Origin of the sequence: Tepidiforma sp., assembly GCF_026419595.1 — a bacterium.
Classification (GTDB): Bacteria; Chloroflexota; Dehalococcoidia; order Tepidiformales; family Tepidiformaceae; genus Tepidiforma.
Map to the genome: position 1 here is coordinate 1 of NZ_JANZZD010000001.1, position 57,671 is coordinate 57,671.

The window sequence follows — 57,671 nt, forward strand, 5'->3', positions numbered from 1 at the left end:
GCTGCTGGACCGGGGCTCGCCAGCCGCGGCGGGGGTGCCGCGCGAGGTGCTCGACGCGGCGGTCCTCGGGAGGGTGTACGGGCTCGACGCCCGGGTGCGCGGGGACGGCGAGGGCAGTCTGCGCATCGATTTTCGGCTGCGGGGCGAGATGGACCCCGGCAGAAGGACCACGGAGGCGCGCTGATGACGGGGGATGGCCACCAGCCGGTGAAGGGCCCGCGAAAAAAGAAGGGCCTGCTGATCGTGAATACCGGCAATGGGAAGGGGAAGACGACGGCGGCGCTGGGCATGGTGCTGCGTGCCTGGGGCCGGGGCATGCCGGTCGAGGTGTACCAGTTCATCAAGCCGCCGACCGCGAACTTCGGAGAACACCGGGCGGCCAAGCGGCTGGGCATCCCGGTGCACCCGCTGGGTGACGGGTTCACGTGGAAGTCGAAGGACCCGGAGCGCACGAAGTCGCTCGCGCTCGAGCAGTGGGAGCGAGCGAAGGCGCGGCTCCAGGACCCGCACCTGGCGATGCTCGTGCTCGACGAGTTCACCTACCCGCTGCACTACGGCTGGCTGGACACCGGCGAGGCGGTCGCTGCCCTGCAGGGGCGAAGGCCGCTGCTCCATGTCGTCGTGACGGGCCGCTACGCACCGGAGGGACTCATCGCCGCAGCCGACCTCGTGACCGAGATGACGCTCATCAAGCATCCCTACCGCGAGCAGGGGATCAAGGCCCAACCAGGAGTAGAGTTCTGATGCGCATCACGATCCCGGACATCGATGCAGCAGCTGCAGCGGCGGCCGCGCGGCGGCTGGACCGCCTGACGAAGCCGCAGGGGAGCCTCGGCCGGCTCGAGGAGCTGGCTATCCGGCTCGCCGGGATGACGGGCAACCCATCGTGCCGGTTCGACCAGCGGGCGGTGGTGGTCATGGCGGCCGACCACGGCGTCACCGAGGAGGCGGTCTCTGCCTACCCGTCCGAGGTCACGGCGCAGATGGTGGCGAACTTCGCAGCGGGCGGCGCCGGCATCAGCGTCCTCGCGCGGCGGGCTGGCGCGCAGGTCGTGGTCGTCGATATGGGGGTGCGCGCCGCGCCGGGCGTGCCGGGAGTGCTGGACCGGCGGCTGGGACCCGGGACGCGAAACATGACGCGCGAGCCAGCGATGACGCTGGCGCAGGCGGAAGCGGCAGTCGCGACGGGGCGGGAGCTGGCGGGTCAGCTCGCTGCAGCGGGCGTTTCGCTGTTCCTCACGGGTGAGATGGGCATCGGGAACACGACCGCGGCGAGCGCGGTGACGGCGGCGCTGACCGGGCGCCCGGCGCAAGAGGTGACGGGCCGCGGCACGGGCCTCGACGATGCGGCGCTCGCGCACAAGGTCGGCGTCGTCGAGCGGGCGCTTGCGCTCCACCGGCCGAACCCGGCCGACCCCATCGGTGTGCTGGCAAGCGTCGGCGGGTTCGAAATCGCCGGGCTCGCCGGGCTGATCCTCGGGGCGGCCGAGCGCCGCATCCCGGTGATCCTCGACGGGTTCATCACCGGCGCAGCGGCGCTGGCGGCCTGCGCGATGGCGCCGGGCGCACCGGGTTACCTCATCGCGTCGCACCGGTCGGTCGAACCGGGACACACGGCGGTTCTCGAGGCGCTCGGGCTGGAGCCGCTGCTCGACCTGCGCCTGCGGCTGGGCGAAGGGACGGGCGCGGCGCTCGCGCTGCACCTGGTCGACGCGGCGCTGGCGGTGCGGGACGAGATGGCGACGTTCGATGAGGCCGGCGTTTCGGAACGGACAGACGGGTGAGCGGGCTGACCTCGGCGCTGGGGCTGCTGACCCGCCTGCCGCTGCCAGCGCACGCCTGGGAGCCAGCGAAGGCGGCCCGCTGGCTGCCGGCGGCGTCCATCGTGCTCGCGGCACCGGTCGCTGCCGCTGCGTGGGGGTTGGGCGAGGCAGTGCCGCCGGGCGCGGCGGCGGCGGTGACGGTCGCGGCATGGGCGGCGGCGACCGGCGCGCTCCACCTCGACGGCCTGGCGGACTGCGCCGACGCGGCGTTCGTCCCGGCGAGCCGGGAACGGCGGTCCGAGATTCTCAGGGATGTCCACCACGGGACGTTCGCAGTGGCGGCGGTCGGGCTCGTGCTCCTGGTGAAGTTCGGCTGCCTGGCGTCGATGGCGCCCGGGACGGCCGCAGGCGCGACGGCGGCAGCGATCGTTGCGAGCCGCGGCGCGCTCCCGGCGATCGCGCGGGCGTTCCCGCCGCTCGGGGCGGATGGGATGGGGGCGGCGTTCCGCGGGGGCTGCACGCGGGGGGTCGCTGCGCTGGGCGTCGCGGCCGGGTTCGGTAGCGCGCTGCTCGTGCTTGGGCCGTGGGGGCTGACGGCAGCAGCGTGCGCCGGTGCGGCGGCCGGGCTGACCGCCTGGGGGCTCAGCCGGGCGCTCGGAGGGCTGAACGGCGATGCCTATGGCGCGTGCATCGAAACGGCGGAATGCGCGGCGCTGCTGGCGGCGGCAGCGCTCATTCCGAAGCTGACCCCGTGGTGGTTCGCGGCATGAGGCGGCGCGCGGCCGTGCTGCTCGCGGCGCTCGCGCTCGATGCCGCGTTCGGGGAGCTGCCCAACCGGTGGCATCCGGTGGCGCGGTTCGGCCAGGCGGCGAACTGGCTGGAGCGGCGGATGACGGACCATGGGCGGCGGGACACCGCAGCGGCCGGGATCGGGTTCACGCTGGTCGCGGCGGGGGCTGCCGCGGCGGCCGGGGCCGGACTGCAGCGGCAGGTGCGGGGCGGGGGACTCGCCGGGTTCGCGGCCGAGGCGTTCGCGCTGAAGCAGGCGCTCGCACTGCGGGCGCTCATCGAGCACGCGGACGCGGTGCGGCGAGCGCTGGAACGGAGCGACCTCGCGGGCGCGCGGGAGGCTGCGGGCCGGATGGTGAGCCGCAACACGGGAGAACTGCCGGCGACGCTGGTCGCTTCGGCCGCAATCGAGTCGGTGGCGGAAAACCTCTCGGACGGGGTCGTTGCGCCGGCGGCGTGGTACCTGGCGGGCGGGCTCGCCGGGGCCTACGCGTACCGGGCGGTGAACACGCTCGATGCGATGGTCGGCTACCGGTCGCGCGGGCGGTTCGGGATGGTGCCGGCGCGGCTCGACGACGCGCTGAACCTCGCGCCGGCGCGGCTGACGGCGGCGGTGCTGCTGGCGCTCCGGCCCGCGGCCCTGCGCCGGGCGGGCGAGGTCGCGCGCGATGCGCGGTCGACGGCGAGCCCGAACGCCGGCTGGCCGATGGCAGCGATGGCCTGCGCGCTGGGCACGCGGCTGGAGAAGCGCGGTCACCATGTGCTGAACGGGGCTGGCCGGGAGCCCGGGGCGCAGGACATCGCCAGGGCGGCGGGCCTGGCCGCGGCGGCTGCGGCAGTGCTGGCGGCCGGCGCCGCCGCCGCGTTGAGGGGACGGCGATGACGGGGCGCGTCGTCCACGGGGGCGTGACGGCCGAGGAGCTCGCCGGGGCCGCGGCAGCCGGCATCGAGCTCGTGGATTTGAGCGCGAGCCTGAACCCGTACGGCCCGCACCCGGACGTCCTCGTTGCGGCGCGCGCGGCCGAGGTTCGCCGGTACCCGGAGCCGGACGCGGGAACCCTTCGAGCGGCGTGGGCGCGGGAGTGGGGGCTGACCCCCGGGGAGGTGCTGGCGGGGAACGGGACGAGCGAGCTGATCTACCTGCTATGCCGGGCGCTCGGGCGCAGCGGCCGGTGCCTGGTGTTCGGGCCGACATTCGGAGAGTACGCGGCGGCGGCCCGGGCGGCCGGGATGGACGTCGTGACGGGGCCGCACCCCGGAGGAGCGGGAGCGGAGCCCGCGCGGCTGGTGGAAGAGGTCGAACCGGCGCTCGTCTTCCTGTGCAACCCGAACAACCCGACGGGCGCGCGCTGCCCGCGGGAGGACATCGCCGCTCTTGCAGCCGCCGCTGCGCGGGCGGGCGGGCGGCTCGTCGTCGATGAGGCCTACATGCCGTTCGCGTGGCCGGAAGATGAACGCGCGGCGCCGGCGCCCGGGCTGCTCGTCCTCCGGTCGCTGACGAAGATCCACGCGGTGCCGGGGCTTCGCCTGGGGTTCCTGCTGGGGCCGGGGGACGACATCGCGGCGGTGGAAGCGCAGCAGCCGCCGTGGGCGGTGAGCGCGCCGGCCGCTGCGGCGGGGATGGCCGCGCTGGGGCTCGAGAAGTTCTGCCGGGAGAGCGCCCGGCGGGTTGCGGCAACCCGCGCCCGGCTGTTCGATGCGCTCGAGGCAGCGGGATTCGGCGTCCGGCCCTCGCTGGCGAACTTCCTGCTGGTCGACGTGGGCGACGGCGCTGCGTTCCGCGCTGCGCTGCTGCGGCGGGGATTCGCCGTGCGGGACTGCGCCTCGTTCGGGCTGCCGGAGTTCGTCCGCGTGGCGGTGCCGCACGAGCGGTATGCCGGGCAGCTCATCGAGGCGATGATGGAGGTGCGCGCATGGCTCGCGGCGGAGTCCTGATGGTCCAGGGGACGGCATCGTCGGCGGGCAAGAGCCTGCTGGTGACGGGCCTGTGCCGGGTCTTCACCCGGAGGGGGCTGCGGGTCGCGCCGTTCAAAGCGCAGAACATGTCGAACAACGCGGCGGTGGTCCCGGGCGGCGGCGAAATCGGCCGTGCGCAGTACGTGCAGGCGCTGGCCGCGCGCGCGCTGCCGCGGGTGGAGATGAACCCGGTGCTGCTGAAACCGGAAGGGAACCTTCGGTCGCAGGTCGTGGTGCTGGGGCGGCCGGTGGGGACGCTGCATGCGGCCGCCTACCAGGAGGCGAAGGCGCACATCTGGCAGGACGTCACGGCGGCGCTGGACGGGCTCCGGGCGGAGTTCGACCTCGTCATCATCGAAGGTGCCGGGAGCCCGGCAGAGATCAATTTGAAGGCGCGGGACATTTCGAACATGCGGGTCGCGCGGTATGCCGACGCGCCGGTGCTGATCGTGGGGGACATCGACCGGGGCGGCGTGTTCGCGCACCTGTACGGGACCTACCACCTGCTGGAGCCGGAGGAGCAGGGGCTCGTGAAGGGGTTCGTAATCAACAAGCTGCGGGGCGACCCTTCCCTGCTTGAGCCGGGGCTGCGCGACATCGAACGGCTGACCGGCGTGCCGGTGGTGGGCGTGGTGCCGTGGGTCCGGGAGCCGGGCATCGCCGAGGAGGATTCGGTGGCGCTCGACCGGCGGAAGGACGAGCACGGGCCGTTTCGCGGTGTCGACGTCGCGGTCATCCGGCTCCCGCGGATCGCGAATTTCGACGACTTCGACCCGCTCGAACGGGAGCCGGACGTCCGGGTGCGGTACGTGGAGCACCCGCGGCAGCTGGGCGAGCCGGACCTCGCGGTGCTGCCGGGGACGAAGGCGACGCGCGACGACCTCGCGTGGCTGCGGGCGAGCGGACTCGCGGAGGCGCTGGGAAGGCTGCGGGCGGCCGGGACACCGGTCCTCGGCATCTGCGGCGGCTTCCAGATGCTGGGGGCGACGATCGAGGACCCGCTCGGGGTCGAAGGCGAGCCGGGGACGGCCGAAGGCCTGGGCTGGCTCGCGTGCCGGACCAGATTCGCGCCGGGGAAGGTGACGCGCTCGAGCAGGGTGCGGCTCGCGGGCGGCCCGGGACTGCTGGAGGGCTGCGGCGGCATCCACGCGGAGGGCTACGAGATCCACGCGGGGCTGACCGAGGTGGCGCGGCCGGCGGCCTGGACGGAGGCTGACGAGCCGATTGGCGCGCTTTCGGCCGACGGGATGGTGTTCGGCTGGTACGTGCACGGCGGCTTCGCCAGCCGCGCGTTCCGGACGCGGCTGCTGGAGAACGTGGCGCGCCTGCGGGGGAAGCCGTTCGCGCCCGGGAGCGACGACGACGCGGATGCGGCGTTCGACCGGCTGGCGGACGTGCTCGAGTCGTCCCTGGACATCGAGCGCATCGCGGACTGGGCGCTCGGGGGCCGGGTCTAGCGATGGGGCGGCTCGTGCTGGTGACCGGGGGCGCGCGGAGCGGGAAGAGCCGGTTCGCGGAGGAGATGGCCGCAGCCGCCGGGGCGGCGGTGGTGTACATCGCAACGATGGAAGCGCCGGACCCCGAGAGCCGGGCGCGCATCGCCGAGCACCGGGCGCGGAGGCCGGCGGGGTGGGCCACGGTCGAGGAGCCGGTCGACCTCGCGGGGGCGGCCGGACGGGCTCCTGCGGCGGCGACCGTGCTCGTCGAGTGCCTCGCCACCTGGTGCGGGAACCTCTTCTGGCGGTCGGGATACGACGACGATGCCCCGCCCGAGGCCTGGCGGGAGCTGGCGGCGACGGTGCGGGCTGCCGCGGAGGAGCTGGCGCGGGCCGCCGCGCGCCGGCCGGGGCTGACGATCGTGGTCACGAACGAGGTTGGCTGGGGGATCGTGCCTGCGGGGGCGATGACGCGCGCCTACCGGGATGCGCTGGGGGCGGCGAACCAGGCGATAGGGAAGGCAGCCGACGAGGTGGTGCTGGTGGTAGCAGGGCGGGCGCTTCGGCTGCCGGGGTAGGGCCAGCCGGGCGTTGTCCGGGCCGGGGCGCGCATGGTAGAGTCCGGGGGTCAGCACGGCAGCGCGAACCCGGTGCGAATCCGGGGCTGTCCCGCAACTGTCATCCGCCCGCGAGGCGGTGAGCCAGGTCGCCGGTGCCGTGCTGGTGTCTAGCCCGCGGGGAAACGGGTGATGGACACGTGGCTCCAGCCGGTCGCCATGTGCCGTTCACGCCCCTCCTCGCGAGGGGCGTTGCCGTTCGTACGGCACGCGGCCGCGGGCGGAGGCAGTGAATGCCTTCGCCCGGGGGACCAGGGGAGCGGAGCGTGCCGCCTTCCGCGAGCGGGCGACGAAGGAGGCGTGACGGATGCGACGGCTCGATCGCGGCCGGGCGGGGAGCACGGGGCAGTGACGGAAGCGCGCCCGGGGGAGCGCTGCATCCTCATCGTGACGGCCTACGATGCCGATCTCGCTGCCATCGCGGCAGCGCGGCCGCAGCTCCCGGAAGGATTTCCCGCGGTGGCCGTCTTCAGTGCCGGGGCGGCAGCAGCGCGGCGGGACGAGGTGCTCGCAGCAGCGCGCCGGGCGGGCGCGGCGGTGGTGCGGCTGCTGGCCGGCCCGGATTCGCTGGGCGGGCTGTTCGAGCCGCTCCTCGCGGCGTGCCGGGCGGCTGGAGCGCCCCTCGTCGTCCGGCGCGCCTACCCGATGACGGGGCAGACGCTGGCCGAGCACTCCACCGCCGACCCGGCGGACGCGGAGCGGGTGCTCCAGTACTTCCTGCACGGCGGGCAGGCGAACGTGGAGCAGGCGTTGCGGTTCCTCGCCGACCGATATTTGGGCGGGGGCTTCGGCTCGCAGCCGACTGAGGCGCTCCCCTGGGAGGGATACTTCGTCCCCGGGCAGCCGCTGGCGGCGGGGCGCGAGGCGGTGCGGCTCGCGCCATGGTGGCGCGAGGGCCGTCCTGCAGTCGGCATCCTGTTCTACCGGAATCTCGTGCAGATGGGCGAGACAGGGCTCATCGAGGCGCTCGCGGAGGCGCTCGACCGGCAGGGGTATAACGCGCTGCCGGTCTGGGCGTACGGGCTGCGTGAAGATTCGAACGGGCGGGACAACGCGGCGGCGATCCGCGCGCTGCTGAGCGATGAGACTGGCCAGCCGCTGGTCCGCGCGGTCGTCTCGCTGATGCCGTTCTCAGCCGCCCGGCCGGGCGCGGAGGGCCGGGTTGAGGCCGCGCCGGGCATCTCGGCGCTCGACGTGCCGGTCATCCAGGGCGCGATGACGCAGGGGTCGCGGGAGGCGTGGCGCAATAGCGCGGCCGGGCTGAGCCCGCTGGACGTCGCGATGTCGGCGGCGATGCCGGAGGTCGACGGCCGGCTGATCTCGGTCCCGGCCGGGTTCCGGGAGGCCGCGGAAGGAGACTGCCCGCGGGTGGCGTGGGAGCCCGACCGCCTCGAGCGGCTCGCGGGGCTGGCGGCGCGGTGGGCGCGGCTCGGGCTGCTGCCGAACCGGGAGAAGCGGGTCGCGATTCTGCTGAACAACCCGAACGGCCGGGAAGCGCGGCTGGCTGCGGCCTTCGGGCTCGATGCGCCGGCTTCGGTCATGCGGCTGCTGGAAGCGCTGCGGGCGGCGGGTTTCGCGGTCGAGGGCATCCCGGAAACGGGCGAGGCACTCGTCGAGATGATCCTCCGGGCGTGCCCGAACGACCCGGCAGCGGCGACGGCCGAACAGCTCGGGGCGGCGGTAGTGCGGGTGCCGGTGTCGCAGTACGCGGCCTGGTTCGGCGGGCTGCCGGCGGCGGTACGGGACGCTGTCGAATCGCACTGGGGAGCACCGCCGGGGGAAGTGTTCGTCGACGGCGATGACATCGTGGCGCCGGGCGTGCTGCTGGGGAACGTGTTCGTCGGGCCTCAGCCGCAGCGGGGCTTCGCGCTCGACCGCGATGCCATCCTGCACTCGCCCGAGCTGCCGCCGCCACACCAGTACCTCGCGGCGTACCTCTGGCTCCGGGAAATCTTCAAGGCGGACGCCATCGTCCAGGTCGGGAAACACGGCAACCTGGAGTGGCTGCCGGGGAAAGGCACGGGGCTCTCGGCGGCGTGTTTCCCGGACATCGCACTGGGGGACACGCCACTCGTCTACCCGTTCATCATGAACAACCCGGGCGAGGGGACACAGGCGAAGCGGCGCGCCGCTGCGGCCATCGTCGACCACCTGGTGCCGCCGATGACCGAGGCCGGCACCTACGGCGAGCTGGCGGAGGCGCGGGCAGCACTCGAAGCGCTGCAGGAAGCGCTCGACCGCGGCGCCGGCCCGGGGAGGACCGCAGCCCTGGCGGAGCGCGCTGCCGAAGCGGTGCGCCGGGCGCGGCTGGAGCGCGACCTCGGGATCGAACCGGGCGCGGCCTGTGAACCGGAGCGGCTGGCGCGCGAGGGGCTCCACTACCTGGACGAGCTCGAGAGCGGCCTCATGCCGGCAGGGCTGCACGTGCTCGGCGAGGTTCCGCGAGACGGGGCGCTGACCGACCTCCTGCTCGCCATCGACCGGGGCGCAGGCGAACGGTCGCTGGGCGGCGCGATCGCGCGGCGGCTGGGGCTGGCGGCGGGGGACCGGCTGCCGGAGCACGCGGCGGCGCTGGCGCGGGAGGTGGTCGAGACAGCGGTGCGGTGCGGGCCGGGTGGGGCGCGCCGGGAGCTGGCAGCGCGGCTGGCGGGCGACGACCCGGTGGCTGCTCTCGCGCTGGAGGACCTGACGCTGCGCGTGCTCCCGGCCATTCGCCGGGCGCCGGATGAGGTGCGGAACGTGGTGCGCGCGCTCGAGGGGCGGGCGGTGCCGCCTGGCCCCGCCGGTGCCCCGACGCGGGGGCAGGCTGATGCGCTGCCGACGGGCCGGAACTTCTATGCGCTCGACCCGAGGACGCTGCCAAGCCGCCACGCGTGGCAGACCGGGCGAGCGCTTGCGGAGGCGGTCATCGCGCGGCACCTCGACGAGGAGGAGGCGTACCCCGATTCGGTCGCGATCATCGCGTGGGGAACGGCCAACATCCGCACGCGGGGGGAAGACGTTGCGCAGGCGCTGCATCTCCTCGGGGTCGAACCCGAGTGGGACGACCGTTCGGGGCGGGTAGCCGGGCTGCGCGTCGTGCCGCTCGAACGGCTCGGCCGGCCCCGCATCGATATCGTGTTCCGGGCGAGCGGGTTCTTTCGCGACAGCTTCGCGGCGGCCATGGACCTGGTGGACGAGGCCGTCTGCACGGTCGCGGCGCTGGATGAGCCGCCGGAACGGAATTTCGTCCGGAAGCACGTGCTGGCCGACCTCGCGCAGGGCGTCGCCGACGACGAGGCGCGCTACCGGGTCTTCGCGCCGCCGCCCGGGGCGTACGTGGACGGCGTCGCGCAGGCAGTGGAGGCGGGCGCATGGGAGACGCGCCGCGACCTCGCGGAGGTGTACGCGGCGTGGGTCGACCATGCGTACACGCGCGCGAGGTACGGCCAGCCGGCGCGGGCAGCGCTCATCCGGCGCGCATCGGAACTGAGCGTCGTCCTGAAGACGCGGGACAACGAGGAGCACGACATGTTCGACACCGACGACTATTTCCAGGACTTCGGGGCGATGGCAGCGCTCGCGCGGGAGCTGGGCGGCGGGCGAGCGAAAGCGTGGATCGGGGACACGACCCGGCCGTGGAGGGCAGCGGTTCGCGGAGCCGAGGATGAGGCGCGGCGCACGTTCCGGCGGCGGGTGCTGAACCCGAAGTGGCTCGAAGGCATGGAGCGGCACGGCTACCAGGGAGGCTCGGAGATGCTCAAGACCGTGGAGTACGCATTCGGCTTCGACGCGACGGCCGGCGTGCTGGAGGACTGGATGTACGAACGGCTGGCTGAAGCGTACGTGCTCGACGCGCGGCGGCGGGACCTCCTCGCCCGGCATAACCCGTGGGCCCTCCGGGACATGGCGTCCCGGCTGCTGGAGGCGGTGCGGCGGGGGATGTGGCAGGCGCCCCCGGCGGGGATGGAAGCGCGCCTGGAGTCCGCCCTGCTCGAAGCGGAAGGGGCGATCGAAGACCGCGCGGCTGCCCGGGAGGAGGCGCGGTGAGCGGCGCGCTGTTCCCGTTCACGGCGATCGTCGGGCAGGAGGACGTGAAACTCGGCCTGCTGCTGAACGTCATCGACCCGGCGATCGGCGGGGTGCTGATCCGGGGCGGGAAAGGGACGGCGAAATCAACGGCGGTGCGCGCGCTGGCCGCGCTGCTGCCGCCGGTGGAAGCGACCGGTGGCTGCCCGTTTTCGTGCGCGCCCGGGGAGCAGGCGGATTGCCCCGGCATGCATGGGGAGGGCGCGCCGGCCGTTCTGCGGCCGCCGCGGCTGGTGACTTTGCCGGTGGGGGCGTCGGAGGAGCGGCTGATCGGGTCGCTGGACCTCGAGGCGGCGCTCGGCCAGGGGGTGCGGAAGGTGGAGCCGGGACTGCTCGCGGCGGCCCACCAGGGAATTCTTTATGTCGACGAAGTGAACCTGCTCGCGGACCACCTGGTCGATGCGCTGCTCGACGCTGCTGCGATGGGCCGGAACTACATCGAGCGCGACGGTGTCTCGGTGAGCCACCCGGCGCGGTTCGTCCTCGTGGGGACGATGAACCCGGAAGAAGGAGAGCTGCGGCCGCAGCTGCTGGACCGGTTCGGCCTGATGGTCGAGGCGGAGCACCTGCTGGCGCCGGCGGAGCGGGCCGAAGTCGTGAGGCGGCGCGTCGCGTTCGAGGCAGACCCTGCGGGCTTCGCGGCGCGGTGGCGGGCGGCAGAGGACGACCTTTCGGCCCGCCTCCGGACTGCCCGGGCGCGGCTCCCGCGGGTAGAGGTGCCGGAGTCGGTGCTGGAGGCGATCGCCGGGATTTGCGCCGCGTGCGATGCGGACGGCCTGCGGGCCGACCTCGCCCTGTACCGGGCTGCACGCGCGCGGGCGGCGTGGGAGGGGCGGGAGCGCGTGACGCTCGACGACGTGCGCGCGGCGGCGCCGCTGGTGCTGGCGCACCGGCAGCGGCGACTTCCGTTCGAGCAGCCGGGCCTGGACCGTGAGCGGCTGGAACAGGCGCTCCGGGAGTTCGAAGGCGACGATGAATCTGACGACGCCCCCGGGCGCGAGCCGGCAGAGCCGCCGCCAGGGCCGGGTGATGCACCGGGCGCCACTGATGAGCCGGTTTCGCGCGCCGGCGAAGGCTCGGGTGCGGGCGTGCCTGCGCCCGGGGGCGGCCCGGGTGAGCGGCCGGCAGCGGTGGGCGAGGCGCTCTCGCTTCGCCCTCCGGCGCCGGAGCGGCGGCGGCCGCAGGCGCTCCGCCCAACGGGGCGCCGCCGCAGGGGCGCGGAGGCCAACCGGGGCCGGCACGCGGGCTCGCGGCGGCGCGGCCGCCCGGGGGATATCGACATCGCGGCGACGCTCCGCGCGGCTGCGGTCCGCGGGAAGCCCGGGCTGCCGGTGGCGCGGACGGCGTGGCGGTGGAAGCGGCGGCTGGGCGAGATGGCGGCGCTGGTCCTCATGGTGGTCGATGCGAGCGGGTCGATGGGGGCGCGGAAGCGGATGGAGGCGGCGAAGGGCGCGGTGTTCGGGCTCCTGCAGGACGCCTACCTGCGGCGCGACCGGGTGGCGCTGGTGGCGTTCGACGGGCGCGGCGCGCGGCTCGTGCTGGCACCGACGCGGAGTATGGACCATGCGCACCGGGCGCTCGCTGCGTTCGGCACCGGGGGCCGGACGCCGCTCTGGGCGGGGCTCGAGGAGGCGGCGCGGCTCGTCGCCCGGGTCCGCCGGAAGGAGCCGGGGCTACCCGTGCTGGCGGTGGTCGTCACGGACGGCCGGGCGAACGCCGCGGCGGGGGGGCTCGACCCGGTCGCGGCGGCCCTCGCACGGGCGGCAGCGCTGCGGCAGCTGGAGGTGGATGGGCTGGTGCTCGATACGGAGCAGGGCGCTCACCGGCTGGGCATCGCGCGGCGGCTTGCAGAGGCGCTCGGGGGTGATTACGTGCGGCTCGATGAGCTCGAGCCGGCGGCGATCTGGACGGCGGTGCGGGCGCGCCGCGCGGAGGCGGCCGTATGAGCGGGAGCGAACGGTGTGCGGGGGACTGCGGCGCGGCCTGTTCGATTGAGGACGTCACGCCGCGGCGGAAGGGCCAGCGCAACATCGTCACGCGGGCGGACGGCCGGCTGGTGAACGTGAACCGGCAGCTGGGCCAGCTGTTCGTCTGCGCGCACGGGTGCTGCTGCGGCCGGGAGGCCGAAGGGAAGCCGCCGGGGCACTTCGAGCGATACCACGAGGAGTGGGAGCGGCGGAAGCTGCGGAACAAGGTCCATCTCAACATGGGCGGGTGCCTCGGACCGTGTCCGCTGGCCAATGTGTGCATGCTGCTGTTCGACGGCGTGACGGTGTTCTTCCATTCGATGAATTCGGAGCGGCTGATCGGGCAGCTGTTCGATTACATCGAGGCGCTGGTCGCGGCAGGCAGGTATGTGCCGCCGGACGGCGAACTCGGCAGGCTGGCGTTTTCGGCGATGGCGAACGACGGCCGGGGGCGGCCGGCGGGGGCGCGGGAGGAAGCTGCGGACGTGCCGGCACCGCGGGACGACCGCGGCATCCTCGTGCTGTCGCATTCCGATACGGACGTGCTGTGCTTCACGGCGGCAGCGCGGGAGCTGGGGGGCGACTTCCCGCCGGTCACGGTGCGGAACATCGCCGGGCTCCGGGACACGGAGGACGCGGCGGCGCTCTTCGACCAGCTGGTCCCGCGGGCTGCGGTGACGGTGCTGGTCGTGCACGGCGGGCGGCGGTCGGTGCCGGCGGTCGAGCGGCTTGCAGAGCTGGCGGATGAGCACGGCGGCTGGCTCATCGCGGTACCGGGAACGGAGGAGCTCGACGAAGGGCTGATCGGGCTTTCGACGGCGGGCGCGGGGATGGCGCTGGCCGTGCGCGCGTACCTGCAGGAGGGCGGGGTCGCGAACTACCGGGAGTGCCTGAAGATGCTGGGCGACCACCTGCTCAGCCTCGGGGTGGGCTACCGGGACCCGGCGCCGCAGCCGAGAACCGGCTTCTACCATCCCCGATTCGCGACGCGGGAGGCGTGGCGGGCGGCGCGGGATGCCCGGCGCCCTGCCGTCGGGGTGCTGTTCTACCGGTCGTTCTTTCTCTCGGGCGACACGGCGTTCATCGATGCGCTGGTCGAGGCGGGGGAGGCGCTCGGCGCGGACGTCCTGCCGGTCTTCGGCTATTCGCTGAAGGACGACCCGGATGGTTCGGGACGGACGGCGGTGCTGCGGGAGCTGTGCGATGCCGGCGGGCAGCCGGAGGTCGACGCGGTGGTGAATACGATGGCCTTCGCGCTCGGCAGCGCGGGGCAGGAGCCGGGCGCTTCCGAATGGCAGGTGAACGTCCTCGAGGAGCTCGGGCTGCCGCAGGTGCAGGGGCTCACGATTTCGACGTCGGTCGCGCAGTGGGAGGGTTCGGTGACGGGTGCCGGGCCGCTCGATGTGGCGAGGTCGGTGGCGATTCCGGAGCTCGACGGGCGCATCATCGGCGTCCCGGCTTCGTTCAAGGAGCGGGGCGGTGATGGGACGGTGCGGCGGGTATTGCCGCGGGACCGCGCTGAGCGGCTGATGGGGCTGGCAGTCCGGCTCGCGAGGCTTCGGAGGACGCCAAATGCGGAGAAGCGGGTCGCGATCATCCTGACGAACCACCACGCGAAGGCGTCCCGCATCGCGAACGCGGTGGGGCTGGATTCGCCGGAGAGCGTGGTGCGGCTGCTGCGCGCGCTCCGGGACGCGGGGTACACCGTGGGGCCAATCCCGGAAGGCGGCGACGCGCTCATGCAGGAGCTGCTCGCGCGGGGCCACTACGAAGAGGAGACGCTGACGGAGGCGATGCTGGCGGGTGCGGCCGCCCGGGTGCCGGCGGAACGGTACCGGGCATGGTTCGAGGAGCTGCCGGCGCGGCGGCAGGCGGAGATGGCGGAGCGGTGGGGGCCACCGCCGGGGCGGCACTACCTCGACGCCGCGGGGAATCTCGTCGTCGCCGGCATCGTGACGGGGAACGTCTTCCTCGCGATTCAGCCGCCGCGCGGGTACTCGATGAACCGGACGGCGATCATGCATCAGCCGGACCTGCCGCCCCCGCACCCGTACTACGCGCTCTACCGGTGGCTGCGGGAGCCGCAGGAGCTGGGCGGCTTTGGCGCGGATGCCATCGTGCAGGTTGGAAAGCACGGGTCGGCGGAGTGGCTGCCGGGGAAGGGTGTGGGCCTCGGGGCGGATTGCTACCCCGACCTATTCGTCGGCGACCTGCCGGTCGTGTACCCGTTCATCATCGACGGGCCGGGCGAGGGAGCAGCGGCGAAGCGGCGGACGCACGCCGTCATCGTGGACCACCTGCCGCCGCCGATTACGAACGCAGAGCTGTACGGGGAGCTGGCGGAGCTGGACCGGCTGGTGGATGAGTACTACCTGCTGGAGCGGACCGACCCGGGCCGGCTGCCCTACCTCCAGCGGCAGATTTGGGACGTGATCCGGCAGGCGGGGCTCGCGAACGAGCTCGACCGCCTGCTGCAGGATGGGGGCGACGGCCATGTGCACGAATGGGACCCGCGGGAGCACGAGGACGGGGTGCCGTATGCGCTTTCGGACCTGAGCGGGGAGGGCTTCGCGCACCTCGTCGAGGCGATTCACACGTATACGCATGAACTCGGCGCGGCGCCGATCCGGGTTGGGCTGCACGTGCTCGGGGAGGTGCCGGAGGGTGACGAGCTGGTGGACTTCGCGGCGGCGATGCTGCGTGTGCCGAACGGGGAGATACCCGCGCTGGCGGAAGCGGCTGCGGCCTGGCTGGGAATCCCTGCGGACCTCCTGGCGCTCCCGGCAGGGCAGCGGCTGGAGGGCGGGGTCCACGTGCTGCCGGGCGAGGCGGCGCGCTCGGCTGGAGAGCTGCAGGAGCGCCTGGCCGGACGGGGCCGGGCGGCGCTGCGCGGTGTGCTGCTGGAGGGGCTGGACCCGGTGGCAGCGGCGAGCCTCGTGGGGCCCTGCCGGGGCGACGCTGGGCCGCTGCCCGCCGTGCTCGGGTTCGCCCTGGACCGGCTCGCGCCGGCGCTCGAGCGCACGGTCGACGAGCTCGGCCATGTGGTGGATGCGCTCGACGGCCGCTACGTGCCGCCCGGGCCTGCCGGCGCACTGACGCGCGGGATGGCTCATGCGCTGCCGACGGGGCGCAACTTCTATGCGGTGGACCCGCGCGCGATCCCCAGCCGGGTGGCGTGGGAAGTGGGGCAGGAGCTGGCAGCGGCAACCATCGAACGGTACGTGCGCGAGCTCGGGGTGCCGCCGCGCTCGATCGGCCTCTCGATGTGGGGAACGACGGCGATGCGGAACGGCGGCGAGGACGTGGCGCTGGTGCTCGCGCTCATCGGCGTCGAACCGACGTGGCAGCGGGAGAGCCGCCGGGTCGCCGGGTTCCGGGTGCGTTCGTTCGATGAGCTGGGGCGGCCGCGGGTGGACGTCGTTTGCCGGGTCTCCGGCTTTTTCCGGGATGCGTTCCCGGGAGTGATCGAGCTGCTGGGGGAGGCGTTCGACGCGGTGGCGGCGCTGGACGAACCGCCGGCGATGAACCCAATCCGCGCGCACCGGGTCGCGCGGGCGACCGCGCTTCGGGAGGCGGGGATGGAGGAGCGGGAGGCCTGGCAGCGGGCCGGCGTGCGGGTTTTCGGGAGCGCCCCGGGCGTCTACGGGGCGGGCGTGCTGCAACTGCTCGATGAGGCGGCGTGGGAGCGCGAGGAGGAGGTCGCGGAGACGTTCCTCGCGTGGGGCGGACACGGCTACGCGCCCGGGATGTACGGGGTTCCGATGGGCGATGAACTGCGGAACCGGCTGGGGCCGGTCGACGCGGCGGTGCAAAGCCAGGACAACCGGGAGCACGACATCCTCGATGCGGACGACTACTTCCAGTTCCAGGGCGGGATGGCGGCGGCGGTCCGGATGCTTCGTGGACGCGGCCCGCGGCTGTACTTCGGGGACAGTTCGGACCCGCGGCGGCCGAGGGTGCGACTGACGGAGGATGAGCTGGACCGGGTGGTCCGCGCGCGGGTGTTGAACCCGAAGTGGATCGCGGCGATGCGGGAGCATGGCTACCGGGCGGGGACCGAGTTCGCCGCCACGGTGGACTACCTGTTCGGCTGGGCAGCGACGGCGGGCATCGTGAAGGGCTGGCAATTCGAACGCGTGGCGGAGCGGTACGTGCTCGACGCGGAGATGCAGCGCTTCCTCGGGGAGCACAACCCGTGGGCCCTGCGTGATATGTCGCGCAGGCTCGGGGAAGCGATCCGCCGCGGGCTCTGGCAAGCCCCGGCGGGTATGGCGGCGCGGCTCGAGGCGGCGCTGCTGGAGGCGGAGGGGGCAATCGAAGACCGGATGTGATCGCGGCGCGTTGCGCTGCGGGAGCAGATACGTCACACCACGACAGGGAGGTTTGGTATGTCCGTTTCTTCACCATCGGCAATCACGGGGCAGGCGCTCGGCAGAACCCGGGTGTTCCACGTCCGCGAATGGGTCGCGGCCGCTGCGGCGCTGGCGCTGGCCGGCGTCCTGCTGTACCTGGCCGGCTTCGAGCAGGGGGCGGTGGCGCTGTTCGAGGGCACGACGATTCACGAGTTCGTGCACGATGCGCGGCACGCGCTGGGATTCCCATGTCACTGATGCGAGCCGGGGGAGCGACTTCGGGATCGGCCGTGCCGCGCGCCGCGGCAGGGGGCCGTGGCGGGATGCTGGACGTGCTGCTGATGGCGGCGCTCGCCTCGGTCGCCGCGGGCGTCGCGGCAGCGCTCGTGGCCTGGTGGGCGGTGGAGCCGCGGCTGGAGGATGCGATCGCGCTCGAGGAGTCGCACGCCGAGGTGCCGGCCGACCACGTCCATGAGGACGCGCCGGTTTCGCGGTCGGTGCAGCGGACTGCGGGCCTCGCGGCCGGGACGCTCGCGGTCGCGCTCGGCGGCGGCCTGCTGGCGGCCGTTGCGGGGATGGCTGCCGCGCGGCTGGGGTTCGCCGGCTCGCCGCTGCGGGGCGCCGCGGTGGCGGCGCTGGCAGGCGGCTATGCTGCGGGCCTGCTGCCGGCGCTGGCGTACCCTGCCAACCCGCCGGGTGTCGGCAGCCCGGAAACTTCGGCCGCCCGGACGTGGATGTTCCTCGCGGTCGTCGGGATCGGTCTCGCCGCGGCTGTGCTGGCGGCTGGCGCGTGGCGCTGTGTGGAGCGCAGGGGCCGATTGCCGGCGGTGATCGGCGCGGGAGCCGTGCTGGCAGGTGGGGTCGGGGCCGCGGTTCTCGTCGCGGAGCCGGTGGAGCTGCCGGCGGGGTTCCCGGCGGACCTGCTGTGGGAGTTCCGGCGGGGCTCGCTGCTGGTGCAGGGGGCGCTGTGGCTGACGCTCGCGGCAGGCCTGGCCGCTGCGGAGGCGGCGTTGGGGCGCGAACCGGCCGCATAAGGGCGCGCCGGAAACGAAAAACGGCCCGGGTTTGGAACCCGGGCCGTTTTGGCGCTGAGCTGGGGAATTGGTAGCGGGGGAGGGATTCGAACCCCCGACCTTCGGGTTATGAGCCCGACGAGCTACCACTGCTCCACCCCGCGACGACGAGGGCGGCCGGCGAGCCGGTGCACCTCGAGGACTGAAGAGCGAAGACCTGCGGACGGGCGAATCATGCGCGACGAGTCTTGTTGGAGGTCAAGCCCTCGACCATTAGTACGCCTCAGCTGAACGCATTGCTGCGCTTACACCTGGCGCCTATCGAACAGGTAGTCTTCCTGTGGTCTTACCCGATTGACTCGGTGGGAGCCCTCATCTTGAGGTCGGCTTCGCACTTAGATGCTTTCAGCGCTTATCCGGTCCGGACATGGCTACCGGGCGGTGCTCCTGGCGGAACAACCCGCACACCAGCGGTCCGTCCACCCCGGTCCTCTCGTACTAGGGGCAGCTCCTCTCAAGGCTCCTACGCCCACGGCGGATAGAGACCGAACTGTCTCACGACGTTCTGAACCCAGCTCGCGTACCGCTTTAATGGGCGAACAGCCCAACCCTTGGGACCTACTCCAGCCCCAGGATGCGACGAGCCGACATCGAGGTGCCAAACCTTGCCGTCGCTGTGGACGCTTGGGCAAGATAAGCCTGTTATCCCCGGGGTAGCTTATATCCGTTAAGCCACGGCCCTTCCACTCGGTACCGTAGGATCACTTTGACCGGCTTTCGCCCCTGCTCGACTTGTGGGTCTCGCAGTCAAGCTCCCTTATGCCAATGCACTCGACGGGTGATTTCCATCCACCCTGAGGGAACCTTTGTGCGCCTCCGTTACTCTTTAGGAGGCGACCGCCCCAGTCAAACTGCCCACCAGACGCTGTCCTCCTGCTTGCTCAGGAGTTAGAAAGCAGATCAGAGAAGGGTGGTATTTCAAGGTTGGCTCCACGCCGCCCGAAAGCAGCGCTTCGTCGCCTCCCACCTATCCTACGCATCTCAGACCCACTCCCAGCGCCAAGTTGCAGTAAAGCTCCACGGGGTCTTTTTGTCCTGCCGCGGGTCAACCGCATCTTCACGGTCAATTCAATTTCGCCGGGTCCTTCGTCGAGACAGCGCCCAGATCGTTACGCCTTTCGTGCGGGTCGGAACTTACCCGACAAGGAATTTCGCTACCTTAGGACCGTTATAGTTACGGCCGCCGTTCACCGGGGCTTCAGTTCAAGCCTTGCAGCTCTCCCCTTAACCTTCCGGCACTGGGCAGGCGTCAGCCCCTATACGTCAGCTTTCGCTTTTGCAGAGACCTGTGGTTTTGATAAACAGTCGCCTGGGCCTGCTCTCTGCGGCCCCCCGGTGCTTGGAACGCGAGGTTCTACACACCCGAGGGCGATCCTTCTCCCGAAGTTACGGATCCAATTTGCCGAGTTCCTTAACGAAGGTTCTCCCGATCCCCTTATGGTGCTTACCACCACCTACCAGTGTCGGTTTGCGGTACGGGCGCAATGGTAACTAGCAGCGAGGCTTTTCTCGCCAGTGTGGGCTCAGCCCCCTCGCTTTGACAAAGTCTCCACTCGTCCCGGTTCCTCCGCTTGACCCCGCCGGGGATTTGCCTCCGGCGAGACGCCTACGAACCAGGAACGGACCATGTCCAATGGGCCCGCGGGACCTACCCTGCTGGGTCCCCCCTCTGCATCAAACGCTACCGCTGCGGTGCTGGAATACTAACCAGCTGTCCATCGCCTACGCCTTTCGGCCTCGGCTTAGGCCCGACTAACCCTACGCGGATTGACCTTCCGTAGGAAACCTCAGGTATACGGGGGGCGCGGTTCTCACGCGCCTTACGCTACTCATGCCGGCATTCTCACTTCGCTTCGCTCCAGGGCGCCTCACGGCTACCCCTTCACAGCGGAAGCAAACGCTCCCCTACCGCCAGCAGCTCGAGGCTGCTGACCCACAGCTTCGGTGCCACGCTTAGCCCCGTTGAATTGTCGGCGCAGAACCACTCGACCAGTGAGCTATTACGCACTCTTTAAAGGGTGGCTGCTTCTAAGCCAACCTCCTGGCTGTCTGAGCAGTTCAACATCCTTTCACACTGAGCGTGGACTTTGGGACCTTAGCTGGTGGTCTGGGCTGTTTCCCTTTTGACGATGAAGCTTAGCCCCCACCGTCTCACTGCCAGGCTTTGTCCGACGGCATTCGCGGTTTGATAGGGTTCGGTAAGCGGTGAGCCCCCTAGCCCTTTCAGAGCCCTACCTCCGCCGGAGATCGCCTGACGCTGCACCTAAATGCATTTCGGGGAGAACGAGCTATCTCCGAGTTCGTTTGGCATTTCACCGCTACCCACAGGTCATCCAATAGCTTTGCAACGCTAGAAGGTTCGCGCCTCCATCCAGTTTTACCTGGACTTCACGCTGCCCATGGGTAGATCACTCGGTTTCGCGTCTACTCCACGCGACTGTGGCGCCCTGTTCGGACTCGCTTTCGCTGCGGCTCCGCAAGTCTCCTTGCTTAACCTCGCCACGTAGAGTAACTCACCGGCTCATTCTTCAATAGGCACGCCGTCACCCGCCTTGCGACGGGCTCCGACTGCACGTAGGCACGCGGTTTCAGGTTCTGTTTCACTCCCCTCCCGGGGTACTTTTCACCTTTCCCTCACGGTACTGGTTCACTATCGGTCACCAGGGGTATTTAGCCTTGGGAAGTGGTCTCCCCAGCTTCCCACGGGGTTTCACGTGTCCCGTGGTACTCAGGTACCGGCCGGCAGTCGCATCGAGTTTCGTGTACGGGGCTGTCACCCTCTCTGGCTGGCCTTTCCAGGTCCATTCTCCTACCCGTGCGATTGGTAACTGCACAATGGCCGGCCCTACAACCCCGGCAGGGCGAACCCTGCCGGTTTGGGCTTCTCCCCGTTCGCTCGCCGCTACTAGGGGAATACTCTCTTTTCCTCGGGGTACTTAGATGTTTCAGTTCCCCCGGTTCCCCCTCGCAGGCCTATGTGTTCAGCCTGGAGTAGCCCGGTTTCGCCGGGCTGGGTTACCCCATTCGGAGATCTCCGCTTACGCTTGCTTGGCAGCTGGGCGGAGCTTATCGCAGCCTTGCCACGTCCTTCATCGGCCCCTGGTACCTAGGCATCCACCGCGCGCCCTTGGTAGCTTGACCTCCACCAAGACTCGGTCGGTATGAATTGCCCGGCCTCGCTGGCGCTGCTTGAGCGCGCCGTCGAGGCGATGCAGTGTCTTCGCTCTTCAGTTCTTAAGGTGCGCGCCGCGGGGTTTCATCCCTGCGGCCCGGCTTCGCCGCCGGCCGCTGCCTGCTGGCAGGGGCCGATTGCGAAGCGCGTCGCTGGCACGGGCCCGGGGCGGGCTTTGGGGAGCTGGTGGAGCCGAGGAGATTCGAACTCCTGACCTCCGCCGTGCAAAGGCGGCGCTCTCCCAACTAAGCTACGGCCCCTCCGGGTTGGTACTCCGTGTGTGCCAGGCCCGGGGCCCGGGGGTTCTCCGCCGGGGTTGAGCCAGGATGGTGGGCCATTCTGGACTCGAACCAGAGACCTCAGTCTTATCAGGACTGCGCTCTAACCAGCTGAGCTAATGGCCCCCGGGGAGCGTGGCCAGTGCACCTTCGACAGCTGGATAGCGGACGAAAGACGGCTGCTGGGGCGCCGCTGGTGTAACGACCCGGCGGGTGCGCCGGACCGATCGACCTGGGTGCTGCTTCCGGACCTCCTGCCCCACCGCTGAGGCGGGAGGTTTTCTCCGGGGCATACTCCCTAGAAAGGAGGTGATCCAGCCGCAGCTTCCGCTACGGCTACCTTGTTACGACTTCGTCCCAATCGCTGGCTCCACCCTCGACGGCTGCCTCCCTTGCGGGTTAGCCCACCGGCTTCAGGTGTTTCCAACTTTCGTGACGTGACGGGCGGTGTGTACAAGGCCCGGGAACGTATTCACCGCAGTAGTGCTGACCTGCGGTTACTAGCAACTCCGGCTTCATGCAGGCGGGTTTCAGCCTGCAATCCGAACTGAGGACAGCTTTGATGGGATTAGCTCCGCCTCGCGGCTTCGCGACCCGTTGTACTGCCCATTGTAGCGTGTGTGTAGCCCCAGGCGTAAGGGCCACGCTGACCTGACATCATCCCCTCCTTCCTCCGAGGTTTTCTCGGCAGTCTCGCCAGAGAAGTACAACTGGCGACAGGGGTTGCGCTCGTTGCGGGACTTAACCCAACACCTCACGGCACGAGCTGACGACGGCCGTGCAACACCTGTGCACGCTCCCCGAAGGGTCCCTCACCTTTCGGATCGGTACCACGTGCATGTCAAGCCTGGGTGAGGTTCTTCGCGTATCATCGAATTAAACCACACGCTCCGCTGCTTGTGCGGGCCCCCGTCAATTCCTTTGAGTTTTAGCCTTGCGGCCGTAGTCCCCAGGCGGAGTACTTATCGCGTTGGCTTCGGCACTGAAGGGGTCGATACCTCCAACACCTAGTACTCATCGTTTACGGCGTGGACTACCCGGGTATCTAATCCGGTTTGCTCCCCACGCTTTCGCCCCTGAGCGTCAGGACAGGGCCAGGATGCCGCCTTCGCCACTGGTGTTCCTCCCGATATCTACGCATTTCACCACTACACCGGGAATTCCACATCCCTCTCCCTGCCTCAAGCCTGGCAGTTTCCAGGGCACCCTCCCGGTTGAGCCGGGAGATTTCACCCTGGACTTGCCTGGCCGCCTGCGGGCGCTTTACGCCCAATAAATCCGGACAACGCTCGACACCTACGTATTACCGCGGCTGCTGGCACGTAGTTAGCCGTGTCTTATTCGTGAGGTACCGTCAGAACTTCTTCCCTCACAAAAGGAGTTTACAACCCGAAGGCCTTCGTCCTCCACGCGGAATTGCTGCGTCAGGCTTTCGCCCATTGCGCAAGATTCTTAGCTGCTGCCTCCCGTAGGAGTCGGGGCCGTATCTCAGTCCCCGTGTGGCTGACCATCCTCTCAGACCAGCTACCGATCGTCGCCTTGGTAGGCCATTACCCCACCAACTAGCTAATCGGCCGCGGGCCCCTCTCGTAGCGCCGGAGCTTTCACCACCCGGACTCTCACCGGGGGTCTTATGCGGTATTAGCTCCCCTTTCGAGGAGTTATTCCCCACTACGAGGCAGGTTACCCACGTGTTACTCACCCGTTCGCCACTAGCCCGAAGGCTCGTACGACTTGCATGCCTAATACATTCCGCCAGCGTTTGTCCTGAGCCAGGATCAAACTCTCCGTAGAAACAGAACCGACCTTGCGGCCGGGATGTTCCGTTTGAACGGGGTCCCAGACGTTCTCTTTCGTCCGCTATCCAGTTGTTAAGGTGCGCTGGCCTCTCGCAAGGCCCGAACGAGAAGATTAACTTCTCTCCGCCAGGCTGTCAACCGTGCCGCCCCTGCCGGGGGATGCCGCCCTGGCTGATGCCGGCGGGGGACTTTCAAGATGGCACGCCCCGGCGTTGTTTGCAAGGGGGATCTTCGGCCCCGGCGGCGATTTCTTCACGATTTTCGTCGGCCCGCCAGCCGCGCTGCTTCGTCGGCCGGCCGGTAGCGCTCGTGGAAGGCGCTCCGGAAGGCCTCGAAGCGCCCCTCCCGGATGGCGGCGCGGGCGCGTTCGGTGAGCCGGGCGAGGTAGCGCAGGTTGTGGTGCGTGGCGAGCCGGTGGCCGAGCAGCTCGTCGTTGCGGAAGAGGTGATGGAGGTAGGCGAGGCTGAACTGGCTGCAGGCGAGGCAGTCGCAGGCCGGGTCGGCCGGCTCGTCGCGCTCGCGGTTGGCGGCGCCGCGGAGGTTGATGCGGCCGTCGTCGGTGAGGAGGGCGCCGTTGCGGCCGAGGCGGGTGGGGAGCACGCAATCGAACATGTCGATGCCGCGGGCGATTCCTTCGATGAGGTCTTCGGGGCTGCCGACGCCCATGAGGTAGCGGGGCTTTTCGATGGGGAGCTCGGCGTTCGTGCTATCGAGGGTGGCCCACATGACGGCCTTGGGCTCGCCGACGGAGAGGCCGCCGATGGAGAAGCCGGGCGGGTCGAGCTGGATGGCTTCGCGGGCGTGGTAGCGGCGGAGTTCGGGGTGGGTGCCGCCCTGGAGGATGGCGAAGGTGGTCAGCCCGGGGGCGGCGGCGCGGCAGCGCCGGTACCAGCGGAGGGTGCGGTCGACGGCGTCGCGGGCGGCTTCGAAGCTGGCTTCGCCGGGCAGGACGTGGTCGAGCGGCATGGCGATATCGACGCCCAGGGCCTGCTGAACCTCCATGGCGAGCTCGGGGGTGTAGTGGTGTTCGGAGCCGTCGATGTGCGAGCGGAAGCGAACGCCGTCTTCGGTGACTTTGCGGAGGCCGGCGAGGGAGAAGACCTGGAAGCCGCCGCTGTCGGAGAGGATGGGGCCATCCCAGCGCATGAAGCGGTGGACGCCGCCGAGCTGCTCGATGAGCCGGTGGCCGGGGCGGAGGTAGAGGTGGTAGGCGTTGACGAGGATGATCCGGGCGCCGGTCGCGGCGACTTCTGCGGGCAGGAGCGTCTTCACGGTGGCGAGGGTGCCGACGGGCATGAAGACGGGGGTTTCGAAGCTGCCGCGCGGGGTAGTGATGCGGCCGGTGCGGGGGGCGACGGGGCCTGCCGGCGTGCTGGTGAGGTCGAAGCGGAAGCCGCTCGGGGACGAGGTCACGGGCGGGTCACGGTCTCGATGGCGTGGTGGACGAGAGCATCGGGCACGCCCTGCCGGACGATGGCGTGGCCGATCCGCTCGAGGAGCACCCAGCGGATGGAGCCGGCCCGGACCTTCTTGTCGACGAGGGTGGCATCGAAGACGGCGCGCGGGTCGAGGCCGGGGGCGCTTTCGGGGAGGCCGAAGCGGCGGATGAGGGTCTGCTGGCGCTCGAACTCGGCCGGGGGCAGGAGGCCGAGTTCGACGCTGATGATGCCGGCGGCGCGCATGCCGATGGCGACGGCTTCGCCGTGGAGCCATGTTTCGTAGCCGGTGACGGCTTCGATGGCGTGGCCGACGGTGTGGCCGTAGTTGAGGAGCGTGCGGCGGCCAGATTCGCGCTCGTCCTCGGAAACGATGGCGGCTTTGATGGCGACCGAGCGGGCGATGAGGTCGGGCGAGGTGAGCGGGGGACCGTCGATGCTGGCCGCCTCGAGGTCGCGGACGAGCGCTTCATCGAGGATGAAGCCGTGCTTGAGCAGCTCGGCCCAGCCGTTGCGGAGCTGGCGCGGCGGGAGGGTGCGGAGGAGGAGGGGGTCGATGACGACGGCGCGGGGCTGGGCGAACGCGCCGATGAGGTTTTTGCCGCGAGGGTGGTCGATGCCGGTCTTCCCGCCGATGGCGGCGTCGGCCATGGCGAGGAGGGAGGTCGGGGCGTGGATGAAGGGGACGCCGCGGAGGATGGTCGCAGCGGCGAATCCGCCGAGGTCGGTGACGACGCCACCCCCGAGCGTGACGATGAAGTCGGTGCGCTCGATGCGGTGGTCGACGAGGAAGTCGTAGACGCTGGCGAGGGTTTCGAGGCTCTTGTAGTTCTCGCCGGCGGGAATGGAGAAGGCGGCGGACTGGTAGCCGGCGGCCTCGAGCGCGGCGGCAGCCCGGCCGGCGAAGAGGGGACCGACGTGGGTGTCGGTGATGATGAAGGCGCGGCCTTCGAGGCCGGCGTCGCGGGCGATGGCGCCGAGGGCGTCGAGCGCGCCTTCGCCGACGAGGACGGGGTAGGTGCCGCCCGGCGCAGTGACGATCGCCGCCGGCGGGGGGATCGACGGATTGCCGGCCTCCCGGGCGAAGGCGAGCGGGCTGTAGAAGCGCTCGCCGGGCGGTGCCGGGTCGCGCTGCCATTCGGCCCAGAGGCGCTCGATCTCTTCGGCCTGCTCCTCGGGGGTGAGGTCGTCGCAGTCGATGGCGGCATCGGCGCCGCGGTAGAGCTCGATGCGGGACTGGAGGAGGGCTTCGAGGCGGGCGCGGGGGTCGCCGGCGAGGAGCGGCCGCTCGGAGGCGTTCGGCGCTTCGAGCAGGCGGCGGGCGGCGACGGCGGGCGAGACCGCGAGCCAGACGACGAAGCCGCTGCCGAGGATGGGGCGGGCGGCCGGGATGGTGGGGGCGCCGCCGCCGGTCGCGATGACGGCCGGTTCGTGCGCGGCGGCGGCTTCGAGGGCGCGGAGTTCGCGCTCGCGGAAGGCGGCTTCGCCTTCGCGGGCGAAGAGCTCGGCGACGGTGGCGCCGGCCTTGCGCTCGATTTCCTTATCGGTGTCGATGAACGCCCAGCCGAGGCGCTCGGCGAGGATGCGGCCGGTGGTCGACTTGCCGCTGCCGGAGAGGCCGATGAGGAAGATGCGGCGGGGGACCATCAGGAGCCCCGGGCGCGCGGGCCGATGGTGTCCATGAAGGCCGCGTAGTTGCGGCGGACCTCGTCGAGGGTGTCGCCGCCAAACTTTTCGAGCCACGCATCGGCGAGGACGATGGCGACCATCGCCTCGGCGACGACGCCGCCGGCCGGGACGACGCAGACGTCGCTGCGCTCGTAATGGGCGAGGACTTCTTCGCCGGTATCGAGGTCGACGGAGGGGAGGGGATGGGCGAGCGTGGGGATCGGCTTGATGGCGGCGCGGACGATGATGTCTTCGCCGGTGGTGATGCCGGCTTCGATGCCGCCGGCGTTGTTGGTGGCGTGGCGCCACGGCCGGCCCTGCCATTCGCCGACCGGGAGGATGACGTCGTGGACCTGCGAGCCGCGCATGGCGGCGGCCTCGAAGCCAAGGCCGAGCCCGACAGCTTTGAAGGCGTTGATGCTCAGGATGGCCTGCGCGATGCGGCCGTCGAGCTTGCGGTCCCAGTGGACGTGGCTGCCGAGGCCGGGCGGCACGCCCATGGCGCGGACTTCGATTTCGCCGCCGACGGTATCGCCGTCCGGCTTGGCGGCATTGATGGCCGCGACCATCGCTTCGGAGGCGGCGGGGTCGGCGCAGCGGACCGGGCTGGCTTCGACGGCGTCCCAGTCGATGGGACCGGCCGGTTCGGGGGCGCGGACGCCGCCGATGGCGAGGACGCGGCTGCGGATTTCGACGCCGAACTCGGCGAGGAGGCGGCGGGCGACAGCGCCGACGGCGACGCGGGCCGCGGTTTCGCGGGCGGAGGCGCGCTCGAGCACGTTGCGGACGTCGTCGAAGCCGTATTTGAGGGCGCCGGGCAGGTCGGCGTGGCCGGGCCGGAGGCGGGTGACGCGCTCGATTTCGGTTTCGACGGGCTCGATGGCCATCTTTTCGGTCCAGTTGACCCAGTCGCGGTTCTGGATCCAGAGGGCGACGGGAGAGCCGAGGGTGCGGCCGTGACGGACGCCGGCGGTGATCTCGGCGTGGTCCTTTTCGATTTTCATGCGGCCGCCGCGGCCGTAGCCGCCCTGCCGGCGTGCGAGGTCGGGGGCGATGTCGGCCTCGGAGAGAGGGAGGCCGGCGGGAAGGCCTTCGATGACCATCGTGAGGCCTTTGCCGTGGCTTTCGCCGGCAGTGAGGAAGCGGAAGTGGCCCATGCTTACTCCGTGGGGCGCTCGCGCTGAGCGGTGAATTCGGCGGCGGCCTCGGCAGCGGGACGCGGCGGGCGGCCGGTGATGGGAGGGACCTCGATGGGAATGGCGCGGCCGGCCGGGTCGCGCACGTAGTGGGCTTCGAAGCGGCCGAGGATCTCGGCCGGAGTGAGCGCGTCCCACGCGAGGTCTTCGGCGATGGCGCGGTCGGCGGTGACGGTCAGGATCGGCCGCTGGGCGAGGGTGCCATCGGGTTCGGAGAAGGTGGTGTACACGTCGACGCGCACGGTGCCGAGGCGGAGGTTTGGGACATCGTACAGCATCATGTCGAGCAGCCTTGCGGCGATGGCGATCGCCTCGTCGAGGGGGGAGGTGACCTGGACGCGGCGGCCGCCTTCAGTGCGGAATTCGCCCTCTGCGGAGGCGGAGAGAGTCGCGCCGTCGGGTTCGACTGCGACGAGCTGGGCGGACTGGACGCCAGCCCAGGTGCCGGGATGGATGCCTTTCGGGGGCCTGGCGCGGCGCCAGGTGTTCAGGGCTTCTTCGATGAGGGCGCCGATGATGTCGGTGTCGCCGGAGGCGACGCGGCGGCGCCAGGCGCGGTGCTGGAGCATCTCGGTGGTGACGGCCCAGCCGACGACGAGGAAGATGGCGCCGACGATGAGCATGCCGAGGAGGATCACCGGGCGGCGCCCTCCCGGCGGGCGAGTTCGTTTTCCGCGGCGCGGACCATGACGTCGACGGGCGCGGGCAGGCCGGTCCAGAGTTCGAAGGCGAGCGCGCCCTGGTAGATGAGCATGGGGAGGCCGCCGAGGGTGCGCAGTCCCCGGGCCGCGGCCGCGCGGAGGAGCGGCGTCACGCGGGGGGCGTAGACGATATCGACGACGAGGAGGCCGGGGCCGGCGGAATCGAGCGGGCAGGGGAGGCCCTCAGGGTCGGGGCCGCCTTTCATGCCGACCGTGGTGCAGTTCACGAGGCAATCGTAGCCGGCGAGCGGCGGCAGGTCGGCGAGGGCCCGCGCTGGCGCGCCGAGGTCGCGGGCCAGTGCAGCGGCGCGCTCGGGCGTCCGGTTCCAGATGTCGACCGCGGCAGCGCGCGCTTCGAGCAGGGCCAGGGCGATTCCGCGGGCCGCGCCCCCGGCGCCGAGGAGGAGGAAGGCTCGGCCCCCGGGCTCGAAGAAGGCCTCCTGGCGGAGCGCGGCGACGAAGCCGGGGCCGTCGGTGTTGAAGCCGAAGAGGCGGCCGTCGCGGTTGACGATCGTGTTGACGGCGCCGGCCCGGGCCGCGAGCCCGCCGACCTCGTCGAGGAGCGGGATGACGTGCTCTTTGTGCGGCACGGTGACGTTCGCGCCGAGGACGTCCGGGGCGCGGAGGGCGGCAACGCGCGCCGGGAGGTCGGGCAGCGGCGTCTCCCAGCGCTCGTAGACGACGTCGAGGCCGGAGTGGGCGAAGGCCGCCTGCTGGAAGACCGGCGAGAGGCTGTGGCCGACGGGGTAGCCGATGATGCCGGCGCGGCGGGTCATGGCGCCCCGTAGAGCGCGATGTTGCGCTCGTGCTCGGCGAAGGTGACGGCGAAGACGTGGGAACCATCGCCCTTCTTCGCATCGGCGACGAAATAGTAGTAGTCGGTATCGGTCGGGTAGGCGACGGCTTCGATGGACGCGAGGCCGGGGCAGGCGATGGGGCCGGGCGGCAGGCCCGGGAAGAGGCGGGTGTTGTAGGGCGAGGGGTTCTCGAGGTCGACGATGGTGAGGTCTTTCTTCCACCAGCCGTAGCGCTGGACGGAGGCGGGGTCGAGGGCGACCGCGAACTGGACAGTCGGGTCGGCGCCGAGCCGGTCGCCGGCAGCGAGGCGGTTGTAGAAGACGCCGGCGATGAGGGGGCGCTCGGCCGGGAGAACGGCTTCGCGCTCGACGATGGAGGCGAGGGTGAGCGCCTGGTGGGGGTTGAGGCCGCGGGCGGCAGCGGCGGCGCGGAGCTCCGGGGTGAAGCGCTCGTCGAGCGTGCGAATCATGTAGGCGACGAGGTCATCCATCGTCGAGCCGACGGGCATGATGTAGGTATCCGGGAAGAGGTAGCCCTGCAGGTCGGCGCCGGGCGGGAGGTATTCGGCGAGGCCGGGCGGGAGCTTGGCGCGGGCGACCGCCGCGAGGAATTCGTCTCGGGGGCCGAAGCCGGCCTGCTCGGCGAGCACGGCCATCTCTTCGATGCGGAGGCCTTCGGGGAACGTGACCCGCAGGACCGGCACGGCTTCCTTCACGGTGAGGAGGTGGAGGACCGTGAGGGCGCTGGCGGGGCGCGGCAGGAGGTAGTCGCCGGCGCTGAGGCTGCCCTGGAGGCCGGTGAGGCGAGCGAGGAGTTCGAACTGCCGGCCGGAGCGGATGATGCCGAGCTCCTCGAGGCGGCGCCCGACCTCGCCGGCCGAAGAGCCGCGCTCGAGCGTAAAGGCGACAGGGCTCGCGTCGGCGGCAGGTGCGCTGGCCGACGCCGGCGCGGGGAGATTGCCGCGGACGGCCGCCGGGGTGCCGGCGACGAGCCACGCGGCCAGGAGGGTGACGAAGACGGCGAGGGCGAGGCCGGCGGCGGCGAACGGCGTGATGGGGCTGCGCATCAGGCGGCACCCCGGCGGGCATCGAGCTCGGCCTGGAGCAGCAGCGCGGCGGCCAGCGAATCGAGGGTGCCGTCGCGGCGGCGGGCGGCCGAGGGGGCCTGGCGGGAGGCCTGGGCGCTCGTCAGCCGCTCATCGGCGGTGCGGACGGGCACGGCGACGGCCTGGCGGAGGTCTGCGACGAACGCTTCGACGGCGCGCGCCTGGGGGCCGCGCTCGCCGGAGAGGGAGAGCGGGAGGCCGACGATGATTTCGCGGACGCCTTCGGCGGCGACGATGTCCGCGATGGCCCGGAGGGCCGCGGCGCGGTCGCGGCCGGGGATGGCCGGCCGGGGATGGGCGAGCATGCCGAGCTCATCGGAGACGGCGACGCCGATGCGGGCGTCGCCGGGGTCGAGCGCGAGGATCCGGGCGGGAGCGGCGGGGGGTGGTTCGTTCATTCGCGGGAGGGCGAGGCGGCGCCACCTGCCTCTGGGGGTGCGGCGAGCCGCACATCGAGGCGGAACCCGAAGCGGGGCAGGAAGGGCGCCCAGCCGGGGACGACGCGCACGTCAGCTTCTTCAATAGCATACCGCTCCCGGAGAATCGACTTCGCTTCGGAGGGGCGTTTGCCGCGGACGGCGTGCTCGACGGCGCCGGCGGTGACGCCCCGGGCGAATTCGGCGCTGATGCGGAGGCTGGCGGTGAACGCGTCGGCGTCGGGGGCGTACTGGCTCGCCCCGGTTTCGACGGCGCGGACCGTGCCCGGGAGGAAATCGCCTTCGTCGCCGCCGGGCACAAGGACGCGGCGGGCGAAGGCTTCGAGCACAGCCGAGGGAATGGCGAGGGCGGTGACGTCGACGGTCACATCGAGGAGCAGGACCGGCGAGGGGGTGCCGATGGGCGGGCGGGGCGTGCCGAGGGCCGTCTTCGCGGTTGCGGTGCGGAGGAAGACCGCGTCGTGGGGGCGGGCCGCCGCGAGGTCGGCGCGCACCTCGTCCGAGTCGGCGAGCGAGGCGGCGAGCTGGCGGATGGCGATGACGTCGGCCTCGGACGGCGAGGGACGGGGTTCGCTGGTGCCGCCGGCTGCCGGTTCGGGGTTGGTGACCCGGAGGAAGCGGTAGCGCTCGTCGAACCAGCCGGTGATGGTGTTCGCGGGGAGGTTGTGGCGCTCGCCGGGCTGGCGGGCGATGACGGTCGCGGTGGCCGTGCCGTTGCGGGGCACCGTGACATCGGCTTCGAGTTCGAAGTCGAGAAAGTCCGGGCCGCCGAGGAGGGCGGTGCCGGCAACGACGACGACGTCGGCCCCGGTGGGGTTGGTGATGACCACCGGGGCGCGGGCGTAGCCGACGCCGACGCGGACCGAGCCGGTCGCCGGGACGGCGAGGGTGTAGGAGCGGGTCGCGGAGACGGCGACCGCCGGCAGACGCCCCGCTTCGAGGTCGGGCGCAGCGAGGTCGCGGACGACCGTGACGGTGACGGTCTCGGCGAGCGTTTCGGAGGGCGGGTAGGCGACGACCGTGCCGGAGGGCGCCATGGTGAGGAGGAGGAAGAGCGCCGCGGCGGCGATGCCGGCGATGACAGCGACCTGCACGAAGCGGCCGATGGCCGGGGCGACGAAGGAGAGCGGCCCGAGCCGGACGACGTACTTCCCGCCGGCGTCCCAGCGGACCTGGTGGGGGCGGCGGGCGACGGGGATGCCGGCCTGGCGGGCGCGGTCGGCGAGAGCGCGGGAGCGGGTGGCGATGGCGATGACGCGGCCGGTTTCTTCGGCGTGGCGGAGGAGGCGGCGCATGCCGAGCTCGGTGGTGAGCTGGCGGTTGCCATCGGGGGCGTGGATGACGACGGCCCAGGACGGGGCGGTATCCAGGCGGCCGCAGATGGCGGCGATGTCCTCGGTGCGGTCGATGAGGACGACGGCGGCGAGGCTCTCGGCGGGGTCGGCTGGCGGGACGTCCGGCGGGGGTGGTGCGTTCGTCAGCGTGCGGCCTCCCTTCGGTGAACGGCGGACGGGCGGTTACCCGGAGAGCGCCTCCATTCCGAGCCGCTCGCCCTCGGCGAGGGCGGCATCGATGCGGGCCGGGTCTTTGGCGCCGGCCTGGGCGAGGTCGGGCCGGCCGCCGCCGCCGCCGCCGGCGGCCTGGGCGACGGCGCGGATGATGGTGCCGGCGTGGACGCCGCGGGCCACGAGGTCCGGCGTGGCGGCGGCGAGGAAGGCGGGCCGGCCCTCGAGGTCGGCGCCGAGGATGACGAGGGCGGACTTGAGCCGGCCGCGGACACGGTCGGCGATATCGCGGAGGACGTCCTGGCTGAGGGCATCGACGCGGGCGACGACGAGCCGGGCGTCGCCGACCGGCCGCGCTGAGGCGACGAGCCCTTCGGCAATGGCGGCGGCCTGGACGCGGGCGAGCTGTTCGGCCTGCTTGCGGAGGCGTTCGAGCTCGGACTGGAGGGCGTCGATGCGGTCTTCCAGCTCGGCGGGCGAAGTGTTGAGCCGGTCGGCGAGGCGGTAGAGGCGCTCCTGCTGCTCGAGGAGGTAGGCCTCGGCAGCGCGGCCGGTGACGGCTTCGATGCGGCGGGTGCCGGCGGCGACGGCACCTTCGCGGATGATGTGGATGAAGCCGATTTCGCCGGTGTGGTGGACGTGGGTGCCGCCGCAGAGTTCGGCGCTGAAGACGTGGCCGTCATCGCGGATTTCGACGACACGGACTTCGCTGCCGTACTTGTCGCCGAAGAAGGCGAGCGCGCCGGCTTCGATGGCCTGGCGGTAGCCGGTGGTGCGCCACTGGACTTCGAGGTCGTGGCGGACTTTTTCGTTGGCGAGCTGCTGGACCTCGGCGAGGGCTTCGCGGGGCGTCTGCTCGAGGTGGGTGAAGTCGAACCGGAGCCGCTCGGGGGAGACGAGCGAGCCCTGCTGGCGGACGTGGGTGCCGAGGATGGCGCGGAGGGCGGCGTGGAGGATGTGCGTTCCGGTGTGGTTCCGGGCGGCGCCGCGCCGCCAGTGGAGGTCGACCGAAGCGGCGGCGCGCTGGCTGGCACGAATCTCCCCTTCCGTAACCCGGCCGCGGTGGACGATGGCGCCGCCGGCGGCCTGGGTGTCTTCGACGAGGAAGACGCCGGTGGGGGTGACGATGTTCCCGCGGTCGCCGAGCTGGCCGCCGCCTTCGGGGTAGAACGGGGTGGTGGAGAGGACGAGTTCGCCCTCCTGGCCTTCGGTGAGGAGGTCGGCGAGGGCGCCGCCGCGGAGGATGGCGACGATGGCGGCATCGGCTTCGGTGTGGGTGTAGCCGACGAAACTGGAGTGGTCCTCGCCGAGCTGCTGGATGACGGGGGAGACTTCGCCTTTGAGGAAGGCGCCCTGCTGGCGGGCGCGCTGGCGCTGGGCTTCGAGCGCGGCCTGGAAGCCGGCATCGTCGACGGTGAAGCCTTCGGCGGCGGCGATTTCGCGCGTGAGTTCGACCGGGAGTCCGAACGTGTCGTAAAGCGTGAAGGCTTCGTCGCCGGGGATGACGGCGGCGCCGGCGGCGCGGAGGCGCTCGAGGAGGTCTTCGAGGCGGTGGGTGCCGGCTTCGAGCGTGCGGGTGAAGCGCTCTTCCTCGGCGGAGAGGGCGCGCCGGATGAACTGCCGGTTTTCGACGAGGTGGGGGTAGGCGCCGCCGAGCCGTCCGATTGCGGCCTCGGCGAGGCGGTGGGTAAACGGTTCGCGGACGCCGACTTTGCGGGCGAAGTAGATGGCGCGGCGGATGACGCGGCGGAGGACGTAGCCGCGGCCTTCGTTGCTGGGGACGACGCCGTCGCCGATGAGGAGGGTAGCGGCGCGGCAGTGCTCGGCCATGGCGCGGATGGCGTAGGCCTGCAGCTCGGAGGCAGCGCCGCCGAGGTAGTCGACGCCGACGACGGCCTGGGCCTCGGCGAGGATGGGGAGGAAGATGTCGGTTTCGAAGACGGAGCGTTTGCCCTGGAGCACCATAGCGACGCGCTCGAGGCCGCTGCCGGTGTCGATGTTCTGGGCGGGGAGGTTGGTGCGGCGCCCGTCGGGGTGCTGGTAGAGCTGCATGAAGACGAGGTTCCAGATTTCGAGGAACCGGTCGCTGTAGCCGACGCCGGCGGGGCGACCGTCGGGGCCGGTGTGGAGGCGCGCCTCGGCCGGGTCGCGGGAGGGGTCGAGGTCGTAGTAGATCTCGCTGTCGGGGCCGCAGGGGCCGCTGGCGCCGGGCGTGTCCTTTGGGAAGGAGAACCAGTAGTTCAGGTCTTCGTCGCGGCGATGGATGTGGTCGTCGGGGAGCCCGACGTCGCGCCAGTAGCCGTAGCTGTCGTCATCGTCGAGGTAGATGGTGGCGTGGAGGCGGGCCGGGTCGAGGCGGTAAACCTCCGTGAGCAGTTCCCACGCCCAGCGGATGGCTTCGCGCTTGAAGTAGTCGCCGAAGCTGAAGTTGCCGAGCATTTCGAAGGCGGTGAGGTGGGAGAGGTCGCCGACTTCTTCGATGTCGGTGGTGCGGAAGCAGCGCTGGACGGTGACGACGCGGGGCGCGGCCGGCGGCTCTTCGCCCATGAACTGGGGCTTGAACTGCTGCATGCCGGCGGAGGTGAACATCGAGGTCGGGTCGCCGATGGGGACGAGCGGCCACGGTGGAAGGAGGACGTGGCCGCGGTCGCGGAAGAAGGAAACGAAGGCGTCGCGGATTTCGTCGGACGTGCGCGGCGGGGTGCTCATACTCGTTGGAGGCATCCTAGGGGCGGGCGGCGCGCGGTGTCGAGAGCGCCTTGACAGGGCTTCCGGGGCGTTTCTAGGATGGAATGCGGACGGGATATCCGTCTGTTATGTGCGCTTCACCTGAACCTCCCAGTACCGATTGGCCCGGCCCGGCGCAACGCGCGGGGAACCAGAGCGGGGACGGCCGATGAGCGGGGTCGGCGTGGTCGTCCTCGCGGCGGGGCTGGGCACCCGGATGCGTTCCCGGCTCCCGAAAGTGCTCCACCCGGTCTGCGGCGCGCCGATGGCGTGGCACGTCATCGAGGCGGCGTGCGCGCTGGCACCTGCCCGGATCGTAGTCGTCACGGGCCACGAGGCGGAGCGGGTCGAGGCGGCGCTGGCGGCCGATGACGTTCGGTTCGTGCGGCAGGAGGTGCTGGACGGGACGGCGGGGGCGGTGCGGCGGTGCGAGGGCGCGCTCGCCGGCTGTGAGACGGTCGTCGTGCTGAACGGCGACGCGCCGCTCGCGCGGGCGGAGACGCTGCGGCAGCTCATCGCGGCAAGGGCCGGGCGGCCGCTGGCGTTCGCGGTCTGCCGGCTGGCGGAGCCGGGCCGCATGGGCCGGGTCGTGCGCGATGCGGACGGCGAAGCGGCGGCGGTCGTCGAAGCCGCCGAGTACGAGGGCCCGGACGGCCCCGCGGAGGTGAACGCCGGGCTGTACGCGTTCGATGCGGCGTGGCTGTGGGCGAAGCTGCCGCAGGTGCCCGTGGGCGCGAAGGGCGAGTACTACCTGACGCATCTCGTGGCGATGGCAGCGGCCGAGGGCCGGCCGGCGGCGACGGTGACCGTCGGCGAGGACGAGGCGCTCGGCGTGGACGACCGCGTGAAGCTGGCGCAGGCTGAGGCGCTGATGCGGCGGCGGATTCTCGAGCGGCACATGCTCGCGGGCGTGACCATCGAAGACCCGGCGACGACGTTCATCGGGGCGCTGGCGACGCTCGGGCAGGATGTGACGGTGCTGGCAGGGAGCCGCATCGAAGGCCGGAGCGAGGTCGCGGAGGAAGCGGTCATCGGTCCGAATACGACACTCCGCAATGCCAGGGTCGGCAGGGGTACACGCGTCGAGGCGTCGGTCGTCGAGGATTCGGCGGTTGGCGCGGGGTGCAGCGTCGGGCCGTTCGCCCACATCCGCGGCGGCGCGGTGGTCGGCGATGACTGCGAGGTGCACAACTACGCCGAGGTCAAGAACTCGCGCCTCGGGAACGGCGTGAAGATGCATCACTTCAGCTACCTCGGCGACGCCGACGTTGGCGAAGGGACGAACATCGGGGCAGGGACCATCACCTGCAACTACGACGGGGTGGCGAAGCACCGGACGGTCATCGGACGGGGGGTGTTCGTCGGGTCGGATACGATGCTGGTCGCGCCGGTGCGCCTCGGCGACGGGGCGTTCACGGCGACCGGGGCGGTGGTGACGCGGGATGTGCCGGCGGGCGGGAGCGTGCGCGGCGTGCCGGCGAAGCCGTTCGAACGGAAGGAGCGCAGGCCAGCCTCGCCCTGACCGGGGCGGAGGTTCGACGCATGGAACCCTCTCATGTGCTGGCAATCGTGGTCATCGCGGCGGGGTCGGCTGCCCTGGCGGCGATCGCGGCGGCGGAAGCGGCGCTCGAGCGGGCGAACGACGTGCGGATCCGGGCGCTGGCGGCCCGGGGCAACCGGCAGGCGCTGCGGATCGTGCCGAGCGTGGAGCAGCCGGGGCGCTACCTCGGGACGATCACGGCGGCGCGGGTGCTCACGGCGGCTCTCGTGATTTCGCTGTTCGCCTACCTCGGGGCGGAGCGGTACGGGGCGGCGCGCGGCGGCATCGGGTTCGGGATGGCCGGCGGCGTCCTGATCGCGATGGTGCAGATGGCGGTCGGCATGGTGGTCGCGCGGGCCCCGGAGTACGCGGCGCTCAAGCTCTCGGGGGTGGCGGTGGCGACGCGGCGGGCGTTCGCCGTGCCGGCGTTCGTGCTCGGGCTCCCGGCGGCGCTGGCGGCGCGCTCGATCCGGTGGGTGACGCCGGAGCCGGAGACGGACATCCTCGCGCTCGTCGAGAAAGAGGAAGCGGAAGGCGGCGTGGAGGAGCAGGAGCGGCGCATGATCCGCGGGGTCATCGCGCTCGAGGACAAGACGGCGCGCGAAATCATGGTGCCGCGCATCGACGTCGCCGCGGCGGACATCAGCGCGACGGTGGGCGACGTGGCGGCGATCGTCACGGAGCGGGGCGTGAGCCGGGTGCCGGTCTACCGCGAGAACATCGACGACATCGTCGGCATCGTCTACGCGAAGGACCTGCTGCGGGCGGTGGCGAACGGCGGCCGCGACCGGCCCATCGCCGAGCTGGTGCGCGAGGCGTACTTCATCCCGGAATCGAAACGGCTGGACGAGCTGCTGACGGAGATGCAGGCGCGGCGGACGCACATGGCGATCGTGGTCGACGAGTACGGCGGCACGGCGGGCATCGTGACCATCGAGGACCTGCTGGAGGAGATCGTCGGGGAGATCGAAGACGAGTACGACGTCGCGCGGCCGTCGATCGAGGTGATTTCGCCGGACGAGGTGGTGCTGGACGCGGGCACGAGCACCGACGCGCTGAAGGAGCTGTTCGGGCTCGACGTCGAGTCGGAAGACTTCGACACGATCGGCGGGTTCCTGATCCATCACCTCGGCCGGCTGCCGGCGGTCGGCGACGAGGTCGAGGTGGATGGCCTGACGCTGCGCGTGCTGAGCATGTCCGGCCGGCGGGTGCGGCGGCTGCGGATTACGCGGCAGCGGACGGGCGAGCGGGAGGAAGTTGCGGCCCACTGAGGGCAGCCTGCTAGGATGCGCGGGTCATGAGCGACGGCGACGAGCTGCCGTACTGGCTGGCGCTGCGCAGGGCGGGCCTGGGCTCGACGAGCTTCGCGCTGCTGCTGGCGAAGTTCGGCTCCATCGAGGAAGCGTGGCGGGCGGCGCCGGGCGACTGGCGCGCCGCGGGGGTCGAAGAGGCGTACGCGCGGAGCCTCGCGCGGGTGCGGGCCAGCTTCGACGCGGAGAAGGAGCTCGCCTCGCTCGAGCGGGCCGGGGCGCGCGCGCTGACCTGGCGCGACGCGGCGTACCCGGAACGGCTGCGGCAGATTCCGCAGAGCCCGCCGGTGCTGGTGGTGCGGGGCGCGGCCGGGCCGGAGTTCGACCAGGCGGTCGCGGTGGTCGGGACGCGGTCGGTCACGCCGTACGGGCGGCAGGCGACGGAAGCGTTCTGCACGGCGCTGGCAGAGCTGGGCGTGGCGATCATCAGCGGGCTGGCGCGGGGCGTGGACGCCATCGCCCACCGGACGGCGGTGGAGCGGGGCGCGCCGACGGCGGCGGTGCTGGCGGGCGGCATCGACCAGGTGTACCCGCGGGAGAACGCCGGCCTGGCGGAGCGCATCGCGGAGGTCGGGTGCCTCGTGAGCGAGTACCCGCTCGGGACGCCCGCGCGGCGGGACTACTTTCCGCGGCGGAACCGGATTCTTTCGGGGCTGGCGCGGGCGGTGCTGGTGGTGGAGGCGGGAGAGGGGAGCGGCGCGCTCCACACGGCGAACTGGGCGTTCGAACAGGGGCGGGACGTCTTCGCGGTGCCGGGGAGCATCTTTTCGCCGCAGAGCGCGGGGACGAACCAGCTCATCCGGGAGAACACGGCGAAGCTGGTCGCGACGCCGGAGCAGCTCTGCGAAGAGCTGAACCTGCTGGGGAGCGGGGCGCAGCTGCCGCTGCCGGGGGCGCGCGCATCGGTCCCGGCGGGCACCGCAGCCGCGGCGCCCGCGGCTGCCGGGGACGACCCGATTCTGCAGCTGCTGGCGGGCGGGCCGCGGCACATCGACGACGTCGTGCGGGCGCTGGGGAAGCCGGCGGCGGAGGTCGCGGGGGCGCTGAGCGTGCTCGAAATCGACGGGCTGGTGCGACAGACGGGGCCGATGACCTACGGAATCGCCTGAGCGCGCCGAACTGGCGAGCAGAAAGACCGCGGGAAGCCCCTGCTGGACAGAGGGCGGAAGCGCTCTCTACCTTGGAAAGTCCCGGCAGCCGGGGATTCGAGGGGAACAGCGAGAGGATCGTGGCGACAGCAACAGCAACGCGGAAGCGACAGCGGAAGGACGGCGAGGCGGCGGTCCCTGCGCCGGAAGCGGGCACGCGGGCCCCGGCGAAGGGCAGCCGGAAGGGGCCGCGGTACCTCGTGGTGGTGGAATCGCCGACCAAGGCGCGCACGCTCCAGGGCATCCTCGGCAGCGACTACGAGGTGATGGCCTCGCTCGGGCACGTCCGCGACCTGCCGACCTACGGCTACGGCGTCGAGAACGTCGAGCAGCTCGATTTCCGCCCGAAGTACGTCGTGGTGAAGGACCGCTCGAGCCGGGTCGACAAGGCGGAGGTCATCAAGGAGATCGCGGAGGCGGCGAAGAAGGCGGAGCGGGTCTTCCTGAGCACGGACCCCGACCGCGAGGGCGAGGCGATCGCGTGGCACATCAAGGAGGCGGCGGGCATCCCGGATGAGAAGGTGACCCGCGTGGTGTTCCACGAGATCACGCGGCCCGCGATCGAAGCAGCGTTCGCGGAAGCGACGGGGCAGGCGCCGAAGGCGGACGACGGTCACGGCCGCCGGGAGCCGGGCAAGCTGGACATGCACCTCGTCGATGCGCAGCAGGCGCGGCGCGTGCTCGACCGGCTGATCGGCTACCCGCTGACGTGGTTCGTGCAGAAGAAGGTGAGCCGGGGGGCGAGCGCCGGCCGGGTGCAGAGCGTGGCGCTCGGGCTGATCGTGAAGCGGGAGCGCGAGATCCAGTCGTTCGTGCCGGTGGAGTACTGGACGGTGGAGGCGCAGCTCGCGAAAGAGGGGCGGCCGTTCGCGGCGGGGCTCGTGAGCTTCGACGGGATGAAGAAGGGCGCAAAGATGCGGCCGGAGTTCGGCCCGGCAGGCCCGGCGATCCCGGATGAGGCGACGGCGAACCGGCTGCTCGAGGGATACCGGCGGGCGCGGTTCGCGGTGACCGCCGTGAAGCCGGGGCAGCGGAAGGTGTCGCCGGCGCCGCCGTTCACGACGAGCACGTTCCAGCAGGCGGCGGTCAACCGCCTTGGGATGTCGACCGCGCGGGCGATGGCCGTCGCGCAGGAGCTGTACGAGGGCGTCAACGGGATGCCCGGCCTGATCACCTACATGCGCACGGACTCGGTCGCGGTCTCGCCGGTGGCGCAGCAGCAGGCGCGCACGTTCATCCGGGAGACCTGGGGCGAGGCGTTCGTGCCCGAGAAGCCGCGGGTCTACCGGACGCGGGCGCGTGGCGCGCAGGAGGCGCACGAGGCGATCCGGCCGACGAACCCGGCGCTGGCGCCGGAGCAGCTGCGGCGGGCGCTCAGCTCGGAACAGCTGAAGGTGTACCAGTTGATCTGGCAGCGGTTCCTCGCCAGCCAGATGACGGATGCGGTCTACCGGACGATGACGGTCGACATCGAGGCGACGGCGGAGGGCGCGCCGGCCGGGACGTTCCGGGCGAACGCGAGCACCCTGGTGTTCGAAGGCCACCTGAAGGCGTACGGCGCCGAGGCGGCCGAGACCGACGAGGACGGCGAGCAGGTGGTCGATGCGCTGCCCGAGCTGGCGGCGGGCGACGTGCTGGAGCGGCGAGCCGTGGAGGCGAAGCGGCACGAGACGCAGCCGCCGCCGCGGTACACCGAGGCGTCGCTGGTGAAGGCGCTGGAGGAGCTGGGCATCGGCCGGCCGAGCACCTACGCGAGCATCGTGCAGACGGTGCTGAAGCGGGAGTACGTGCGGAAGGAAGGGCGGCAGCTCGTGCCGCAGGAGCTCGGGTTCATCGTGCACGACCTGCTCGAGCAGCACATGAAGAAGTACGTGGACGTGCCGTTCACGGGCGAGATGGAGGAAGAGCTCGACGAGGTCGCTTCGGGCGAGCGGGACTGGATGGAGGTGCTGCGGGAATTCTGGCCGGAGTTCAAGGCCGAACTCGACCGGGCCGAGGCCTCGGCGGAGAAGGAGCAGCAGCCGACGGACATCCCCTGCGAGGGGTGCGGGCAGGCGAACCTCGTCATCAAGTGGGGACGGAACGGGAAGTTCTTCGGCTGCCCGCGCTACCCGGAGTGCACGTTCACGCTGCCGATGGGCCCGGACGGGCAGCCGGTGCGGGCGGGCGAGCCGGTGGCCATCCCGTACCGCTGCCCGAAGGACGGCGGCCGGCTGCTGAAGAAGTCGGGGCGGTTCGGCGAGTACGTCGAGTGCGAGAACCGGGCGGCCGGGACGTGCGATTTCCGCGGCGGGGTGCCCGTCGGCGTGCCCTGCCCGGAGGAGCCGGAGACGGGGCAGCTGGTGGAGAAGAGCTCGCGCCGGGGGACGTTCTACGCCTGCTGGAACTATCCGAACTGCAGCTACACGACGAACAGCCTCGAGCCGGGGAAGATGACACCGCCGCGCCCGCCGGAGGTCCGGGAGGAGGCGAACCGAAAGCTCCTCGAGCGGAGCGCGCGCGGCAAGGCGGCCTTCGCGAAGCGGCGGGCGAACGCCGCGGCGCGGAAGGCGAGCTGAAGCCGGGCCGAACCGGCGCGGCGGCCGGCGGGAGCTTGCGTACGGCGTCTTGACGGAGCAGGATGCCGTTATGCCAAGCATCGCGCCCCACAAGACGGCCGAGGCGTTCCTCGAGGCGTACCTCCGGGAGCTGGGGACGGTCGCAGGCCGGTCGCCGCACACGATTCGGAACTACCGGAACGACATCGGGGCGTTCCTGCGCTGGTGCCGGGAGCGGGAGCTGGAGCCGCTGGCGGTCTCGCGGCAGACCTTTCGGGAGTACCTCGGGGAGCTGAAGGCCGGCGGGATGGCGCCGGCTTCGCTGACGCGGCGGACGAGCACGGTGCACGGCTTCTACCGGTACCTGCAGCGGGAGGGCGCCACCGAGAGGGACCTGCTCAACGGGACGGCGATGCCGAAGCGGCCGCGGCGGCTGCCGAAGGTGCTCGACCCGGCGACGCTGGCGCGGCTGCTGGAGACGCCCGACCCGTCCACGCCGCAGGGGCTGCGCGACCGCGCGCTGATGGAGCTGCTCTACGGCGGCGGGCTGCGGATTTCGGAGCTGGTCAGCCTCGACCTCGGGCAGGTGAACCTCGCGGAGGGTGCCGCCATCGTGCACGGCAAGGGTTCGAAAGAGCGGCTGGTGCTCTTCGGCGAGCCGGCGATGCAGGCGCTCGAGCGGTACCTCGCGGAGGGCCGGCCGCTGCTAGCGGCGGCAGCGAAGGGCGGCCGGGCCGCGCCGGCGCTGTTCCTCAACCGGTTCGGGGGCCGGCTGACGGCGCGGTCGGTGCAGGAGCTGGTGCGGAAGCACGCAGTCGCCGCGGGTATCCCGGCGGAGGTGCACCCGCACCTGCTGCGGCACTCGTTCGCGACCCACCTGCTCGACGGCGGCGCGGACCTGCGCATCGTGCAGGAGCTGCTCGGGCATTCGTCGCCGGCGACGACGCAGATTTACACGCACGTGAGCCGGCAGATGCAGGCGCAGCTGACGCGGCAGGCGTGGGAGCGGCTGGCCGAGGAGACGCTGGAATCGGGGCGCGCCCGGCGCCGGCGCGCGGCGGCCGAGGGGTGACAGGGCGGGGCCGGCATCGGACAATCGGCTGACGATGCAGATTCTGCTGGCGCACGGGCCGAACCTGAACCTGCTCGGCGAACGGAAACCGGAAATCTACGGCACGACCACTCTGCTCGATATCGAAGCGGACGTCGCGGCGGCGGCGAACGCCCGGGGCGCCGCGGTGCTCTGCTACCAGACGAACCACGAGGGCGCGCTCATCGACGCGCTGCACCACTACCGGCGGGTGGTCGACGGGGTCATCCTGAACGCCGGCGCGTGGACGCACACGTCGGTGGCGCTGCGGGACGCCATCGAGGCGGTCCAGCTGCCGGTCGTGGAGGTGCACCTTTCGAACACCCACCGGCGGGAGGGGTTCCGGCACCGGTCGCTCATCGCCGGCGTCTGCATCGGCCAGGTGACAGGGCTGGGCCGGGACGGGTACACCGCGGCGGCGAACCTGCTGCTCGATTACCTGGAGGCGCGCCGGTGAGCGCGCGGCTGGCGCGGCTGCGGGCGCTGCTGGAACGCGAGGGCCTGGACGGCCTGCTCATCGCGGCGCCCGGGGAGGAGGGGCCGGGCTGGGCGTCGCGCGCCTACCTGAGCGGCTTTACGGGCTCCGCGGGGGTGCTGCTCGTCACGCGCGACGCCGCCGTGCTCGCGGTCGACTCGCGCTACTGGGAGCAGGCTGACGTCGAGACGGCCGGGCGGGGGGTGGCGGTGCTGCGCGCGCAGGGCCCGCGGAGCGGCTGGCTGCGGGAGCTGGTGGGGAACGCCGGCGCGGCGGGGAAGCGCATCGGCGTTGCGCCGCGCGACCTGACCTACGCGGGCTTCCTCGCACTTGAGGCCGCCGTCGCGGAAATGCCGGCGGGCGACCGCCCGGAGCTGGTGCCGGCGGCGGGGCTCGTCGAAGAGCTGCGGCGGGTGAAGGACGCGGAGGAGCTGGCGCTGCTGGAGGAGGCGATCCGCATCAGCGACCGGGCGTTCGAGCGGCTGGCGCGCGAGCTCGCGCCGGGGATGACCGAGCTGGAGGCCGCGGACCGGTTCGAACGGTACGTCCGGGAGGAAGGCGGGAGCGGCGTCTCGTTCCCGAGCATCGTGGCGGGCGGGCCGTGGAGCGCGCTGCCGCACGCGCAGCCGCGGGCGGAGGGCTTCGCGCCCGGGGCGCCGATCGTCATCGACGTCGGGGCGCGGTTCCGCGGCTACTGCTCGGACCTGACCCGGACGGTGGTGCTGGGAGAGCCGGGCGCGCGGTTCCGGGAGGTATACGAGGTGGTGCGGGCGGCGCAGCTCGCAGCCATCGAAGGCGTCGAGCCGGGGATGCGGGCTTCCGACGCGCACGAACTGGCGCACGCGGTCATTCGCGCCGCGGGCTACGGCGAGGCGTTCGGGCACGGGCTCGGCCACGGCGTCGGGCTGGAGATTCATGAAGACCCGTATCTCGGGCCGTCATCGGACCATGTTCTCGAAGCGGGAATGGTGTTTACCATTGAACCCGGCATCTACCTGCCCGGCTGGGGCGGGGTGCGCATCGAAGACATCGTCGTGCTCGAGGATGGCAAGGCGCGCGTCCTGAGCCACGCACCGAAACTGACCTTGGAGGGGAGTGACGCATGATTTCGACGGGTGAGCTGAAGAAGGGCGCGACCATCGAGCTCGACGGGAAGCTGTACTCGATTCTCGACTACGCGCACATCAAGATGGGGCGCGGTTCGGCGCAGGTGCGCATCAAGTTCCGCGACGTGCGGAGCGGCGCGATCATCGAGCAGACGTTCCAGGCGGGGACGAAGTTCCAGCGGGCGCGCGTCGAGCGCCGCGAGATGCAGTACCTGTACAACGACGGCGAGTTCTACTACTTCATGAACACGGAGACCTTCGAGCAAATCCCCGTGAGCGCCGACAAGGTGGGGGATGCGGCGAAGTACCTGAAGGAGAACGACACCTGCGAGGTGGTGCTGTACGGCGACGAAGTGATCGGCGTGGAGCTGCCGATCACCGTCGAGCTGGTGGTCACGGATACGGAGCCCGGCTTCAAGGGCGACACGGCGACGGGCGGCACGAAGCCGGCGACGCTGGAGACGGGGCTCGTGGTGCAGGTGCCGCTCTTCGTGGAACCGGGGACGAAGATCCGGGTGAACACGGAAACGGGCCAGTACATCGAGCGCGTGCAGTAGGCGGCCGGATGCGTCTCGCCAGTCGGGCGGCGAGGCCGTAGCCTAACCCGGCGATGGCTGCGAACGACCACGTCCTGCCGGTTTCGGCACTCGTCGCGTTCCTCCGCGAGTACCTCGAGGCGAACGAGTTCCTCTCCGACGTGTGGGTCACAGGCGAGGTGTCGAACTCGTCGCGGAGCACGGCGGGGCACCGGTACTTCACCCTGCGCGATGCGAAGGCCGCGATCCGGTGCGTGATGTGGCGCGACCGGATGCCGCCGGGCTTCGTCCTGAAGGACGGCGAGCGGGTGATCGTGCACGGGCGCATCTCGGTGTACCTGCAGCGAGGCGAGCTGGAGCTGGTCTGCGATTTCGCGCGGCCGGAAGGGGTCGGCGTGCTGGCGGCGAAGCTCGAGGAGCTGCGGCTCCGGCTGGAAGCAGAGGGGCTGTTCGACCCGGCGCGGAAGCGGCCGCTGCCGCGGTTCCCGCTGCGCATCGGGCTGGTGACCTCGCCCGGGGGCGCGGCGCTCCACGACGTGCAGTTCGTGCTCCGGAAGCGGTGGCCGGTGGCGACGCTGGTGTTCGCGCCGGCGCAGGTGCAGGGCGAGCAGGCGCCTGGGCAGGTGGTCGCGGCGCTGCGGCGGCTGGCGCAGGAGCCTGACCTCGACCTCATCCTCGTGACTCGCGGGGGCGGCGCGGCCGAAGACCTGCACGCATTCAACGACGAGCGGGTGGCGCGGGCGATTTACGCCTCGCCGCACCCGGTCGTGACGGGCGTGGGGCACGAGACGGACGTGACGATCGCGGACCTCGTGGCGGACCTGCGGGCCGCGACGCCGAGCGCAGCGGCCGAGCGGGCGACGCCGGACATCGCGGCGGTCGAACGAAGCCTCGGGATGCTGGACCGGGCGATGGCATCGTCGGTGCGGCACGTCATCGCGGGGCTGGCAGCGGATACGGAGGCCGCGGCGGGCCGGCTGCGGCGCGGCGCACCGCGGGTCGGCGAGCTCCGGGCGGCGGTAGCGGAGCTGGCGCGGGACATGGAAGAAGCGGCAGAAGGGCGGGCAGCCCGGGAGCGCGCGCGGTTCGAAACGCTGGCCGCGCGATTCGCGGCGCTCGACCCGATGGCCACGCTGCGGCGGGGGTTCGCCATCGTGCAGCGCGAAGGCGGGCGCCAGCCGGTGATTTCGAGCGTCCGCGGCGTGAAGGCCGGCGACCGCCTGCGGGTCGCGGTTTCGGACGGGGCATTCTGGACGGAGGTGCGCTGATGCCGAGCGAGGGGAGCGAACGGTTCGAGGCGCTGTACGCGCAGCTGGAGGAGCATGCGCGGCGGCTGGAGCAGGGCAACCTGCCGCTGGAAGAGTCGCTGAAGCTGTACGAGGAGGGCGCGGCGCTCGTCGACCGGCTGCGGGCGATCCTCGAAGGGGCAGAGTTGAAGCTGCAGACGATCCAGCAGCGGCTCGAGCGGGAGACGGCGGAGCTGCAGGAGATCGAGGAGGAGTACGACGAGGCGGAGTTCGATGCCGGGGAGTAGCCGGCTGCGCATCGCCTGGCTCACGACGGGGCGGGGACCGGGCTCCTACGGCGCGCTCGAGCACCTGTTCGGGGCGATCGATCGCGGGCTGCCGGTGGAGGTTGCGGTGGTGTTCGTGAACCGCGAGCGGGGCGAGGCGGAGCCGACCGACCGGCTGATCGCGATGGCGGAAGCGCGAGGCGCGCCCGTCGAGCTGCTCTCGTCGGTGGCCTTCCGGAAGGCGCGGGGCGGAAAGGTGGGGCGGCCGGGGGAGCCGCTGCAGCCGTGGCGGTACGAGTTCGACGCGGAGGTCGCGAGGCGGCTGGGGCGGTACGGGTTCGACCTCGGCCTGATGTTCGGCTACATGCTCATCGCCACGGAGGCGCTGTACGGGCGGTACACGTTCCTGAACGACCACCCGGCGCTGCCCGACGGGCCGGTGGGCACCTACCAGGAGGTCATCGCCGCGTTGATTCGCGCCGGCGCACGGGAATCGGGCTGCATGATGAACGTGGTGACGGGGGACGTGGACCGCGGCCCGGCGGTGAGCTTCTGCCGGTACGGCATCCGGGACGCCGCGAACGAGGCGCTCTGGGCGGCGCTGCCGTCAGCGGAGGCGGCGGCGATGGACCTCGAGGCGATCATGGCGACGCCCCTGTATGCGGACATCCGGGCGCGGGGAGTGGCGCGGGAGCGGCCGTTCCTCGTCGAGACGCTGCGGGCGGTGGCCGAAGGGCGGCTGGCGGTGCCGCCGCCGGCGCCGCTGGACCTCACGGAGGCCGTCGAGGCGGCGCTCGCAGCAGCCGGGCCGGCCGTATACTGAGCGCCATGACGCCGCCGCTGCCTGCCTGCCCCGATTGCACCGCCGCCTACGAACCGACCGACAACTACTGCCGCCAGTGCGGGATGTACCTCGCCGCGCTGCGGGAGGTGGCCGTCGCGCCCGCTGCGCCGCAGACGCCGCAGCGGTACGAGCGGGAGCGCGCCGCGCTGCCCGCGCCGGTGAAGAAGGCGGTGACGGCGGTCGCCATCGGGACGGCGCTGCAGGTCGGGATGAGCCTGACCGGGAAGTACCTCGCGCGTCAGGCGGCGAAGGGCGCGGTGAGCGCCGTCCGGCCGAAGGCGAAGCGGCCGCGCCCGAATGCGCGCCAGCAGGCGGCGAACGAGGCTGCGCCGGCGGCTATCGACGACCCGTACGCCGACGCGGCAGCGGTCAGCGAGACGGTGGTCATCCGGCGGGTGTGGATTCGGCGGCCGTAGCGAGGGTCAGGCGAGGAGGGCGCGGAGCTCTGCGGCGGCTTCGCGGACGCGCCGCGGGGCCGTGCCGCCGGGGATGTCGCGCGCGGCGAGGGCTGACTCGACCGTAATCGCGAGAACGTCGGGCTCGAAGAGCGGGCTGGCGGCGCGGTAGACCTCGAAGGGGAGTTCGTTGAGTTCGCAGCGGCGCGATTCCGCTTCGCGGACGAGCCCGCCGACGACGGCGTGCGCCTGCCGGAAGGGCATCCCCTTCTTCACGAGGTAATCGGCGATGTCGGTGGCGAGGGCGTAGCCCTGGCCGGCGGCCTCGCGCATCCGGGGGAGGTCGAATTCGAGTGCCGGGAGCATCGCGGCGAAAATTTGCAGGGTCGGGATGAGCGTGCGGCCGGCGGCGAGGTAGTAGCTCTTGTCCTCCTGGAGGTCGCGGTCGTAGGCGAGGGGGAGGCCCTTCAGGGTGACGAGGATGCCGGTCAGTTCGGCGACGAGGCGGCCGGCGCGGCCGCGGGCGAGCTCGGCGACGTCGGCGTTCTTCTTCTGCGGCATGATGCTCGAGCCGGTCGCGAAGGCATCCGGCAGCCGGACGAAGGCGTATTCGGCGCTGGCCCAGAGGATGATCTCCTCGGCGAGGCGCGAGATGTGAACCTGCGTCATGGCGGCGGCGAAGCAGAACTCGGCGACGAAGTCGCGGTCGGAGGTGGCGTCGATGGAGTTGCGGGAGACGGCGTCGAAGCCGAGTTCGCGGGCGACCATCTCGCGGTCGAGCGGGTAGGGCGAGCCGGCAAGCGCGCCGGAGCCGAGCGGCATGACGTTGGTGCGGCGGCGGCAGTCGCGGAAGCGGTCGCGGTCGCGGAGGAGCATTTCGCCGTAGGCGAGGAGGTGGTGGCCGAGGGTGATGGGCTGGGCGCGCTGGACGTGGGTGTAGCCGGGCATCGGGTCGGCGGCGTGCCGCTCGGCGAGGTCGCAGATGACGGCGATGAGCTCGCGGAGCGCGGCAGCGGCGTCATCGCAGAGGGCGCGGACGGCCATGCGGTTGACGAGGGCGACCTGGTCGTTGCGGGAGCGGGCCGTGTGGAGACGGCCAGCGGGCTCGCCGATGCGCTCGCGGAGCAGGACTTCGATGTGGGTGTGGATGTCTTCGAGCTCGGGGCGCCAGGCGACCTCGCCGCGGCGGAACTGTTCGCGGACGGCCTCGAGGCCGGCGATGATCGCGTCCGCGTCGGCTGCGGGAATGATGCCCTGGCGGCCGAGCATGCGCGCGTGGGCGATCGAGCCGGCGATGTCGAACTCCCAGAGGTCGCGGTCCATGCCGGCGGTGTACTGGAGGGTGAGGTCGGCGACGGCGCCTTCGAAGCGGCCGCCCCACGTGCGGCCATCAGCGGACACGGGCAGCCTCCGCGAGGAGCGACCAGTCGAGCAGCTCGCTGACGCGGTCGAAGGTGAAGTCGGGCACGACGCCGTCTGCGTCGGGGCGTGAGCGCTTCCAGGCCGCGGGCATGCCGAGCCGCTGCGCGCCGGCGATGTCTTCGGCGAGGGAGTTGCCGACCATCGCTGCCTCCGCGGGCTGGAGGCCGAGCGTTTCGAGCGCGGCTTCGAAGAGGCGCGGGTGGGGCTTGAGGTAGCCGACTTCGACGGAGACGGCGATGACATCCCAGTCGATATCGAGGCCCGCTTCGCGGAGGTCGGCGCGGAAGCGGTCGCCGCCGAACGCGCGGTTGGTGACGATGCCGAGGCGGAAGCCGCGGGCGCGGAGGGCCTCGAGGGTGGGACGGGCGTCGGGGTAGGCGGCTTTGCCGCCCTCGGCGCCGGAGACGTAGATCGCTTCGAGGAAGGCGGCAGCGAGGCCGCGGTCGAGGCGGACGCCGAGGGCCGCGGCGGCTTCGGCTGCGATGGCGGGGTAGTCGGGTTCGACGAGGTCGCCGGCGCGGGCGGCGCGCATGGCGCCGTCCATCGCGTCCCAGCAGGCGCGGGCGAGCCGGTCGGGGTCGCCGCCCTCGATGCCGTTGGCGGCGAGGAAGGCAGCGGCCCGCTCGGCGGCGCGCCGGCGGAATTCCGCCGGGGGCGGCGCTTCGGCGGCGTGCCAGAGGGTATCGCCGACATCGAAGAGGACCGCGCGGACGGGCATGGCTCGGGGTGACCTCGCGGCGGCGGAAGCCGTCGTCACGATGATCGCAGAGGACGGGGCAACGGGACACCGGGCAATTCTTCAGCCGTTTACCGGCGTACGGAAGGGCGCGCTTAGAATGGGGGGATGCGAATTCGGGCTGCGCGGACGTTCATCGTCGAACCGAACCTCCCCGGGCCGCTGGAGCCCCTGCGGAAGCTCTCGCGGAACCTGTACTGGACCTGGAACACGGATGCCGCGGCGCTCTTCGAGCGAATCGACCGGGAGCTCTGGCGGGAAACGGACCACAACCCGGTGCGGCTGCTGCAGCTGGTGCGGCAGGAGCGGCTGCACGAGCTGGCGGAGGACGAGGGGTTCCTCGAACACCAGCGGCGGGTGGCCGCGGCGCTGGAGGCGTACCTCGGACGGGCGCCGCTGCTCGAGGTGGAGGGGCTGGAGCCGGGGGACGTCATCGCCTACTTCTCGCTGGAGTTCGCGCTGGCGGAGTGCCTGCCCAACTACTCGGGCGGGCTGGGCGTGCTCGCGGGCGACCATCTGAAATCGGCGAGCGACCTCGGGCTGCCGCTGGTGGGCGTGGGGCTGTTCTACCACCAGGGATACTTCCGGCAGGAGATTTCACCGGACGGCTGGCAGCAGGAGGTGTACCTCGACCTCGACCCGGCGGCGCTGCCGATGGCGCACGTCGTGGATGCGAGCGGGCGGCCGGTGGAGGTCGCGGTGCCGTTCGACGGCCGGGAGGTGTGGGCGCAGGCGTGGCGGATCGACGTCGGGAAGACGCCGCTCTACGTGCTGACGACGAACATCGAGCGGAACCCGCCGGCGGACCGGGAGATTACGGCCCGGCTGTACGGCGGCGACAACGAGATGCGCATCCAGCAGGAGATGGTGCTGGGGATCGGCGGCGTGCGGCTGCTGCAGGCGCTCGGCATCGAGCCGGCGGTTTGCCACATGAACGAAGGGCACTCGGCGCTGCTGGGCATCGAGCGGATCCGGGCGGCGATGGAGCGGTTCGGGGCATCGTTCGCCGAGGCGCGGCTGCCGGTCACGGGGGCGACGGTGTTCACGACGCACACGGCGGTGGCGGCGGGAATCGACCTCTTCCCGCCGGACCTGCTGCGGCGGTACCTCGGGCATTACTGGGCTCGGCTGGGGCTCGATGACCGCGCGTTCCTCGACCTCGGGCGGACGCGGCCGGGGGACGACGGCGAGCCGTTTTCGATGGCGGTGCTGGGGCTGAATTTGAGCGGCTACCGGAACGGGGTATCGCAGCTGCACCGGGGGGTGTCGCGGCGGCTGTGGGAGTCGGCGTGGCCCAACCTGCCGCACGATTCGATCCCCATCGACGCGATCACGAACGGGGTCCACCTGCCGACGTGGGTCTCGCACGAGATGGGGGAACTGTTCGACCGGTACGTGGGGCCGGCATGGCGGGACGACCCCGCGAGCGCGAACTGGGCCGCCGTCTACGACATCCCGGACGAGGAGCTGTGGCGGGTGCACGAGCGGCAGCGGCAGCAGCTGGTGCTCCGGGCGCGGCAGCAGTACACCGAGGACATGCTGCGGCGGGGGCTGCCGGCAAACGAACCGGGGGGCGGCCCGGTGCTGGACCCGGAGGTGCTGACGATCGGATTCGCGCGGCGGTTCGCCGGGTACAAGCGGGCGACGCTGCTGTTCCGCGACCTCGAGCGGCTGGCGCGCATCCTCGATGACTTCGAACGGCCGGTGCAGGTGCTGTTCGCGGGGAAGGCGCACCCGCGGGACGACGGCGCGAAGGCGCTCATCCGCGAGGTGGTGCAGGTGAGCCGGTCGCCGGAGTTCCGGGGCCGGCTGGTGCTACTGGAGCGGTACGACGTGGAGCTGGGGCGGCTGCTGGTGGCGGGCTCGGATGCGTGGCTGAACACGCCACTGCGGCCGCTGGAGGCGAGCGGCACGAGCGGGATGAAGGCGTGCGCCAACGGGGTGCTGCACCTGAGCGTGCTCGACGGCTGGTGGTGGGAGGCGTACCGGCCGGGGACGGGCTGGGCGATCGGCCGGAACCGGGTGGACGACGACCCGGAGGCGCAGGACGCCTTCGACGCCGAATCGCTGTACGGGCTGCTCGAGGGCGAGGTCGCGCCGCTCTTCTACGAGCGGGACGGGCAGGGCATCCCGCGGGAGTGGGTGCGGCGGATGAAGGAGACGATCGTCACGTACGCGGCGCAGTTCAGCACGAGCCGGATGGTTTCGGACTATGCACGGCGGGCCTACGGGCCGGCCGCGTCGGCGTGGCATGCGCTGCGGGCCGAGAACCTCGGGCGGGCGCGGGAGCTGGCGGCGTGGCTGGAACGGGTGCGGGCTGGCTGGGACGCGGTGAAGGTGTACGCGGTCGAAGACGACGGGAGCGAGCTGCGGCCGGCGGATGCGCCGGTGACGGTCCGGGTCCAGCTCTACCCGGGTCCGCTGCAGCCGGAGGATCTGCGGGTCGATATCGTGTACGGGCAGACGGATGCGCGGCGGGAGCTGCGCATCGAGGCCGAGGCACCGCTGCAGTTCGCCGGGCAGCAGGAGGACCGGCTGTGCCGGTACGAAGGGAGCTTCCGGCCGGGTTCCGGCGGCCGCGTCGGGTTCGCCGTGCGGGTGATGCCGCAGCACCCGCATCTGCCGGGCGTCATCTGCACGGGGCTCGCGCACTGGGCCTAGCGGAGGGAGACGATGACCTACTGGGCGCTGCTGCTGCACTTCTACCAGCCGCCGACGCAGACGCACGACGTGCTGGCGAAGGTAGCCGAGGAGTCGTACCGGCCGCTCATCCGCGTGCTCCGGGCGCACGAGAACGCGCGGGTGGCGGTCAACCTGCAGGGTGTGCTCACGGACCTGCTGCAGGAACACGGGCTGGGCGACGTCGTGGCCGGCCTGCGCGAGCTGGCAGAGCTGGGCCGGGTGGAATTCGTCGGGAGCGGGAAGTACCACCCGATTTTGCCGCTCATCCCGGAGGCGGAACGGAAGCGGCAGATCGCGGAGAACGCGCGGACGAACCGGGCGGCCTTCGGCCGGGCGTGGAACCCGCGCGGGTTCTTTCCGCCGGAGATGTGCTACAGCCGGGACATCCTGGCCTCGGTGCACGCGAGCGGCCATGAGTGGCTCATCGTCAGCGGTGTGGCGTGCCCGGTGGAATGGCCGGTGGACGTCATCTGCCGGGTGCCCGTGAACGGAGCGCAGGCGCGGGTGCTCTTCCGCGATGACCTCCGGAGCAACCGGATTTCGTTCCGGGAGACGAACCCGGAGGCGTTCCTCGACGACCTCGCGAAGGTGGGGCAGGGCCGCGACGCCTACGTGGTGACGGCGATGGACGCGGAGACGTACGGCCACCACATCCGCGACTGGGAGCGGGAGTTCCTCGGCGCCACGCTGGAGCTGCTGGCGTCGGAGGCGCAGGGCAAGGCGCCGCGGGTGCGGATGGTGCTGCCGAGCGAGCTGCTGGAGCTGTTCCCGGATGGGCCGGTGGTCGAGCCGCATGCATCGAGCTGGAGCACGAGCCTCGACGACCTCGCAGCGCACAATCCGTTCCCGCTCTGGAAGTCGCCGGGCAACCGGATTCACGAGCTGCAGTGGGAGTACGTCGACCACTGCCTCGACCTGGTGGCAGTGGCGCGGCGGTACGCGACGACGCCGGAGGCGAAAGAGTTCGCGGCGGCGGCCTACGAGCGGCTGGGCCCGGCGCTCCACAGCTGCCAGTTCTGGTGGGCGAGCCGGCGGCCGATGTGGAGCATCCCGATGATCTACCGGGGCTTCCTGCTGCTGAACCAGGTGGCAACCTACGCGGCGCACGCGATTGCCGCGGGCGATGCTTCGGAGCCGGTGAAGCGGGAGGCGCGGTGGCGGCTCGCTGCGGCCAACGAGGCGCGGGTCGAGCTCGAGCGGGAGCTGATCGGGAGCCGGGCGCCGTGAAGATCCTGTTCGCCTCGGCGGAGGTGGACCCGTTCGCGAAGGTCGGGGGCCTCGCCGACGTGGCGGCCTCGCTGCCCCAGCGGCTGAAGGAGATCGGCCACGACGTGCGGGTCGTGACACCGTGCCACGCCTCGGCGGCAGAAGCGCACGCGGCGTCGCGGGCGCACCGGCTGCTGCGAGTCGCCAGCCCGGGCAAGCCGCGGGACGTCGATATCGCGACGGTGGAGGGGGTCGGCGGGGTGCCGGTGGAGCTGGTCGGCGACCGGCACTATTTCTTCCGGGCGAACGTCTACGGAGAGCCGGATGACCTGCTGCGGTACCAGTTCTTCTGCCGCGCGATCATCGAAATGCTGCGGACCGACGAGTGGGTGCCGGACATCCTCCACCTGAACGACTGGCACACGGCGCCGCTGGCGTTCGGGCTCCGCAACCAGGCGTGGTCGAACCCGCGGCTGCGGGGCGTGGCGAGCGTGTTCACGATTCACAACCTGCGCTACCGGGGGCCGGACGAGCTGAACGACTTCCTCGCGCAGGCGATTTACTACAGCGACATCGTGACGACGGTGAGCCCGACGTACGCGCGAGAGATCCTGACGCGGGAATACGGCGAGGGGCTGGAGGCGCTGCTGGGGCTGCGGGGCGATGCGCTCATGGGCATCCTGAACGGGCTGAACTACGACCTGTTCAACCCGCGGACGGACCCCCACGTGCGGCACCACTACGACCTCGCGACGGTGGAGCAGCGGTGGCCGAACCGCGATGCGCTGCGGGAGGAGCTGGGGCTGCCGAAGACGGACGGGCCGATCGCGGCAATGGTGACGCGGCTGACGGAGCAGAAGGGCGTCGACCTCGCCATCCAGATCGTGCCGGAGATGGTGCTCGCCGGCGGGCAGTTCGTGGTGCTCGGCGACGGGGACCAGTGGCTGAAGGACGAACTGAAGCGGCTGGAGCGGGAGTACCCCGACCACGTCCGGCTGGCGCCGCGGTACGACCCGGGGCTGGCGCAGCGGATCTACGCGGGGTGCGACCTGTTCCTCATGCCGTCCCGGTACGAGCCGTGCGGGCTGGGGCAGCTGATCGCGATGCGGTACGGGGCGGTGCCCATCGGGCGGCGGACCGGGGGGCTTTCGGACACGATCCTCGACCTCGACGAGCACCCGGAGACGGGGACGGGCTTCCTGTTCGACGAATTCAGCCAGTTTTCGCTGGCCTCGGCGTACGAGCGGGCGGTGCGGGCGTTCCGGGAGCCAGACACGTGGCTGCGCCTGCAGCGGAACGGGATGAGCCGGGACTATTCGTGGCGGGCCTCGGCGACCTACTACGTCGAGGCGTACACCAGCGCGCTGCGGGCGCGGGGCATCGTGCCGCTGGAGTAGCGCCGGGGCCGGCCGTGCTATGCTCGCGGCCGGGATGGCTGAGAAGCGGGTGCTCGTGGTCGGCGCCGGGACGATGGGCTCCGCGATGGCGCGGATGCTGGCCGAGGGCCGCGTGCCGGGCGTCGCCCCGGCGGGCGTCGTCGACATCGACGGGGCGCGGGCGCTGGAGCTGGCGAACGCCGCCGGGACGCGGGCCTTCGGCGATATCGCGACGGCGGTGCGCGAGACGCTGCCGGACGCAGCCTACGTGGCGACGCCGGATGCGCAGCACCGGGCTCCGGTCGAGGAGCTGGCAGGACTCGGCATCCCGGTGCTGGTCGAAAAGCCGCTGGCGACGACCGCGGAGGACGCCGAGGCGATGGCGGAGGCGGTCCGCCGGGCGGGCGTGCACGCCGAGGTGAACTGGCTGCAGCGGTGGAATCCGCCGTTCGCGGAGGCCGCACGGGCGATCAGCGCGGGGGAGCTGGGGGAGGTGCGTCTGTTCAACGGGCGGTTCAACCACCCGGTCTCTTCGCCGCGGGAGCGGCTGCACTGGAGCGGCGGGACGACGCCCGCGTGGTACCTGATGTCGCACCTGTTCGACCTCGCGCTCTGGCTCGGGCGGAAGCGCGCGGTGAGCGTGTACGCCCTCGGCGGCCGGGGCGAACTCACCGGGCGGGGCATCGAGACGTACGACTGGGTGCACGCCATCGTGCGGTACGCCGACGGCGCGGACGGGGTGTTCGAGGCGTGCTGGATTTTGCCGGACAGCTGGCCGGCGGCGAGCGACCTCGCGCTCCGGGTGGTGGGGACGCGCGGCGCGGCGGAAATCGACGCCCGGCAGCAGGGACTGGCGCTGGCGTCGGAGCGGTACCGGTACCCGCCGGTGCTGCAGTGGGCGCCGCTGCGGCTGGCCGCGTTCCTGCGGGCGGCGGAGGGACGGGGCAGCACGGGGGCGAGCTTCGAGGACGGCGTCGCGGTGACGAAGCTGCTGGTGGCGCTGCACCGGAGCCTCGAATCCGGCGGGGTCGAGCGGGTCGAATGACGGCCGGGAAAGGCGACGTGCGCGTTCATATCGCCGGGCTCGGGCCGGGCAACCCGGGGCTGCTGACGCAGGAGACGGCAGCGCTGCTCGCCTCGGGGCTGCCGGTCATCCTGCGAACGCGGCACCACCCGACGGTGGCGGGGCTGGCGTTCGGTGGGCCGGTGAGCGACTGCGACGACCTGTACGGCGCGGCGGAGCGGTTCGACGAGGTGTACCGGGCGGCGGCCGAGCGGGTGCTGGCGGCCGCTGAGCGGGGGCCGGTGGTCTACGCCGTGCCGGGGCACCCGCTGGTGGCGGAGCGGAGCGCCGGGGAGGTACTGCGGCTGGCGGCAGAGCGCGGCTTCGCAGCGCGGGTCTACCCGGGGGTCAGCTTCGCGGACGTCGCGATTGCGCGGCTGGGCATCGACGGGGGCAACGTGCAGGTGTGCGACGCGGAGGACCTGCGGATCGACACGTGGCGGCCGGCCGTCATCGGGCAGGTGTACCGGCGCGAGGTGGCCTCGGAGCTGAAGCTGCGGCTGCTGGAGTGGTACCCGGCGGACCACCCGGTGCGGGTGCTGCGCCGGCTGGGGACGGCCGAGGAGCGGGTCGAGGAGATGGAGCTGGCGGCGCTCGACTACGGGCCGTTCGGCTACCTCGATGCGGTGTACGTGCCGCCGCTGGCGCCGCTGGAGGACGTGCGGCGGTTCGACGGCCTCGCTTATGTCGTAAGGCGGCTGAACGGTCCGGACGGCTGCCCGTGGGACCGCGAGCAGACGCATGCGACGCTGCGGCCGCATCTGCTCGAAGAGGCGTACGAGGCGCTGGAAGCGATCGACCGGGGCGACCCGGCCGCGCTGGAGGAGGAGCTGGGCGACCTGCTGCTGCAGGTGCTGATGCACGCGGCGGTCGCGGAGCGGGAGGGGACGTTCGAGTTCGGGGACGTCGTGGAGCACATCGCGCGGAAGCTGATCCGGCGGCACCCGCACGTCTTCGGCGAAGCGGTGGCGGAGACGGCGGAGGAGGTGTACCGGAACTGGGAGGCGCTGAAGCAGCAGGAGAAACCGCGGGCCTCGATTCTCGATGGGGTGCCGCGGACGCTGCCGGCGCTGGCGGCATCGCAGGCCATCCAGGGGCGGGCGCGGCGGGTCGGCTTCGACTGGCCGGATATCGAGGGGCCGCTGGAGAAGCTCGCGGAGGAGGTCGGGGAACTCGCGCGGGCGGGTGCCGGGCCGGAGCGGGAGGCCGAGTTCGGCGACGTGCTGTTCACGCTGGTGAACATCGCCGACCGGCTCGGGGTCGATGCGGAGCAGGCGCTCCGGGGGGCGAACGAGAAGTTTCGGCGGCGCTTCGGTGAAGTGGAGCGGCTGGCGAAGGAGCGTGGGCTGGAGCTGCGGGAGCTGGACCTCGTGGGGCTGGACCGGCTCTGGGAGGAGGCGAAGGCCGGAGAAGGGTGATTGAGAAGGCCCGCGGCGGCGCGTAGGCTGGGGTGTTGCAATCAGCAACCTGCACGGAGGAGGCACATGACGCAGGCGAAGGAATCGGTCATCACGCTGGAGCGCTTCAAGAAGGGGAAGACGTTCCAGGAGTACCTCGATTCGGGCATTCGGAACCGCGAGCTGTTCGTGGAGAACTACGAGGGCACGAAGCTGACGGCGGAGCAGGAGGCGGCACTGAAGGAGCTGGCAGCGCGGCCGAACGGGCCGCACCACATCGTCGTCATCGGCGAGGACTGGTGCCCGGACGTCTACCGCGGCACGGGTGTGGCGCAGCGGATGGCGGAGGCGATGGGCGCGGAGCTCCGGTTCTTCGAGCGGGACCAGAACAAAGACATGATGGCGGAGTACCTGAAGGACGGGGAGTTCGAATCCATTCCGGTTTTCATCTT

The 57,671-nt window shown here is 71.7% G+C and carries 42 protein-coding genes, 3 tRNA genes, 2 rRNA genes, 1 pseudogene and 1 riboswitch (1 of these 49 running past the window's edge); of the genes and pseudogenes, 32 read left to right on the forward strand and 16 right to left on the reverse strand.

Translation table 11 applies throughout. The features are described 5' to 3' along the window. The 13 genes and pseudogenes from N2041_RS00005 to N2041_RS00065 all read left to right on the forward strand — a co-directional run. Positions 1–184, forward strand: a pseudogene (locus N2041_RS00005) (hypothetical protein); the annotation flags it as partial. Continuing rightward, the gene (cobO, locus tag N2041_RS00010) at positions 184–744 is read left to right on the forward strand and encodes a cob(I)yrinic acid a,c-diamide adenosyltransferase (protein WP_297674595.1); all 561 of its coding nucleotides are present in this window, start codon (positions 184–186) and stop codon (positions 742–744) included. The pseudogene N2041_RS00005 and the gene cobO, both read left to right, overlap by 1 nt. Then, positions 744–1,784 (forward strand): nicotinate-nucleotide--dimethylbenzimidazole phosphoribosyltransferase, encoded by a 1,041-nt coding sequence (gene cobT, locus N2041_RS00015; RefSeq protein WP_297674597.1) that lies wholly within the window; start codon positions 744–746, stop codon positions 1,782–1,784. The genes cobO and cobT overlap by 1 nt, the downstream gene beginning before the upstream one ends. Next, a complete protein-coding gene (locus N2041_RS00020; RefSeq protein WP_297674600.1) occupies positions 1,781–2,533 on the forward strand; it encodes an adenosylcobinamide-GDP ribazoletransferase in 753 nt (250 codons plus the stop codon). The genes cobT and N2041_RS00020 overlap by 4 nt, the downstream gene beginning before the upstream one ends. Next, complete coding sequence (cbiB, locus tag N2041_RS00025; protein ID WP_297674602.1) at positions 2,530–3,435, forward strand: adenosylcobinamide-phosphate synthase CbiB; 906 nt, start codon at positions 2,530–2,532, stop codon at positions 3,433–3,435. Before N2041_RS00020 ends, cbiB begins: the two co-directional genes overlap by 4 nt. Then, on the forward strand, positions 3,432–4,487 hold the full coding sequence (locus N2041_RS00030) for an aminotransferase class I/II-fold pyridoxal phosphate-dependent enzyme (RefSeq protein WP_297674604.1): 1,056 nt from the start codon (positions 3,432–3,434) through the stop codon (positions 4,485–4,487). The genes cbiB and N2041_RS00030 overlap by 4 nt, the downstream gene beginning before the upstream one ends. Beyond that, a complete protein-coding gene (locus N2041_RS00035; protein ID WP_297674606.1) occupies positions 4,466–5,965 on the forward strand; it encodes a cobyric acid synthase in 1,500 nt (499 codons plus the stop codon). Before N2041_RS00030 ends, N2041_RS00035 begins: the two co-directional genes overlap by 22 nt. 2 nt (positions 5,966–5,967) lie before the next feature. Continuing rightward, positions 5,968–6,522: a bifunctional adenosylcobinamide kinase/adenosylcobinamide-phosphate guanylyltransferase gene (gene cobU, locus N2041_RS00040; RefSeq protein ID WP_297674608.1), complete on the forward strand. Its 555-nt coding sequence runs from the start codon at positions 5,968–5,970 to the stop codon at positions 6,520–6,522. 68 nt (positions 6,523–6,590) lie between these two features. Continuing rightward, positions 6,591–6,650: riboswitch (cobalamin riboswitch) on the forward strand. Between the two features lie 259 nt (positions 6,651–6,909). Next, positions 6,910–10,590: a cobaltochelatase subunit CobN gene (cobN, locus tag N2041_RS00045; protein WP_297674610.1), complete on the forward strand. Its 3,681-nt coding sequence runs from the start codon at positions 6,910–6,912 to the stop codon at positions 10,588–10,590. Then, positions 10,587–12,575: a VWA domain-containing protein gene (locus N2041_RS00050; RefSeq protein WP_297674612.1), complete on the forward strand. Its 1,989-nt coding sequence runs from the start codon at positions 10,587–10,589 to the stop codon at positions 12,573–12,575. Before cobN ends, N2041_RS00050 begins: the two co-directional genes overlap by 4 nt. Next, positions 12,572–16,927, forward strand: coding sequence for a cobaltochelatase subunit CobN (locus N2041_RS00055; protein WP_297674614.1), 4,356 nt, complete (start codon positions 12,572–12,574; stop codon positions 16,925–16,927). The genes N2041_RS00050 and N2041_RS00055 overlap by 4 nt, the downstream gene beginning before the upstream one ends. Positions 16,928–16,984: 57 nt before the next feature. Beyond that, positions 16,985–17,206 (forward strand): CbtB-domain containing protein, encoded by a 222-nt coding sequence (locus N2041_RS00060; RefSeq protein ID WP_297674616.1) that lies wholly within the window; start codon positions 16,985–16,987, stop codon positions 17,204–17,206. A gap of 65 nt (positions 17,207–17,271) precedes the next feature. Further along, positions 17,272–17,982, forward strand: coding sequence for a CbtA family protein (locus tag N2041_RS00065; protein ID WP_297674619.1), 711 nt, complete (start codon positions 17,272–17,274; stop codon positions 17,980–17,982). 68 nt (positions 17,983–18,050) lie between these two features. Here the strand turns inward: N2041_RS00065 and N2041_RS00070 are convergent. The 13 genes from N2041_RS00070 to N2041_RS00130 form a co-directional block, all read right to left on the reverse strand. Next, positions 18,051–18,125 (reverse strand) — tRNA-Met (locus N2041_RS00070). Positions 18,126–18,215: 90 nt separating this feature from the next. Then, positions 18,216–21,162, reverse strand: a 23S ribosomal RNA gene (locus N2041_RS00075). Between the two features lie 215 nt (positions 21,163–21,377). Continuing rightward, positions 21,378–21,453 (reverse strand) — tRNA-Ala (locus N2041_RS00080). 67 nt (positions 21,454–21,520) lie between these two features. Next, positions 21,521–21,597 (reverse strand) — tRNA-Ile (locus N2041_RS00085). Between the two features lie 176 nt (positions 21,598–21,773). Beyond that, positions 21,774–23,265, reverse strand: a 16S ribosomal RNA gene (locus N2041_RS00090). Together the 16S and 23S rRNA genes with 3 tRNA genes alongside form the textbook arrangement of a ribosomal RNA operon. 257 nt (positions 23,266–23,522) lie before the next feature. Beyond that, positions 23,523–24,683, reverse strand: coding sequence for a tRNA guanosine(34) transglycosylase Tgt (gene tgt / locus N2041_RS00095; RefSeq protein WP_297674621.1), 1,161 nt, complete (start codon positions 24,681–24,683; stop codon positions 23,523–23,525). Further along, entirely contained in the window at positions 24,680–26,353 is a 1,674-nt protein-coding gene (aroB, locus tag N2041_RS00100; RefSeq protein WP_297674623.1) for a 3-dehydroquinate synthase, read from the reverse strand. Before aroB ends, tgt begins: the two co-directional genes overlap by 4 nt. Then, on the reverse strand, positions 26,353–27,531 hold the full coding sequence (aroC, locus tag N2041_RS00105) for a chorismate synthase (RefSeq protein ID WP_297674625.1): 1,179 nt from the start codon (positions 27,529–27,531) through the stop codon (positions 26,353–26,355). Before aroC ends, aroB begins: the two co-directional genes overlap by 1 nt. Before the next feature lie 2 nt (positions 27,532–27,533). Further along, on the reverse strand, positions 27,534–28,208 hold the full coding sequence (locus tag N2041_RS00110; RefSeq protein WP_297674627.1) for a hypothetical protein: 675 nt from the start codon (positions 28,206–28,208) through the stop codon (positions 27,534–27,536). Continuing rightward, on the reverse strand, positions 28,205–29,047 hold the full coding sequence (aroE, locus tag N2041_RS00115; protein WP_297674629.1) for a shikimate dehydrogenase: 843 nt from the start codon (positions 29,045–29,047) through the stop codon (positions 28,205–28,207). The genes N2041_RS00110 and aroE overlap by 4 nt, the downstream gene beginning before the upstream one ends. Then, on the reverse strand, positions 29,044–30,135 hold the full coding sequence (gene mltG, locus N2041_RS00120) for an endolytic transglycosylase MltG (protein WP_297674631.1): 1,092 nt from the start codon (positions 30,133–30,135) through the stop codon (positions 29,044–29,046). The genes aroE and mltG overlap by 4 nt, the downstream gene beginning before the upstream one ends. Continuing rightward, positions 30,135–30,572 carry a Holliday junction resolvase RuvX gene (gene ruvX / locus N2041_RS00125; protein WP_297674633.1) on the reverse strand — a complete coding sequence of 146 codons (438 nt, stop codon included), beginning with the start codon at positions 30,570–30,572 and terminating at the stop codon, positions 30,135–30,137. Before ruvX ends, mltG begins: the two co-directional genes overlap by 1 nt. Next, a complete protein-coding gene (locus tag N2041_RS00130) occupies positions 30,569–31,906 on the reverse strand; it encodes a baseplate J/gp47 family protein (RefSeq protein WP_297674635.1) in 1,338 nt (445 codons plus the stop codon). Before N2041_RS00130 ends, ruvX begins: the two co-directional genes overlap by 4 nt. A gap of 39 nt (positions 31,907–31,945) precedes the next feature. Between N2041_RS00130 and N2041_RS00135 the strand changes: the two genes are divergently transcribed. Next, positions 31,946–32,113 (forward strand): hypothetical protein, encoded by a 168-nt coding sequence (locus N2041_RS00135; protein WP_297674637.1) that lies wholly within the window; start codon positions 31,946–31,948, stop codon positions 32,111–32,113. A gap of 15 nt (positions 32,114–32,128) precedes the next feature. On the opposite strand, the gene alaS is transcribed toward N2041_RS00135, so the two are convergent. After that, positions 32,129–34,825, reverse strand: coding sequence for an alanine--tRNA ligase (gene alaS / locus N2041_RS00140; protein ID WP_297674639.1), 2,697 nt, complete (start codon positions 34,823–34,825; stop codon positions 32,129–32,131). A 187-nt stretch (positions 34,826–35,012) separates the two neighbouring features. Between alaS and glmU the strand changes: the two genes are divergently transcribed. The 12 genes from glmU to N2041_RS00200 all read left to right on the forward strand — a co-directional run bounded on the left by glmU (position 35,013) and on the right by N2041_RS00200 (position 47,358). Next, entirely contained in the window at positions 35,013–36,365 is a 1,353-nt protein-coding gene (glmU, locus tag N2041_RS00145) for a bifunctional UDP-N-acetylglucosamine diphosphorylase/glucosamine-1-phosphate N-acetyltransferase GlmU (protein ID WP_297674642.1), read from the forward strand. Between the two features lie 20 nt (positions 36,366–36,385). Beyond that, positions 36,386–37,654 carry a hemolysin family protein gene (locus N2041_RS00150; protein WP_297674644.1) on the forward strand — a complete coding sequence of 423 codons (1,269 nt, stop codon included), beginning with the start codon at positions 36,386–36,388 and terminating at the stop codon, positions 37,652–37,654. Between the two features lie 26 nt (positions 37,655–37,680). Continuing rightward, on the forward strand, positions 37,681–38,802 hold the full coding sequence (gene dprA / locus N2041_RS00155) for a DNA-processing protein DprA (protein ID WP_297674647.1): 1,122 nt from the start codon (positions 37,681–37,683) through the stop codon (positions 38,800–38,802). 119 nt (positions 38,803–38,921) lie between these two features. Further along, positions 38,922–41,399, forward strand: coding sequence for a type I DNA topoisomerase (gene topA, locus N2041_RS00160; RefSeq protein WP_297674648.1), 2,478 nt, complete (start codon positions 38,922–38,924; stop codon positions 41,397–41,399). Positions 41,400–41,469: 70 nt separating this feature from the next. Continuing rightward, entirely contained in the window at positions 41,470–42,450 is a 981-nt protein-coding gene (locus tag N2041_RS00165) for a tyrosine recombinase (protein WP_297674650.1), read from the forward strand. Positions 42,451–42,484: 34 nt separating this feature from the next. Further along, the gene (gene aroQ, locus N2041_RS00170; RefSeq protein ID WP_297674651.1) at positions 42,485–42,925 is read left to right on the forward strand and encodes a type II 3-dehydroquinate dehydratase; all 441 of its coding nucleotides are present in this window, start codon (positions 42,485–42,487) and stop codon (positions 42,923–42,925) included. Beyond that, entirely contained in the window at positions 42,922–44,049 is a 1,128-nt protein-coding gene (locus tag N2041_RS00175; protein ID WP_297674653.1) for an aminopeptidase P family protein, read from the forward strand. The genes aroQ and N2041_RS00175 overlap by 4 nt, the downstream gene beginning before the upstream one ends. Further along, on the forward strand, positions 44,046–44,606 hold the full coding sequence (efp, locus tag N2041_RS00180; RefSeq protein WP_270056864.1) for an elongation factor P: 561 nt from the start codon (positions 44,046–44,048) through the stop codon (positions 44,604–44,606). Before N2041_RS00175 ends, efp begins: the two co-directional genes overlap by 4 nt. Before the next feature lie 53 nt (positions 44,607–44,659). Further along, positions 44,660–45,853: an exodeoxyribonuclease VII large subunit gene (gene xseA, locus N2041_RS00185; RefSeq protein WP_297674656.1), complete on the forward strand. Its 1,194-nt coding sequence runs from the start codon at positions 44,660–44,662 to the stop codon at positions 45,851–45,853. Beyond that, the gene (gene xseB, locus N2041_RS00190) at positions 45,853–46,119 is read left to right on the forward strand and encodes an exodeoxyribonuclease VII small subunit (protein ID WP_297674658.1); all 267 of its coding nucleotides are present in this window, start codon (positions 45,853–45,855) and stop codon (positions 46,117–46,119) included. The genes xseA and xseB overlap by 1 nt, the downstream gene beginning before the upstream one ends. Continuing rightward, positions 46,106–46,921, forward strand: coding sequence for a formyltransferase family protein (locus N2041_RS00195; RefSeq protein WP_297674660.1), 816 nt, complete (start codon positions 46,106–46,108; stop codon positions 46,919–46,921). The genes xseB and N2041_RS00195 overlap by 14 nt, the downstream gene beginning before the upstream one ends. 5 nt (positions 46,922–46,926) lie before the next feature. Next, positions 46,927–47,358 carry a hypothetical protein gene (locus N2041_RS00200; protein ID WP_297674662.1) on the forward strand — a complete coding sequence of 144 codons (432 nt, stop codon included), beginning with the start codon at positions 46,927–46,929 and terminating at the stop codon, positions 47,356–47,358. Positions 47,359–47,364: 6 nt separating this feature from the next. On the opposite strand, the gene argH is transcribed toward N2041_RS00200, so the two are convergent. Both argH and N2041_RS00210 read right to left on the reverse strand, forming a co-directional pair. Then, positions 47,365–48,738: an argininosuccinate lyase gene (argH, locus tag N2041_RS00205; protein ID WP_297674664.1), complete on the reverse strand. Its 1,374-nt coding sequence runs from the start codon at positions 48,736–48,738 to the stop codon at positions 47,365–47,367. Next, positions 48,728–49,477, reverse strand: coding sequence for an HAD family hydrolase (locus tag N2041_RS00210; protein ID WP_297674666.1), 750 nt, complete (start codon positions 49,475–49,477; stop codon positions 48,728–48,730). The genes argH and N2041_RS00210 overlap by 11 nt, the downstream gene beginning before the upstream one ends. 126 nt (positions 49,478–49,603) lie before the next feature. Between N2041_RS00210 and glgP the strand changes: the two genes are divergently transcribed. From glgP to N2041_RS00240, 6 genes are all read left to right on the forward strand, one after another. Next, entirely contained in the window at positions 49,604–52,156 is a 2,553-nt protein-coding gene (gene glgP, locus N2041_RS00215; RefSeq protein WP_297674668.1) for an alpha-glucan family phosphorylase, read from the forward strand. Between the two features lie 12 nt (positions 52,157–52,168). Next, positions 52,169–53,404: a hypothetical protein gene (locus tag N2041_RS00220; RefSeq protein WP_297674670.1), complete on the forward strand. Its 1,236-nt coding sequence runs from the start codon at positions 52,169–52,171 to the stop codon at positions 53,402–53,404. Continuing rightward, positions 53,401–54,780, forward strand: coding sequence for a glycogen synthase (locus tag N2041_RS00225; protein WP_297674673.1), 1,380 nt, complete (start codon positions 53,401–53,403; stop codon positions 54,778–54,780). Before N2041_RS00220 ends, N2041_RS00225 begins: the two co-directional genes overlap by 4 nt. A gap of 34 nt (positions 54,781–54,814) precedes the next feature. Continuing rightward, on the forward strand, positions 54,815–55,804 hold the full coding sequence (locus N2041_RS00230; protein ID WP_297674675.1) for a Gfo/Idh/MocA family oxidoreductase: 990 nt from the start codon (positions 54,815–54,817) through the stop codon (positions 55,802–55,804). A 17-nt stretch (positions 55,805–55,821) separates the two neighbouring features. After that, positions 55,822–57,240, forward strand: a complete 1,419-nt coding sequence (mazG, locus tag N2041_RS00235) for a nucleoside triphosphate pyrophosphohydrolase (protein WP_297674677.1) — start codon at positions 55,822–55,824, stop codon at positions 57,238–57,240. Between the two features lie 66 nt (positions 57,241–57,306). Next, on the forward strand, positions 57,307–57,671 hold the 5' portion of the coding sequence (locus N2041_RS00240; protein ID WP_297674679.1) for a thioredoxin family protein. Its footprint extends 277 nt past the window's final position; only the first 365 of its 642 coding nucleotides appear in the window; it begins with the start codon at positions 57,307–57,309; the stop codon falls past the right edge of the window.

What these genes read in the sequence shown, in the direction of transcription:
- cobO (WP_297674595.1), top strand. Translation starts at nt 184, where the DNA reads ATGACGGGGGATGGCCACCAGCCGGTGAAGGGCCCGCGAAAAAAGAAG.
- cobT (WP_297674597.1), top strand. Translation starts at nt 744, where the DNA reads ATGCGCATCACGATCCCGGACATCGATGCAGCAGCTGCAGCGGCGGCC.
- cbiB (WP_297674602.1), top strand. Translation starts at nt 2,530, where the DNA reads ATGAGGCGGCGCGCGGCCGTGCTGCTCGCGGCGCTCGCGCTCGATGCC.
- N2041_RS00030 (WP_297674604.1), top strand. Translation starts at nt 3,432, where the DNA reads ATGACGGGGCGCGTCGTCCACGGGGGCGTGACGGCCGAGGAGCTCGCC.
- N2041_RS00035 (WP_297674606.1), top strand. Translation starts at nt 4,466, where the DNA reads ATGGCTCGCGGCGGAGTCCTGATGGTCCAGGGGACGGCATCGTCGGCG.
- cobU (WP_297674608.1), top strand. Translation starts at nt 5,968, where the DNA reads ATGGGGCGGCTCGTGCTGGTGACCGGGGGCGCGCGGAGCGGGAAGAGC.
- N2041_RS00055 (WP_297674614.1), top strand. Translation starts at nt 12,572, where the DNA reads ATGAGCGGGAGCGAACGGTGTGCGGGGGACTGCGGCGCGGCCTGTTCG.
- N2041_RS00060 (WP_297674616.1), top strand. Translation starts at nt 16,985, where the DNA reads ATGTCCGTTTCTTCACCATCGGCAATCACGGGGCAGGCGCTCGGCAGA.
- N2041_RS00065 (WP_297674619.1), top strand. Translation starts at nt 17,272, where the DNA reads ATGCTGGACGTGCTGCTGATGGCGGCGCTCGCCTCGGTCGCCGCGGGC.
- aroB (WP_297674623.1), bottom strand. Translation starts at nt 26,353, where the DNA reads ATGGTCCCCCGCCGCATCTTCCTCATCGGCCTCTCCGGCAGCGGCAAG.
- aroC (WP_297674625.1), bottom strand. Translation starts at nt 27,531, where the DNA reads ATGGGCCACTTCCGCTTCCTCACTGCCGGCGAAAGCCACGGCAAAGGC.
- aroE (WP_297674629.1), bottom strand. Translation starts at nt 29,047, where the DNA reads ATGACCCGCCGCGCCGGCATCATCGGCTACCCCGTCGGCCACAGCCTC.
- mltG (WP_297674631.1), bottom strand. Translation starts at nt 30,135, where the DNA reads ATGCGCAGCCCCATCACGCCGTTCGCCGCCGCCGGCCTCGCCCTCGCC.
- ruvX (WP_297674633.1), bottom strand. Translation starts at nt 30,572, where the DNA reads ATGAACGAACCACCCCCCGCCGCTCCCGCCCGGATCCTCGCGCTCGAC.
- N2041_RS00130 (WP_297674635.1), bottom strand. Translation starts at nt 31,906, where the DNA reads ATGCGCCGCCTCCTCCGCCACGCCGAAGAAACCGGCCGCGTCATCGCC.
- alaS (WP_297674639.1), bottom strand. Translation starts at nt 34,825, where the DNA reads ATGAGCACCCCGCCGCGCACGTCCGACGAAATCCGCGACGCCTTCGTT.
- glmU (WP_297674642.1), top strand. Translation starts at nt 35,013, where the DNA reads ATGAGCGGGGTCGGCGTGGTCGTCCTCGCGGCGGGGCTGGGCACCCGG.
- N2041_RS00150 (WP_297674644.1), top strand. Translation starts at nt 36,386, where the DNA reads ATGGAACCCTCTCATGTGCTGGCAATCGTGGTCATCGCGGCGGGGTCG.
- dprA (WP_297674647.1), top strand. Translation starts at nt 37,681, where the DNA reads ATGAGCGACGGCGACGAGCTGCCGTACTGGCTGGCGCTGCGCAGGGCG.
- N2041_RS00165 (WP_297674650.1), top strand. Translation starts at nt 41,470, where the DNA reads ATGCCAAGCATCGCGCCCCACAAGACGGCCGAGGCGTTCCTCGAGGCG.
- aroQ (WP_297674651.1), top strand. Translation starts at nt 42,485, where the DNA reads ATGCAGATTCTGCTGGCGCACGGGCCGAACCTGAACCTGCTCGGCGAA.
- efp (WP_270056864.1), top strand. Translation starts at nt 44,046, where the DNA reads ATGATTTCGACGGGTGAGCTGAAGAAGGGCGCGACCATCGAGCTCGAC.
- xseA (WP_297674656.1), top strand. Translation starts at nt 44,660, where the DNA reads ATGGCTGCGAACGACCACGTCCTGCCGGTTTCGGCACTCGTCGCGTTC.
- xseB (WP_297674658.1), top strand. Translation starts at nt 45,853, where the DNA reads ATGCCGAGCGAGGGGAGCGAACGGTTCGAGGCGCTGTACGCGCAGCTG.
- N2041_RS00195 (WP_297674660.1), top strand. Translation starts at nt 46,106, where the DNA reads ATGCCGGGGAGTAGCCGGCTGCGCATCGCCTGGCTCACGACGGGGCGG.
- N2041_RS00200 (WP_297674662.1), top strand. Translation starts at nt 46,927, where the DNA reads ATGACGCCGCCGCTGCCTGCCTGCCCCGATTGCACCGCCGCCTACGAA.
- N2041_RS00210 (WP_297674666.1), bottom strand. Translation starts at nt 49,477, where the DNA reads ATGCCCGTCCGCGCGGTCCTCTTCGATGTCGGCGATACCCTCTGGCAC.
- glgP (WP_297674668.1), top strand. Translation starts at nt 49,604, where the DNA reads ATGCGAATTCGGGCTGCGCGGACGTTCATCGTCGAACCGAACCTCCCC.
- N2041_RS00220 (WP_297674670.1), top strand. Translation starts at nt 52,169, where the DNA reads ATGACCTACTGGGCGCTGCTGCTGCACTTCTACCAGCCGCCGACGCAG.
- N2041_RS00230 (WP_297674675.1), top strand. Translation starts at nt 54,815, where the DNA reads ATGGCTGAGAAGCGGGTGCTCGTGGTCGGCGCCGGGACGATGGGCTCC.